Consider the following 57,671-nt stretch of genomic DNA (forward strand, 5'->3'; position numbering starts at 1 on the left):
GGCGGCTGGTACACGTCCGTGGGCGGGGGCGCTTCCCTCTCCTCGTCCTCCTCGTCGGAGTCCTGCACCGCGAACAGGAATATGAGGAGGACGATCCAGACCCCGAGGCCCAACAGTCGGCGGAGGGATTCGCTCATGGAGGAGGGATACCCTCCTTCTCGCCCCCGGACCGCGGGACGGGCGTCCTGCCGTGGCCGGTACGGGACAGGTCTGCCTCATGTCGTCGGCAGGGAGTAGCGGAGCTTCTCCTTCGCGCGGGCGCCCAGGCGGTCGTAGAAGCGCGCCGCGTCCGTGTTCCACACCGGGGTCTGCCACTGCACCTCGTCGAGGCCGCGGCGGCGGGCCTCCGCTACGACCGCGTCCACCAGCCGGGCGCCGAGCCCCTGTCCGCGGGTGCCGTCCCGGAGGAAGAGGCAGTCCATGCTCAGGTACTCGCGGCCCGCCCAGGTGGAAAACTCCGGGGAGCACGTCGCGTAGCCGACGACCTCGCCCCCGGCGGACTCCGCGACCAGGCACGCGAGCCGGGGCTCGGGGGTGTCGAACAGCAGGGCCCCCAGACGCTCGGCGAGGTCGGGCGCGGGCGGCGGCGCCTTCTCGTAGGCGGCGTGCTCGGCGGCGAGCGCGGCGACGCGGGGCAGGTCCTCGCGCCGTGCGGCCCGGACTCTCGGGGCGGGGCTCATCGGACTCCGCCCTCCAGGGTGTCGGCCTCCCACGCGGCGAGCCGGTCGGCGATCCCGCCCCGGGCGTCCAGGACGTGGCGGGTGAACGCGTCGCGTTCGTGGGCCAGGACCGCCGCCTCCCACACGCAGGGGGCCAGGCCGGAGCGCCCCGGCCGGAGCTGTTCGGGCCGCCCGGCCGGGCCTGCGAAGATCGCCAGGTCCGACATGTGGCCCTCGATCCAGCTGTGCACGAGGACGTAGTCGCCGTCCCCGCCCGCGTGCACGATGAGGACCGCGAGTCCGAGCGAGCCCCGTGCGCTCCCCAGCCCCAGGTGCGCCTCGGCGACGCGCAGCGCCTCGGCCTCCACCTTGGCGCTCACCAGGCGGCGCGGCGCCTCCAGGGCGTAGGTCTTGACCAGGTGGCCGCCGAGCTCTCTGGTCCCCAGGGCGCGGGACGTACGTGCGTGGTGCTGCTCGGCCAGGGCGAGCAGTGCCCCTGTGTCGACACCTTCGGGGGTCTGTCCGGTTTCTCCGTTTTCGCTCACCGGGACAGTATGCGCCGTGGGACGGCCGCCACGCCTCCGTGAGGGCCCGGAGGCAGTCCCGGGCACCAGTTCGACGATCGCGTCCAGGTCCGGCGGCGACCGCCACGTCCCCGCGACGAGCGTCCACTCGCCGCGGGCGCCGAGTACCGGGTGTCCGGCGGGCCGTGGGGAAGCACGGCCCGCCGGGCACCACCGGGGGTCCGGCTAGCCGACGATCGGCACGTCCGCGCCGCCGCGCACCAGCACCGGGACCCGCTCCAGGGGCGCCTCCAACATGATCTCCGTCCCGCCGGCGTGGACCGCGCCCGACCACGGATCGACCCAGGTGGAACCCTCCGGCAGGTACACCCTGCGCGACCGCGCCCCGTACTCGGCCACCGGGGCGACGAGCACGTCCGGGCCGAACAGGAACGCGTCCTCGGCCTCCCAGGCGCGCGGGTCCTCCGGGAAGTCCACGAACAGCGGCCGCATCGGCGGCAGACCGCTCTCGTGGGCGGCGCGCATCTGCTCCATGACGTAGGGGCGCAGGCGCTCGCGGAGGAAGAGCATGTCCCGCAGCAGCGGGTAGACCTCCTCCCCGTAGGACCACACCTCGTTGGGGCCGCCCGACATGTCCGGGTGCAGCGCGTCGACGAACGGCTCCCGGAACCCGTGCAGCCGGAACAGCGGGCAGAACACCCCGTACTGGAACCAGCGCACCAGCAGTTCCCGGTACTCCGGGGACTCCTGGTCGCCCCCGTGGAAGCCGCCGATGTCGGTGGTCCACCACGGGATGCCGGACATGGCGACGTTCAGTCCGGCGCGGATCTGCGTGCGCAGGGAGTCGAAGGTGGCGGGGATGTCGCCCGACCACAGGGCCGCGCCGTGGCGCTGGCTGCCCGCCCAGGCCGACCGGCACAGGGTGATGACCTCGGACTCCCCCGCCGCGAGCATGCCCTCGTGGAAGCCGCGCGCGTGCTCGGCCGGGTAGATGTTGCCCACCTCGGTCCCCGGACCGGCGTGGTAGCGCAGGTTCTCCGGGTGGCCGGGCTTGAGCTCCGGCTCGCACGCGTCCAGCCACCACACCCGGATGCCCAGGTCGAGGTAGTTGCGCCGCACCTTGTCCCACACGTACGCGCGCGCGTCGGGGTTGGTGGGGTCGTAGAACGACACCTGGACGTGGGCGTCGACCCCCTTGTCCGCCCAGTCGGCGTGGACCGGCGGCCCCTGCTCGGTGGCCACGAGGTAGCCGCGCGCCAGCATCTCGTCGTAGTTCTCGCTCAGCGGGCTGACCGAGGGCCACACGGACACCATCAGCTCCACGCCCATCTCGCGCAGCTCGTCCACCATGGCCTTGGGGTCGGGCCACTCGGCGGGGTCGAACTTCCAGTCGCCCAGATGGGTCCAGTGGAAGAAGTCGCTGACGATGACCGAGAGCGGCAGGCCGCGCCGCTTGTACTCGCGGGCCACCTCCATGAGTTCGTCCTGCGTCTTGTAGCGCAGGCGGCACTGCCAGAAGCCCGACGCGAACTCGGGCAGCTCGGGGGCGTGGCCGGTGGCGTCGGCGTAGTTCGACATGATCGCGGCCGGGCCGCCGCCCGCGGTGACCCAGTAGTCGATCTGGCGGGCGCTGTCGCTGACCCAGCGGGTCCCGTTGCCGGCCAGCTCCACCCTGCCGGTGGCCGGGCTGTTCCACAGCAGCCCGTAGCCGCGCGAGGAGACCATGAAGGGGATGGTGACCTCCGCGTTGCGCTGCACGAGGTCGACGACGGCGCCCTTCTGGTCGAACAGCCCGTGGGTGTGCTGCCCGAGCCCGAACAGCTTCTCGCCGTCGTAGGCGCGGAAGCGCTGCTCGATGCGGTAGTAGCCGTGGCCGGTGGAGGTGTAGGCGCGGGGGCCGGGCCACCAGAAGTGGGCGCGCTCCTCGGCGAGCAGTTCGTCGCCGGAGGCGTCCAGGAAGCGGAGCAGTCCGGCGTCGTCGATCTCCAGGGTGAGGGCGCCGTTGGCGAGGACGGCGCGGCCCGCCTCGATCGTGACCGTCGCTGTGGCCGGCTCCCGTGGCTCGACCAGGGCGCCGGGCAGGTCCTCGCGCAGGACCGACAGCCCCGCGCGGACGCGGATGCCGTCGGGGCCCCACGCCTGGGCGCGTACGACCTGGTGGCTGCCGCGCCACTCGATGCCGTCCTCGATCTCGTTGAACACGCGTCGTCCTTCCGGTTGGGGGGTGGTGTTGTCGAAGCGCTTCGACAACGGGGTGTGGGGTCGGGCGGGTCGTCGTGCGTAGGGGGCGGGTGTCAGGAGCGCGGTGCGGTGCTTCCGGTGCGCGGTGCGGTGCTTCCGGCAGGGGTCAGGCGCGGCTCCAGGAGCGTGACGCCGGGACCGCCGACACCGTCGATCTTGTCCATGAGCAGCTGCACGGCCCGGGAGCCCACGGCCTCGGCGGGCAGGTCGACCGAGGTGAGCGGCGGGACGACGGGGGCGGGCGGGCCGATGACGGCCACCGACAGCTCCGGGGGTGTGCGGCCCAGTTCCTGGAAGGCGTCCAGCAGCGGGGCGACCGAGGGCTCGTTGTGGACGATGAGGCCGGTCAGGGCGGGGCGGTCGCGCACGAGTCCGGCGGCGACCTCGCGCGCGGTGTCGGGGGAACAGGGGTGCAGGGTGGCGCGCACGCCGCGTTCGCGGGCGGCGGCCTCGTATCCGGTGACGGTGCGCTCGGCGAACCCGGTGCGCCGCTCGTAGACCGAGGGCGGCTGGCCGACGAAGGCGATGTCGGTGTGCCCGAGGTCGGCGAGATGGTGCACGCAGGCGGCGCCGGCGGCGGCGAAGTCGAGGTCCACGCAGGTCAGGCCCTCGACGTCCTCGGGGACGCCGATGAGCACGGACGGCAGGTCCAGTGAGCGCAGCACGGGCACGCGGGCGTCGTCGGCCTCCACGTCCATGACGATGACGCCGTCGACCATGGCGCTTCCCGCGACCCGGCGCAGCCCGTCGGGGCCCTCGCCCTGGGTCAGCAGCAGGACGTCGTGGTCGTGGGTGCGGGCGGACGTGGTCACCGAGACGGCGAAGCGCATGGCGACCGGGACGTGGACGTCCTCGCGCAGGGGGATGACGAGGGCGATGACGTTGCTGCGGCGGCTTGCGAGGGAGCGCGCGCCCGCGTGCGGCTGGTAGCCGAGGGCGTCGATGCTCTCGCGGACGCGGCGCCGGGTGGTCTCGGAGATCGACCTCTTGCCGCTGAGGACATAGGAGACCGTGCTCGGAGACACGCCCGCGTGCTTGGCCACGTCGGAGATCCGCACCGTGCCATCCCCTCCGTGATCGAATCGATTCGATGCGATGTTACGCACGACACCATGCTCGCGCAACGCCCCCGGGCCGTCCACTGGCCGCGAGCGGCCAGGGCATCGACCTGCCCGGGAAGGGACGCTAGGGTCTGACCCGCACCCCCGCGGCCCGGGACCGGGCGGACCGGCCTCCGCCCGCCCCGCTTCCCACCAGGAGCCCCATGCCCGACAGCAGCGTCCACCTACCGTCACTCATCGGCACGATCCTGCCCTTGCTCGCCGGCGCCGGGGTCGTGATCGGCGCGTTCGCCGCGCCGTCCGGGCGCAGGGGGCTGACCGGCGCCGCGGGCGGGCTCATCCTGGTCTCCTCGATCGGCTTCCTCATCCTGACGCTCGCGTACTCCCCCCTCCAGGAGATGCTCTCGGGCCCCTTCGGCGGCCGTACCGTCTGGATCATCCTCGACGCGGTCGACTTCGTGTGCCTCGCGCTCTTCGACACCGGGCTCGTCCTGCTCGTGATCGCCGCCACCCGCCGCCTCGCCGAGCCGCGGCCCACCCGTCCGCCGCACGCTCCCGTCGGGCCGTACCAGCCCGGCCCCTCCCAGCGCTGATCCCGACACCGGAGCCCATCATGATCTCGCTCGTCTTCTCCCTCCTGCTCTCGGGCGTCGCGCTCATCGCCGTGGGCGCCATCGCGCTCATCCGGGCGGGCCGCGCCCCGAGCGGCAGGGGGCTGGTCTTCACCAGCGGCGTGCTCTTCGTCCTGCTCGGCCTGGTCTCGATCGGCTGGATCGTCTACGTGCGGTTCTTCGCCTTCCCGATGCTGGACATGGACGCCGTGGCCCCTCCGAGCCTCATGCCGCCCTGGGCCGCGTCGACCTACCACGTCGGCACCCGGCTGGGCCTGCTGGTCGCGATCGTCCTGCTGGTGTTCGGCGTGCTGAGCGCGCGCGGCAAGCAGTCCGCCGCCCAGGGGGCGCCGGTGCACGGCGGACCGCAGGGGTACGGGCCACAGCCGGGCCAGGCGCCGGGCGGCCAGGGCTACGCCGGGCAGCAGGGCGCGCCCCAGCAGCAGTACCCGGGCGCGCAGCCGCCCCAGCAGCAGTACTCGGGCCCCGGTGGACCCCGGCAGCACCCGCAGAACGACCCCACCGGGCCCCAGCACCCCTATCAGCAGCAGCCGCAAAATCCTCAGCAGCACCGCTCCCAGGGGCAGTCGCAACCTCCTGGCGCGCCCCAACAGCCCACGCAGGCCCAGCAGCACCGCCCGCAGGGGCAGCCGCAGCGTCCTGGCGCGCCCCAACAGCCCCCTCAGACTCAGCAGCCGCGTCCGGGCGGCCACCAGCGCCCGCCCCAGCCGCCCGGGAGCGGACCGCAGCGCCCGCCCCAGAGCTGACCACGTCCACGCCGCGCCGCACCGGAACTTCCGGTGCGGCGCGCTCGTCCCCGCCCCTAGTGCTGTTCCAGGAACGCGATCACGGTCTCGGCCAGGGCGCTCCGGGCGGCCGGGGCGTCGATCCGGGCCGTCCCATCACCGAACTGGTCGCCGTAGGCCCCGAACTGGGCGTGGTTCATCCCGTCGATCTCCACTGTGACGGCGTCCTCGGGCAGGTGTCCCCGGTTCGCGTCGATCGCCGCCGGATCGGACAGCCCGTCCTCGCTCCCGGACACCGAGAGCACAGCGAGGTCGTTCCGGTCGGCCAGCCCGGCGCCCTCGGTGGCGTAGGAGCCCCACAGCACCACTCCGGCCACGGGGAACGCCGGTTCGCCTCCGGCGTGGGCGGCGGCCATGGCCCCGCCCAGCGAGTGCCCTCCCAGGTACCAGCGCCGCACGCCCGCACCGTGCTCGGCCACGGCGGCGTCGGCGCGGTCCGGGTCCAGGACCGCCAGGTGCAGCGGCATCCGAGGGATCACGACCGTGGCTCCGGTGGCCTCGACGACGGGCGCCCACGAGGCCGCGTAAGCCTCGGCCTCCACCCGGGCGCCGGGATAGAACACCACCCCGGTACCGGAGGCGGTGCCCTCGGGCTCCAGGACGACGGCGTCGTCGGCGGCCCCGATCCGCACGCCCGGCAGGGCACTGGCCTGGGCCAGGGGCTGCGCCTCGGCCCGGTGGGGGGTCAGCACCCACACCGCGGCCCCGGTGGCGGCGAGCACGAGGAGGGCGACGCCGACCGCGACGATCGCGACGACCGCACGGCGGCGTCCGGAACCTCGGCTCACCGGCACGCCCCCGTTCCGCCAGCGGTGCGTGGGTCGGCGGCGGTCCGAAGCGGGGCGCCTGTGGTACCTCGTGAGTTCAGCACGGATACCAAGATACTTTCTCGTGGGAGCTTTCTGTCGGCGCATCCCCGGCACGTCCTCCGCCTCCGTGTCCCGTGGGCGACGAGGGGGGCGGGGACGGGTCGGGCAACCGGGCGCGCACCGGCCACCACCAGGCGAGACGTCAAGCCTGTCCTCAGACGGGGCGGGTGTGGAACAGCGAGTAGCGCCACATCAGCAGGCGGCGCACGCGGGAGCCCGGAAGGACCTCGGCGGCGGTCGCGCGGATCTCGCGCAGCCCCATCTCGGGCTCGCGCATCGGCATCGGGTTGGCGCTCGTCTCCCCCGTCCCCACCTCGGGTGTGCCCGTCAGGAAGCGGCCGGCGCGCAGTCCGAGGCCGATCGCCCACTGCGGGCCCAGCGCGGCCAGGCTCGCGGCGAGGTCGGCCGCGTCCTCCTCCCGGTACAGGCCGAGCACCGCCAGGGTGCCGCCGGGCGCGAGGGCGCCCGCCAGGTGTTCCAGGGCAGGGCCGAACGGCATGTGGTGCAGGCTCGCGATGGCGCTGACGAACGCGTAGCCCGCCGGGTCCAGCTCGGCCTCGGCCAGCGGCGCCGCCTGGTAGCGCACGGGCAGACGCGTCGGCGTGCGCGCACGGGCGAGCGCGATCATGTCGGCCGACGCGTCCACCGCGTCCACCTCCAGCCCACGCTCCGCCAGCCTCCGGGCGAAGCGCCCGTCACCGCACCCGACATCGAGGGCGGAGCGCGTGCGAAGCGCGTCCGCCGAGGATGGAGCCCCTCCGCCTCCCGCGCAGCGCCCCCGAGGGGCGCTGCTGGGCGACGGGTGGGCGGTGGCGCGCTGGGCGGGGATCCGGCGGAGGAGGTGGTCGTGGTAGTGGCTGTTGTGGTCCCAGGAGACGTCGATGGGACTCTGGGGAAGGAACCGGTTCATAGTGCCGAAGGGCCGGAGTACGACGTAGGTGCAGCGAGGGCGCCGACGGGGTTCTGGCGGCCCGGAGGTGCGCTCCCGAGGAACGGGGGAGTGCACCGGAAGGGCCGAGGGTTCCCGTACTCAGGGCGCCCGCGCTATCCGGCCTGGCGCTTGGCCTCCAGCGCGTCCATCGCCGCGACGGCGGTGGCCACGGTCTGGTGGACCGGGACCTGTCGGTGCAGGCCGACCAGGCGGACGACCTTGGTGACGCGTTCGTTGAGCGCGGCCAACGCCAGGGAACCGTGCAGCTCACGCACGGTGCGGTAGGCGTTGATGACGACGTTCAGACCGCTCGAATCCATGAAGTCCAGTTCGGACAGGTCCAGGATCAGCCACGGTCCGTGGTCGTCGATCGCGGACTGGATGTGTTCCTGGAGGTCGGCGGCGGTCGCGATGTCGAGTTCTCCCACGATCGCGACGATCACGCTGTGGCTTTCGACCCGCGTGCTCAGCCCAAGCCTGTGCACGTTCACTCCTCCCGGCCCCACGTTGTGATGGTGAGGGGTCCCTTCGGTTCACCATACGCAGACCGACGAACGGCGGCCACCGGTCCGGCTGCACTCCCACAGTGCCGGACCTTTGAGGAGAGGGCTCGCGTTCGAGGGTCAGGTCAGTCGTTGGACACACACGGTATAAGCGAACTGCCCGCGAGGAAATGGCATCGCGAAAGAAAATTTCGCCTCGCAGGCACGAACCCCCTTCGACATGCCCGTTATCGCCCCTTGACGGTGGGTTATTTCACGACATCACGCCCACCAGGAGCGCCTCTTCAACGGTCATCGTGACCATCACCCTCGACACGGTCACCGACCGTGCGCTCCTCCCCCGTGTCGTCACCACGGGTGAAGGCGTCGAGGAGCCGGTCGGCCGCCAGGGTCGCCGTCGTCTCCCCCGAGCGCACGTCCTCCTCCATCCCCGGCGTGAGCCGGCTCACGCGCGGGTCCCGCAGGAAGGAGTCCATCAACCGGTCGCGCACCTGGTCCCACATCCAGCTGACCCGCTGGTCCGCGCGCCGGTCGGCCAGCCCGCCGTCGCCCTCCAACACCTTGCGGTGCTCGCCGACGGCGTCCCAGACCTCGTCCAGGCCGTCCCCGGTCAGGCCGCTGCAGGTCAGCACGGGCGGACGCCACTGCGGATGCACCGGTTGGAGCAGCCGCAGCGCCCGGGACAGCTCCCGGGCGGCCTTGCGCGCGTCGTCGGCGTGCGGACCGTCGGCCTTGTTCACGGCCACCACGTCCACCAGTTCCAGCACGCCCTTCTTGATGCCCTGGAGCTGGTCCCCGGTCCGCGCGAGCGTCAGGAAGAGGAAGCAGTCCACCATCGCGGCGACCGTCACCTCGGACTGGCCCACCCCCACGGTCTCCACCAGGACCACGTCGAAACCGGCCGCCTCCATCAGCAGCATGGTCTCCCGGGTGGCCCTGGCGACCCCGCCCAGCGTGCCCGCCGTGGGCGAGGGCCGGATGAAGGCGTTGGGATCCACCGCCAGGCGTGCCATCCGGGTCTTGTCCCCCAGGATGCTCCCGCCCGTGCGCGTCGAGGACGGGTCCACCGCCAGCACCGCCACCCGGTGCCCGGCCTCGGTCAGCCGGGTGCCCAGGGTGTCGATGAACGTCGACTTGCCCACGCCGGGAACGCCCGTGATCCCGACCCGGCGCGCGTTCCCGGTGTGCGGCAGCAACCGCACCAACAGCTCCTGCGCGGCCCGCGCGTGGTCGGCCCGACGGGACTCCACCAGCGTGATGGCCCGGGCCAGGGTGGGCCGGTGACCGGCCAGGACGCCCTCGGCCAGGGCGTCCACGTCCACCGGCCGCCCGCGTCGGCGTCCCGGGGTCACTCGCTCACTCCCCCTCCTGCGGTCCGTCTCCGGCCAGGCGCTCCTCCAGCTGGTCCAGCAGGCCCAGCGCGGCCTCGGCGATCACCGTGCCGGGCGGGAAGATCGCCGAGGCGCCCGCCTGCCGCAGCGCCTCGAAGTCGGCCGGCGGGATGACGCCGCCCACCACGATCATGATGTCCGCGCGGCCCAGCGCCGCCAGCTCCTCGCGCAGCGCCGGCACCAGGGTCAGGTGGCCCGCCGCCAGCGACGACACCCCGACCACGTGCACGTCGGACTCCACCGCCTGGGCCGCGACCTCGGCCGGGGTCTGGAACAGCGGCCCCACGTCCACGTCGAACCCGAGGTCGGCGAACGCGGTCGCGATCACCTTCTGCCCGCGGTCGTGGCCGTCCTGGCCCATCTTCGCGACCAGGATGCGCGGTCGGCGCCCCTCGGCCTCGGCGAAGTCGTCCACGCGGGCGATCACCCGCTCCATCATGCCCGCCGCGTCCTTGCTGCCGGACGCCTCGTCCTTGTACACGCCCTGAATCGTACGGACCTGGCCGGCGTGCCGGTCGAAGACCTTCTCCATCGCGTCGGAGATCTCCCCCACCGTCGCCATGGCGCGCGCCGCGTCGACCGCCGCGGCCAGCAGGTTGTTGGTCAGGGACGCGTCGGCGGTGGACTCGCCCGCCGCGGCGGCCGAGAGCGCGTCGAGCGCCGCCCGCACCCGGTCCTCGTCCCGTTCGGCGCGCAGCCGCGCCAGCTTCTCCAGCTGCTCGGCGCGCACCCGCGAGTTGTCGACCTTGAGCACGTCGATCTCGTCGTGGGTGTCGGGGCGGTACTTGTTGACCCCGATCACCGGCTGGCGGCCGGAGTCGATGCGCGCCTGCGTGCGCGCCGCCGCCTCCTCGATGCGCATCTTGGGCAGGCCCGCGTCGATCGCGGCGGCCATCCCGCCCGCCTTCTCCACCTCCTGGATGTGCCCCCACGCCCTGGCCGCCAGCTCCTCGGTGAGCCGCTCCACGTAGAAGCTGCCGCCCCACGGGTCGGCCACCCGGGTGGTCCCGGACTCCTGCTGCAGCAGCAGCTGCGTGTTGCGGGCGATCCGCGCGGAGAAGTCGGTGGGCAGCGCCAGCGCCTCGTCCAGGGCGTTGGTGTGCAGCGACTGCGTGTGGCCCTGGGTGGCGGCCATGGCCTCCACGCAGGTACGGGCCACGTTGTTGAACACGTCCTGGGCGGTCAGCGACCACCCCGAGGTCTGGGAGTGGGTCCGCAGGCTCAGCGACTTGTCCTTCTCCGCCCCCAGGTCCTTGACCAGGCGCGCCCACAGCAGCCGGGCCGCGCGCAGCTTGGCGACCTCCATGAAGAAGTTCATGCCGATCGCCCAGAAGAACGACAGGCGCGGCGCGAACACGTCCACGTCCAGCCCGGACCGCTGGCCCGCGCGGATGTACTCGACCCCGTCGGCCAGGGTGTACGCCAGCTCCAGGTCGGCCGTGGCCCCGGCCTCCTGCATGTGGTAGCCGGAGATCGAGATCGAGTTGAACCGCGGCATCCGCTGCGAGGTGTAGGCGAAGATGTCGGAGATGATCCGCATCGAGGGGCCCGGCGGATAGATGTAGGTGTTGCGGACCATGAACTCCTTGAGGATGTCGTTCTGGATGGTCCCCGACAGCTTCTCGGGGGGTACACCCTGCTCCTCGGCGGCGACGATGTACAGCGCCAGGACCGGCAGCACCGCGCCGTTCATGGTCATCGACACGCTCATCCGGTCCAACGGGATGCCGTCGAACAGCTGGCGCATGTCGTAGATGGAGTCGATGGCCACCCCGGCCATGCCGACGTCGCCCGCCACCCGGGGGTGGTCGGAGTCGTAGCCGCGGTGGGTGGCCAGGTCGAAGGCGACCGACAGGCCCTTCTGGCCCGCGGCGAGGTTGCGCCGGTAGAAGGCGTTGGACTCCTGGGCGGTGGAGAACCCGGCGTACTGGCGGATCGTCCAGGGCTGGTTGACGTACATGGTCGGGTAGGGGCCGCGCAGGTAGGGCGGCACCCCCGGCAGTCCGTCGACGAAGTCCAGGCCCTCGCGGTCGGCGGCGGTGTAGAGCGGGCGCACGCCGATGCCCTCGGGTGTCTCCCACTCCAGGGCGTCGACCGCCTTGCCGGTGTCCGCCTCCACGGCGGCCCGCCAGTCGGCCGCCGCGCCCGCGGTGTCCGCTGTGTCCGCGGTGTCCGCGGTGTCCGCTGCGGTGGCGGGCGCGGGCGGACGGGCCTCGACGGTGGAGAAGTCCGGGATCCGGTCCTGCGTCATGAGCTCGCCCTCTCGGTGGGTCCAGAAGGGTCGGCGCCGGGGGCGTCCGAGGGCGGTGGTCCGGCTCCCGTGGAACCCCCCTGGGCGGTGGCGGGCGACGGGCGGGAGGCCGCGCCGGAGGCGTCCGTTGAGGGCGGTAGCCCAGCCCCCGTGGAACCCCCCTGGGCGGTGACGGGCGACGGGTGGGAGGGGTCGGTGAGCATCACGTCCGCCAGGTCGGTGAGCAGGGCGACGGCGTCGCACCCGCGGTGGGCGAAGGCGTCCACCCCGGCCTCCCGGTAGGAGTCGCTGGGCGCTCCCGCCAGCAGCACCCGACGGGCCCCGGCCCCCTTGAGCGCGCGGGCCGCGGCCTCGGCCTCCTCGGCGTAGACCGCGTCGGAGGAACAGATCACCGCGATCCGGCTGCCCGAGGCGGCGAAGGCCTCCGCCGCCGCGGCGGCGCCCTCCAGCGGCCCCGGCTCGTGCACGGCGATGCCCCCGGCGGCCAGCAGGTTGGTGGCGAACGAGGCCCGTGCGGTGTGCGCCGCGACCGGGCCCAGCGTGGCCAGGAAGACGGTCGGGCGGTGGCCGGTGTCGCCCGCCTGGGCGTCGGCCCGGTCGCGCAGCTCCTCGAAGTCCTGGGCGTAGCGCCGCACGGGGAACCCGGCGGAGGGCCGGTGCGCCGGGTCGGCGGAGCGCACCAGCGGGATCTCGTCCAGGTGCGGGAACTCGCTCACGCCGGTCAGCGGGGCGCGGCGGTGCGCCAGGTCCCGGCGGCGCCGCTCCCACACCCCGTCCACCCGATCGGCCAGCAGCCCGGAGCCGATCGCGTCGGCCGCGCCGCCGGCGCCCTCCAGCTCCTGGAAGAACGCCCAGCCCGCCCGGTACAGGTCCCCGGTCAGCGACTCGACGTAGAAGGACCCCCCGGCCGGGTCGATGACCTGCGCCAGGTGCGACTCCTCCACCAGCAGCGACTGGGTGTTGCGGGCGATCCGGCGGGCGAAGTCGTCGGGCAGGCCCACCGCGGAGTCGAAGGGGGCGACGGTGACCGCGTCCGCGCCGCCCACCCCGGCGGCGAAGCACGCCACGGTGGTCCGCAGCATGTTCACGTGCGGGTCCCGCCGGGTCATCATCGCCGCGGAGGTGGCGGCGTGCAGGCGCATCGCCCGGTGCTCGGCCGCGACACCGCAGGTGGCCAGCACCTGGTTCCACATGCCGCGCACCGCGCGCAGCTTGGCGATCACGGAGAACTGGTCGGCGTTGGCGGCCAGCCGGAACTCGATGCGGCGGGCGGCGTCGGCCAGGTCCAGCCCGGCCTCGTGCAGGGCGCGCAGGTAGGCGGTGCCGGCGGCGACGGCGAAGCCGATCTCCTGGGCCTCGGAACCGCCCGCGTCGTGGACCAGGGTGCCGTCGGCGAAGACGAGGCCGAGCCCGGGGCGGTCGGCGGCGTGCTCGACCGCGAAGCGGACGGGGTCGGCCGCCTCGGGCCGCGTGCCCGCACGGGCCGCGGTGGTGAGGGGGTCGATCCCCAGGTGGGAGATGACCCGCCCGTCGGGGACCCCGGCGTCGGCGTGCGCGGTGAGCAGGGCCCGGGCCGCCTCGGCGTAGTCCGGGCCGGCGTCCAGGACGACGGGGGCCAGGTCGAGGTGGACGTCGGCCAGGGCCTTGCCCAGCGCGGAGGCGGGCAGCCCGCGCACGGCCGCCCCAGTGGCCTCGGGCGCCCGCGGGGCGGCGCCCACGGCGATCCACAGCGAGGACACGCCGTTCATCAGGTCGTCGTGCAGGCGGCGGCGCAGGGTCGCGGGGTCGGCGTCGGTGTGCCGGGCGCGGATGTCCCAGCCGTCGCGGGCGTGCCCGCCGGGCCGGTAGCCGCGGACGAAGGGGGCCTGGCCGGGCAGCCCGGGGTCGGCGGCGGGCGCCTGCCCGGTGTAGAGCGGCGCGATGTCGAAGCCGTCGTAGGTGGGCGTGGACAGGACGGCCTCGGGCGCGTGCGCGAGCCGTTCCTCGGCGACCCCGCTCTTGCGCAGTACACCGGCCACGAGTCCGCGCCACTGTTCGTACGAGGCCTCGGGGAATCCCTCGGCCCAGTTGGGACCGGCCGCGGCTCCGCCGGCCCCGCTCTCGGAAACGTCCATACTTCGAGATGGTAGAGAATCACGTTCGGCTCCGGGGCGCCGGGGTGCCGTGCTTCACACGGTGCCGACCCGCCCTTGACCCGCGATCGACCGAGCCGAAATGAGCGTGCGCGGGCGCTGTTCCAGCCGCCGTCGGCGCCGGTACGAACACTTTCGACAGTTGGCCACATGAGGTGACCTGAGTCACATCAACCTCAGAACCGCAACCAAACGAGCACTTCAGGACACTCACGCAGGAGAGCCGCACACGCTCGCGCGGCACTGACCCCCGCTCGCTCGGACCTGAGGACGTTGACCTGATGACGAATCCCGCCCGCACACGACGCATCGCCCTCGGTCTGGCCGCCGCCGGCTCCGCCCTGGCCCTGGCCGCCTGTTCCGGCGCGGAGGAGCCCCCGGCGACCGACGCCCCCGACCCCGTCGAGGAGGTCGTCGAGGAGGAGACCGCGGAGGCCGCCACCGAGGACTTCAACCAGGGCCCCATCCCGGACGCCGAGCCCGAACTGGACGTGTCCGGGCTCCCGCCCGAGCCCGCCACGGACGCGCCCCTGGGCGACCGCATCGCCTGGGAGGCCCTGGAGCAGGTCGCCACGTTCGCCAAGGTCAACGACCCGGACGCCACCTACGAGTGCCCCGAGATCGCCGGTGAGGAGGGCGAGTCGGCCACCTGCACGGTGACCTTCCTCGGCGAGCCGTTCGAGTACACGATCACCATCGAGTCCTCCGGCATCCTCATCAACTACCAGGCGGAGCTGCACGACGGTCCGCTCATCCGCGAGGTCGTCGAGGACTCCCTCCGTGCGAGCGAGAACACCGAATACGTCCTCTGCGACATGGACGCCGACCTCGTCCGCGGCGAGACCGACACCGACGCCCCCTTCACCTGCCAGTCCTTGGACGAGGAGTCCGGCACCGTCAGCGAGCACACCCTGAGCATCTCGATGTACGGAGCCTTCAGCTTCTTCCCGGTCTGATCCCCAGAGCGACGACGGCCCCGCCCCGGCGGGGCCGTTCGCGTTCCGGGAAGTGCCCGTGCGTCCACGGGTGCGGCACCGCCGACGAGCACGTGCCGGGCGGCACTCCGCCGAACACGCTGGTGGTGGGGGCGGGAGCGCGCCCCGGTCGGCTCGTGGAGGCGCGAGGGCGCCGATCAGCTCTCGCCCTCCGAGGGCTCCTCGGAGGGATCCGCCGAAGGGTCGGTGTCCTCGTCCTCGTCGCCCGCGCCGTCCTCGTCCTCGGTGTCGTCCTGCGGAGGCGGCCCGTACACGAAGCGCTGCCGGTCCCGCACGAGGACGGCGTGCCCGCTCCCGGTGACCGCCTCCACGTAGGACGTGAGGTCGTCGCTCACCGTGTCCATGGTGAGGGCGTCGAGCACCAGCTGCTCGTCGCGGCCGTCGTTGGTGCGGATGTCGCCGTAGAACAGGCCGTCGTGGGCGAAGGCCAGTGAGATGGAGACGTCGTCGTCCTCCAGGCTCCACAGGACCTCGCCGGTGGCCGTGTCCACCGCGATCGCCGTCGCCTCACCGCTGGCCTGGGGCAGCATCAGCGTGCCGGTGGCGGCGTCGTGGAGGCTGCCGGTGAGCCCGGCCGGGTCGAACGGGTGGCCGACCGGGTTGGTGCCCGGTTCGCGCAGCGTCCACAGCAGGTCGCCGCTGTCGGCGTCGTGGGCGGAGAGCGTCGAGGGGGACTCGGCCAGGGCCCAGCGCAGCAGGACGACCTGGTCGGTGTCGGACGCGGCGTCGGCGTCGGACCCGGGGGCGGAGTCGGAGGCGGACCGCTCCCCGTCCTCCTCGGCGGCGTCCTCGCCGTCGCCGGAAGCCTCGTCCTCGGCATCGCCGGACTCGGAGTCGCCGGGCTCGGAGTCGCCGGGCTCGGAGTCGCCGGGCTCGGAGTCGCCGGGCTCGGAGTCGCCGGACTCCGAGTCGCCGGGCTCGGAGTCGCCGTCCGCATCGCCGGAATCCTCGGAGCCGTCCTCGTCGGCGTCCTCGGCCGCCGGGTAGACACCGACCACCTGGGGCGCTGGAAGCGGGCCGGAGGCCGACAGCCCGAGGTCCTCGTCGGCGCCGGAGACCGACCACAGCTCGTCGCCCGTGGAGTCGGGGTCCAGCGACCGGGCCTGGAGTCCGGCACCGCCGTCGGAGAGCAGGAGCAGGTCCTCGCGGGCCGCGACGGGCACCCCGGTTCCGGCGGCCTCGTCGGCCGGGTCCGCGTCCTCGTCGCCCTCCGCGTCCTCGGACGTGGCCTCCTCGGACGGATCGTCCCCGGGGTCGTCCTCCCCCGCGCCGCCGTCCGCGAACTCGTACTCCCACAGCACGTCGCCGCCGGTGTCGAGCACCGTGTACTCGCCGTGGGGCTCGTCGAACCCCCACTCGTCGGGGTAGCGCACCGCGACGCCGTCGAGGTAGGTGTCGCCCGCCTCCTCCGGGGACCACACGCGTTCGCCGCGGGCGTCCAGGACGAAGGGGACGTCGTCGGTGCCCGCCATGAGCAGGACCCGCTCGCCGTCCCCGTCCTCGGCGAACCCCCCGAAGCGCGCCTCGCCCTCCCAGAGGGTGGCGCCGGTGGCGGCGTCGCTCAGCAGGTGTCGGTCCTCACCGTCGGAACTGATGAGGAAGGCCGCCTCGACGGGGCTGATCCGCACCCCGAGGGGGTCGTCGAGCAGGTCGGGGGCCTCGGCGCCGTCACCGTGCAGGTAGCGCAGGACCTCGCCCTCGATCCCCGGGGGCGGGTCGCCCTCGAACGCGGTGGGGAGAGGGGCCGGTTCGTCCTCCGGCCGGGGCTCCGGGGCCTCCGTGTCGCCGGTGCAACCGACGACCAGCAGCACCACGAGGCCACAGGTGAACGCCTGGGGCACTCCTGGGCTGCGCATGGACGGTGACTCCCCGCGAACGACGACGTTTACGGCAAATCCTAAGCGGCGGGGGGAGGCGGGGATACACGTCCCACCACTCGTTACGCATGTGTAAACGTCGTCGCCCGCCGGTTCACGGCTCCACTTCGACCACCGTGGTACCCCGGACCTGGTGTTCGGCCCGTCCCCCGGTGATCTCGGCCAGTCGGACCTCGAAGTCGGGAAGGTCGGCCTCGGCCAGCACGACCTCGATGCGGACCCGGTCCTCGTAGGCGACCTCGCGCACGGTCACCTCGGAACCGCGCAGGTCGCTCTCCAGGCGCCCGCCCAGCACGTAGTCCGCGAAGACGTCCACGACGAGCAGTTCCCGGCGCTCCAGCACACCGACCTCGTCCACGGCGGCGGAGACGGCGCTGCCGTAGGCGCGGATGAGTCCGCCCGCACCGAGCTTGACGCCGCCGAAGTAGCGGGTCACCACGGCGACCGTGTCGGTCAGCCGCCGGTGCCGCAGCACCTCCAGCATGGGCACCCCGGCGGTCCCGCCGGGCTCGCCGTCGTCGCTGGAGCGCTGGACCCCGCCGTCGTCGCCGAGGACGTAGGCGGTGCAGTTGTGGTTGGCGCTCCAGTGCTCCTTGCGGCGTTCGGCGATGAAGGCCCGCGCGGCCTCCTCGTCGCCCACCCGGGCCAGCGCGCAGATGAACCTGGAGCGCCTGATCTCCAACTCGTGCTCGCCATCGCGTCTGATCGTTCGCATGTCGCCTGTTCGGCAGGGGTCGTGGTCCCCGCCAGTCTCCCACCGCCCGACCTGTCGGAGCCGCCCGGGCCCGAGCGGGCGAGAAGACTCGGGGCGTGCTCGTACTTCGGTTGCGCGAATCACGATGACAATGGTCCGCGCATGCCGCCGGGGCCGGAGAAAACCACCCTTGTGGGACACGCGACGCGGAAGGTCGGAAAACACCCGAGCGCCGCGTCGGAGAGCACAGGTTCAGGTCGGTGTTTCCACCTGCTCTCCCCTGTCCGAACTCGGCGGTACGGATAGCCGGTGGTTTCCCTGATTCGTCTTCACCGGCAGGACACCATAGTGAAACACGAGGCGAATAGAACACCCATCACGTTCCCTTCCCCCCAGGGTCAACGGGTGGGCCTCACCCTTTGTCTCCTTACCCCCCGCAAAGAAGGAAACGACGTGCGAACGAAGAAAACCCCCTCCCCTGAAGGTTCCGATTCCGTCCTCCTGCCGCTGGCCACCCGCGTGGCCTCCCGCACCGCTCTGGCCGTCGCCATGGCCGCCGGCCTGACCCTCGGCGCGGTCGCCCCCGCCTCGGCCGACAGCCCCTACGAGCGCGGCCCGGACCCCACCACCTCCAGCATCGAGGCCTCCAGCGGCCCCTTCGACGTCGACGAGGACTCCGTCTCCTCCTGGTACGTCAGCGGCTTCGGTGGCGGCACCATCTACTACCCGGAGGACGACAGCCAGACCTACGGCGGTGTGGTCATCGCCCCTGGCTACACCGAGTCCTCCTCCGCCATGGCGTGGCTGGGCGAGTACCTGGCCTCGCACGGGTTCGTCGCCTTCAACATCGACACCAACTCCCGCTACGACCAGCCCGACAGCCGCGGCCGCCAGATCGAGGCCGCGCTGGACTACCTGGCCGAGGACAGCGACGTGTCCGACCTGGTCGACCCGGACCGCCTCGCCGCCATGGGCCACTCCATGGGCGGCGGCGGCACCCTCGCCGCGGCCGAGGACCGCCCCGAACTGAAGGCGGCCATCCCGCTCACCCCCTGGCACTCCGACAAGACCTGGGGCGGCGTCACCGTCCCCACCATGATCATCGGAGCCGAGAACGACACCATCGCGCCGAACTCCTCCCACTCCATCCCCTTCTACAACAGCCTGAGCTACAGCACCGAGCGGGCCTACGTGGAGCTGGACGGCGAGGGCCACCTCGTCACCAGCAGCCGCAACACCGAGCTCGCGAGCAACAGCGTCTCCTGGCTGAAGGTGTTCGTGGACGAGGACGACCGCTACGAGCAGTTCCTCTGCCCCGCGCCCAGCACCGGCTGGGGATCGCCGTACTCCGACTACCGCGACTCCTGCCCCTATATCTGATGCGGGAGCACGTGACCGACGGGTGACCTTTCAGAGGTGACAAAGTGGCGGGCACCACGCGGCCCGGGTCGACCAGCAGGCCGGCACGCGCCCCGCCACTTCCGCATGCCTGACAACGCGGCGGACGAACCATTCTCATCGCGCGCAGCCGAAACACGAGCACGTCCCGGGCCTTCTCGCCCTCGTCGCGGACGGCAGCGGAGCTGACGCGGGACGCGCCATTTCATGGCCACATGCGGAAGGAATCGGACGCACCGGACATTCTCGACAACGGCCCGTGGAGGGAACGCGGACTCGGCATCGGATCATGCCGACACATGCCGGACGCCACGCCCACGCCTCCCACCACCCACGCCTCCCACCATTCTCCGCGTTCGGCTCCAGATCGATCCGGGCGGTGGGCGGCAGCGGCCCGAGCCCGGAACTCGTGCGCGGAGCCGGGCGGTGAACGGCCGCCGCTCCGGGGCACACCGGCCCCGGGGCGGCGGCGCGCGGCCGACTCCCGTCAGAGTCCGAAGACCCACAGCACGGTCGTGTACATCGTCAGCATGATGAACACCACCGCGAGGATGTTGAGCAGGGCGCCCGCCCTGACCATCTGGCCGATCCGGACGTGGCCCGTACCGAAGACGATCGCGTTGGGCGGCGTGGCGACCGGCAGCATGAACGCCATTGTGGCGGCCAGGGCCACCGGCACGACCAGCGTCATGACCGGCAGGTCCAGGCCCAGGGCGACGCCCGCCATCACCGGCACGAAGATCGAGGCGGTGGCGGTGTTGCTGGTGAGCTCGGTGAGCAGCAGCACCAGTGCCGTGACGATGAGGATGAACACCCATCCCGGCACCCCGGCCATCCCGCCGACCACGTCGCCGATCCACAGGCTCAGGCCGCTCGACCCGAACTGGGCGGACAGGCTCAGCCCGCCGCCGAACAGCAGCAGCACGCCCCACGGCAGCTTGACGGCGGTCTCCCAGTCGATGGCCCGGACGCCCCGCGCGTTGTCGACGGGGATGAGGAACAGCACGACCGCGGCGGCGATCGCGATCCCGCCGTCGGAGATGTCGGACAGCCAGGGCAGCGCCGCGCCGACGGTCGCGCTGTCCGCGAGCAGCGGGACGGTGATCCACGCCAGGGCGGTCAGGACGAACACCACGAGCACCGTCCACTCGCCGCGCGAGAGCGGCCCCATGTCCCGCAGCTCCTGGCGGATGTGGGCGCGCGCCTGCCCGATGCCGCCCGGGGTGGGCGGGTACACGACCCTGGTGAGCACCAGCCAGCAGACGACGAGGAAGACCGCGGCCAGCGGGGCGCCGACGACCATCCACTCGCCGAAGCCCACGTCGATGCCGTGCTCGGCCGACAGGTACCCCGCCATGAAGGCGTTGGGCGGCGTCCCGATGAGCGTGGACACCGACCCGATGGAGGCCGCGTAGGCGATGCCCAGCATCAGCGCCGTGGCGAAGTTGGCGTCCGTCCGGCCGTTCCTGAGCTGGGTGACCAGTCCGATGACGGCCACACCGATGGGGAGCATCATCATGGTCGTCGCCGTGTTCGACACCCACATGCTCAGGATCCCGGTCGCGAGCATGAACCCGCCGATGACCGTGACCGGCCCCGTGCCGACGGCGCCGATGATCGCGAGCGCGAAGCGTCTGTGCAGGTTCCACCGCTGCATGGCCAGGGCGATGATGAACCCGCCCATGAACAGGAAGATGATCTGGTTGGCGTAGGGGGCGGTGACGTCCCCGATCTCGGTGTCCGCCAGGAGCGCCGGGAACAGGACGAGGGGGAGCAGCGCCGTGGCGGCCAGGGGGAGGGCCTCGGTCATCCACCACACGGCCATGACGGTGGCCACGGCGGCGACCATCGCGGCGTTCGAGGACGGATCGCCCTCCGGGACCATGGTCCCGTCGGCGTCGACGGGCAGGTTGACCGCCGGCATGAGGAGGTAAACGACCAGACCCGCCGCCACGCCGACGACGACGCCGGCCATCTTGCGGAGGACGGTCGACCGCGCCTCACCGGCGTCGGGGGCGTGCGCGGGAGGCGGACTCTCGATGGGACCGGGAGAGTGATCGGTGCTCACGGATCATCCTTTCGATGTGACCTGTGCTACATCTTCTCCGCTCCCTCCGCACCCAACCGCACCGCGGTGCGGGCCTTCCGGCCGCTCGGCGCGGGGCGGCCGGGCGGCCGGTAGCGCGGCCGCGGCGGAGCGCCCGCCACTCCACTCCCGGGCGACCGCGCGGGCACCCCGGAGGCGGGCCCGCGCACAATGGGGGCATGGACCACGCCTCGATCGACGCCGCGCACGCCGCCCACACCCTCGCCGACCCGCTGCGGCGCCGGTTCTACGAGTACGTGGCCGCCGCGGACGGCGACGTCAGCCGGGGGGAGGCCGCGGACGCGCTCGGCGTCCAGCGCACCCTCGCCGCGCACCACCTGGACAAACTCGCCGAGGCGGGACTGCTGGAGGTCACCCGGCGCAAGGTGAACGGCCGCGAGGGCCCTGGCTCGGGCCGCCCGGCCAAGCTGTACCGGCGCGCGGACCGCGAGCTGTCGCTGCACCTGCCGCCCCGCGACTACGAGCTGGCCGCGCGCGTCCTCGCCGAGGCGGTCGAGCGGCACGGCGCGGAGGAGGCACTGCACGCCGCCGCCCGCGAGGAGGGCCGCCGGATCGGCGCGGCGGCGGACCCCGACGCCGCCCTCCCCGACCTCCTGCGCGAGCGCGGCTACGAGCCGGAGCCCGCGGGCGGGGCGCTCCGGCTGCGCAACTGCCCGTTCCACTCCCTGGCCCGGGCCTTCCCGCCGCTGGCCTGCGGCCTGAACCTCGAACTCCTGCGGGGCGTGTTGGAGGGCCGCGGCGAGGACGGGGCACGGGCCCGGATGGACCCGGCCGAGGGGCGCTGCTGCGTGACGGTTTCCAAAAACAATGAAGATTGACTTAGAAGCCCCCACTGTGGTGTGCTCGGGTCCATGAGCGCATCGACCCCCGCATCCGCGTCCGCCCCCGACCCCGCGACGGCCCCCTCCCCCGCCGGCTCCCCCGACTCCGGCACCGCTCCCGGCGCCGCGCCCGCCCACCACCTCGCGCAGATCAACCTCGGCCTGCTCAAGGCCCCGCTCGACGACCCCTCCATGAAGGGCTTCACCGACCAGCTGGAACCCGTCAACGCGCTCGCCGACCGCTCCCCCGGCTTCGTGTGGCGACTGATCGAACAGGGCGGGAGCGACGCCACCGGACTCCGCCCGTTCGGCCCGAACACCATCATCAACTTCTCGGTCTGGCGGGACGTGGAGACGCTGTGGGACTTCACGTACCGCACCGACCACCTCGATCTGCTCCGCCGGCGGCGCACGTGGTTCGAGCGGATGGACGGGGTGCTGGTGGCGCTGTGGTGGATTCCCGCCGGTACGATCCCCACTGTCGAGGAGGCCGGAAGGAAGCTCGACCTGGTGCGTGAGATCGGCCCCTCCCCCGAGGCCTTCACCCTCCGTACCCCCTTCCCGCCCCCGGCGAGCCACCCTCAGCACGCATAGTTATCCCTCGGGTGCCTTGGGTAACGTTGCGGGCAAGACAGCGACCACACCGGGAGACCCGTCATGCGTACGACCACGCTCACCGTCGGCTTGGCCCTGACCGCGATACTCGCCACGGGATGCGCGCAGGCGGAGACCCCCGAGGAAGAGACCGCGGCCCCCACCGAACAGTCGGTCCAGCCGACCACCTCGCCGGAAGTGACGGCCTCCATCTTCATGGAGTGGAGTGAGGGCGCGGGAGCCGTCACCTACGACGAGACCGCCGTGCCGGTGGGCGCCACCGCCGACGTCCAGGTCCGTGAGGGGGACGGGCGGACCAGCGTCCAGTTCACCGGTACCGGGCTGGAGGGCGACCGCGAGTTCGGCGCCCACGTGCACACCCGGCCGTGCGGCGAGGAGCCGTCCGACGCCGGGCCGCACTACCAGAACGAGGCCGACCCCGCCGCCACCGAGGACGAGCCGTCCTCGGACCCCGCCTACGCCAACCCCGAGAACGAGCTGTGGCTGGACTTCACCACCGACGCCGACGGCAACGCCGTCTCCACGGCCACGGTCGACTGGACGTTCCGCGAGGGCGAGGCGCGCTCGCTGGTCCTGCACGAACAGCACACCAGCACCGAGCACGGCGAGGCGGGCACGGCGGGCGACCGCGTGGCGTGCGTCACCGTCGAGTTCTGATCCGGGACCGCTCCGCCGCCGCCCCCGGGACTCAGTCGGGCAGGATCCGGCGCAGGACGAGCCGTTCACCCAGGGCCCAGGCGGTCGAGGTCAGCAGGTACAGGACCGCGGCCAGCGGCACGAACACGGCCACCACGACCGTGGTGAACTGCAGGTAGGTCAGCACGTCCGGAACCGGCGGCCGTCCCTCGGCGGCCGCCGCGTTGGCACGCGCCATCGGCAGCACGAGGTAGCGGCGGTGGGCCCACGCCACCAGCGCGATCAGTCCCACCAGCACCACGAACACCGGTGCCACCAGGAATCCGTCGGCGCCGCCCAGCATCGTGGCGCCCAGTTCGACACCGGCGAAGGTGTGCGTCAGCAACGGCTCGTCGGCTCCCCCGGCCCCGATGAACACCCCGTACAGCGCGATGACCACGGGCATCTGGAGCAGAGCGGGCATGCACCCGGCCAGGGGCGAGGTACCGGCCTCCTCGTAGGCCCTGCGCTGTTCGGCGACCAGCCGCCGCGGGTCGTCGCGGTGCTCGGCGGTGAGTGCGGCCAGGCGCGGGGCGATCCGCGCCCGCGCCTTCTCGGCGCGCACCTGTGCCACGCCCAGCGGTACGAGCACGAGGCGCACGGCGACGGTCAGGAGGACCACCGCGAGCCCGAACGACAGGCCGGCGGTGAAGGGTGTGAGCCAGGCGGCGAGGCCCGACAGGATCGTGGAGAGCAGGGAAACGGCGGCCGCGATCGGCCCGAAGCTGTACAAGGTGAGGCCCTTCGTCCGAGGTGGGAACAGACGTCGGGCCGCCCGGACCGCGCGCGCACGAAGGCACGCGGGCACACACGGAGAAACGGAAGTGCGTTCGGTCGGCGGGCGGCCACGAGGGCGCGTTCGATGGATACTCACCCTGCTACGCGTCGCCGCAGGGGCGCTCTCGCAGCGTTCTCCTCAGCCGACGGGGGAACCACCCCGGTTCCTGCTTCGGCCTTGCGAGAGCACCACTGACTACACCGCTCGCGACGGGCGGCACCCACGGGACGCGCCCTAGGCCACACCTGGTGCCCGGGGGCGGGGTCGGCCCGCCGCGTCGGGGTCGCACAGGGTGAGGACGGGCAGCCGCCGGGACCTGCGGCGCATCGCGTGCGCCGTCCCGGTCGCGGTGTCGCCGGTGGGCAGGCCGCGGGCTCCGAAGAGCACCGTCCAGGCCAGCGCCGCACCGATGGCGAGCACCAGCAGTCCGAGGGACGAGGGCGAGGCCACCAGTTCGGTGGGAAGGGTGCCCAGCAGGAGGAACTCGGCGAACGCCAGCAGCAGCGTCACGTCGGCCCCCTCTCGTCCCGTTCCGCCCGATCCTAGCCGCCGCTCCGGCGCCCGACAACGCACCCTCGTCCGGAGAAATCCGCCGACACTCCGTCGGCCCTCCTCACCTTTCACGCCGACCTGTAGCTAAATGACACAGAGTAATCAACTCCGTGCTCTCCGGGATCTGTCGTGTCCGGACGAGGACGGCGGAAGAGGGGAACCCCGTGCCGATTCGCCCTGCCAACCTCGCGACCATGTCCGCCACGATCGCCGGAGCGATCTCCGGCCTGTCGCGCAAGGGGGACGAGACCGCCACGGTTCGGGTCACCTTCGAGTCCGGCCACCAGCAGACGCTGAACAACGGCGGCTGCCGCCCGCTGGAGACCGGCCAGGGCGGCGTCACCGAGGTCGCCACCGAGGCCAGGATCAAGTTCGCGCTCTTCGCGGGCACCAGCTGCCAGGGCAGCCGCGCCCTCGCCTCGGGCCACGGGACCGTGTCCTTCGCCGACCCGGTCCTGGCCGGAGCGATCGTCATCGGCTGACCGCCCGGGGGGCGGGGTCAGCGGCGGGTTCGGCGCAACCACCCGGCCGAACGGACCGAGCGCCCGGGGAGGCGGTCGGTGCGCCGGCCGTCCCGGACGGTGAACTCGCCCGACACCAGGACGTGCTCGATGCCCACCGGGGCGCGGCGCGGTTCCTCGTAGGTGGCGCCCGCCGCGACCGTGTCGGGGTCGAAGACCACCAGGTCGGCGATCGCCCCGAGGTGGACGGCTCCGCGGTCGGTCAGTCCCAGGCGGCGCGCGGGCCGGGAGGTGAGGTGCCGCACGCACTCCTCCAGGGTCAGGACGCCCAGCTCGCGCACGTAGTGCCCGAGGTAGCGGGGGAACGTGCCCCAGCCGCGCGGGTGCGGCCGGTCGCCGACGAGGATGCCGTCGCTGCCCGCCGTGTGGGAGCTGTGCCGCATGATGGTGCGGATGTTCTCCTCGTTGCCGACCTGGAGCAGGCACCCGCTGCGCAGCTCGTCCGCGACGAGCAGGTCGGCGTAGACCCGGCCGGGCTCCTCCCCGCGGCTCTTCGCGAGGTCGGCGATGGCCGACCCCACCGCCCAGGACAGCGACGGTTCCGCGACTCCGGTGACCACGATCGCCGACCAGTCCATCGGCACGCCGTGGTTGCCGTCGGTCCCCTCGACCTCGATCTCGTGCAGCACCCGCGCACGCGTGGGCCCGTCCCGCAGCCGCTCCAGCGTGGCGGCGGTACCGCCCGCCTGCGCCCAGCCGGGCAGCGGGGCGCCCAGATAGGTGGCGCTGGCCTGGTAGGGGTAGCTGTCCAGGGTGACGTCGAGGCCGTAGCGGACGGTGGCCTCGTCGATGGCGTCGAGCACCTCGGGAGCACGGCCGCGGTTGATCGGGAAGTTGACGTGGCAGTGCGCGAGGTGGAGCGGGACGTGGGCGCGGCGTGCGACGTCCAGGCACTCCTGGTAGGACTCCACGACCCGGGTGCCGTAGTTGCGGTGGTGGGGGCAGTAGTAGCCGCCCCCGGCGCGCACCGGCGCCAGGAGGTCGACGATCTCGTCGTCGGTCGCGTACATCCCGGGCGTGTAGGTGAGCCCCGTGGACAGCCCGTGCGCCCCGTCGGCCATGCCCTCGGCGACCATCGCCCGCATGCGGGCCGCCTCGTCCTCCGTGGGCGGCCGGTCCTGACCGCCCACGACCGCCATGCGCACGTTGCCGTGGGGCACGAGGCAGGCGGCGTTGACCGCGGCACCCCGGTCGACCCGGTCCAGGTACTCGCCGACGCCGCGCCAGGCGTGGTCGAGGTCGGGGGTGCCGTTCCAGCCCGCGATCCGGGTGCGGATCTCGTCCACCGTGTCGTCGGTGACCGGCGCGTAGCCGAGACCGTCCTGGCCGAGCACCTCCAGCGTGACGCCCTGGAGGGTCTTGGCCTCGTGCGCGGGGTCGGCGAGGATCGCGAGGTCGGAGTGGGCGTGCATGTCGATGAAGCCGGGCGCGACGACCAGTCCGCCGACGTCCACGGACTCGCCCGTGCCGCGGGCGTGCCCGGGCGGTGCGATGTGGCTGACGCGGCCGTCCCGCAGGACGAGGTCGGCCCGGCGGGCGGGGCTCCCGGTGCCGTCCACCACGCGGCCGCCGGTGAGTACGGTCTCGGGCTGCACGGTTCCTCCGTTCGGGCCGCGGCCGGCCGGATTCGGTGTGACCCAAGATACGCCGCGGACCGCTCGCCCACAGGGCTTCGTGAACGTCGGGCCCCGATTTCCCGCCCGTCGCCCGCCGACGCCCCCCGAGGGCCGCGCCCGGAGGAGGGCCGCCGCCCTCGGCCCAGAGCCTCCGGCACGTCCCCGGACCGGCCCGGACCGGCGGGTGTCAGGCCGGGTCGCGGCGGACGCGCAGCACCGTGTCGCGGACCTCGTGGACCGTGCCGTCGATGGTCTGTGAGTTCGCGCGCGCCTCACCGGTGACCACGGTCCAGCCCGTGTCCGGCAGCAGGGCGATCAGGTCCTCGGCGGTGTAGAACAACTCCCGGTGCGGCGGCCTCGGCACGTGGTTGTCCACGTCGGCCGGATGGTGGCCCACGACCAGCAGGTGTCCGCCCGGCGCCACCGCGGCGGCGAGCGCGTCGAGCAGCCGGACCATGGGCTCCGGACGCAGGTGCATGAACTGCGCGGACACCAGGTCGAAGGCGGCCGCGGGCGGTGTCCAGTCGGTCAGGTCCGCCTGCCGCCAGGTGACGCGGTCGGCGACCGCGTCCCCCCGTTCGCGCGCGTGCGCCCCGGCCCGCTCCAGCGCCACGGTCGAGATGTCGACCGCGGTCACCCGCCATCCGCGCTCGGCCAGCCAGACGCTGTCGGCGCCCTCGCCGCATCCCACGTCCAGCGCACGGCCGGGCGGCAGGTCCGCCGCCTCCGCCACCAGCTGCCGGTTGGGCCTGCCGCTCCAGACCCGGTCCTTGGTCCGGTACAGCTCGTTCCAGAAGTCCGCGCCCATCTCCTCGGGCAGTGCGTGCGCGTCGGACCCGGTGTCCTCGTGGTTCATCCCGACCACCTCCGCGCACCACTCTCCCCGCAGGGGCCCGATCCGGCGAGCCGGCTTGCCGGAACGGCAAACGGTCAGCTCTCGCCGGGCGGGTCGAACTCGGCCAGGCACAGGTCGAGCATGGCCTCGATCCGGTCGGTGAGCTGCGACCGGTCATGGGCCCGCAGGGCCGTGCCGCCCTCGATGAGGCGGACCCTGGTCAGCCCCAGCAGGACCGCCGCCACCAGGGAGGCGTGGACCGACGCGTTCTCCCGCCCCAGGTAGACCGAGAGCGGGTCGAGCATGGCGGTCTTGAGGCGTCCCTGGTAGACGGCCTGGAGGTCGGGGTCCCCGGCGGAGTCGTCCAGCGCCCGCTGGAGCGGGGTCCCCTCGCCGTACAGGCGGCTCACGGCGTGCTCGGCGAGGCGGCGGCTGAGGGTCGCGGGGTCCCCCTCGATCAGGCCGGGGAACACGCCGTCCTCGCGCAGGATCTCGGCCAGCAGGCCGCTCTTGGCGCCGAAGTACCGGTTGATGAGCGCGACGTTGACGCCCGCGTGCGCGGCGATCTTGCGGGAGGAGACCGCGCCGTAGCCCTCGTCGGTGAACAGCTCCTTGGCGCTGGCCAGGATGCGGGCGCGCGTGACCGCACGGCCGCGCGTGGGCACCGCGCCGCCTCCGGTTTGCTCCGGACGGTCCATCTGTACACCCCTCGGCGGCCGTGATCTGGCTTCCAGGATTCCAGGTTGACACCCGCGGGCACCGAACGCCTACCGAAACGGGCAGACAGATACCGATTTGACAGAGTCAACAGCGTTTACATATACCTGTGTGAGGACGCCGCCCCCGGCCACGCGCCGCGGGGCTTTTCGCGCGTCCGGATCGGGGGACCAGCAGTGGATCAGTCGACGCACCGGAAGGAACCGGTCGGAGGGCCGGACGCCGCGTTCGCGTCCCCGACACCCGGCCGGGGCCAGGCGCCCCCGGCCGATCCGGCAGCCCCAGACACCCCCGCGAACGCCGAGTCCACCGCGCACGCCGGGCCCGCCGAGCCGACCGCGCACGCCGGGCCCGCGGCGCCCTCCCGGCGCACCGTCCGCCGGATCATGGTCGGCCTGGTGCTGGCCATGCTCACCTCGATGCTGACCAACTCGATCATCGGCACCGCCCTGCCGACGATCATGGGCGAGCTCGGCGGCCAGGACCGCCTGGCCTGGGTCGCCACCGCCGCGCTGCTCACGATGACCGCCTCCACTCCGGTGTGGGGCAAGCTCTCCGACATCTGGGGGCGCAAGCTCCTCTTCCAGATCGCCCTCGGCGTCTTCATCGTGGCCTCGCTCGCCGCGGGCTTCGCCCAGGACGTCAACACGCTCATCGCCGCGCGCGCCCTCCAGGGACTGGGCGTGGGCGGCCTGGCCACACTGCCGATGATCATCCTCGGCGACGTCGTGTCCCCGCGGGAGCGCGGCCGCTACGGCGGGCTCATCGGCATGGTCTTCGGTGTGTCCACCGTCCTCGGGCCGCTGGTCGGCGGCTTCCTCGTGGACAGCCCGCTCGGCTGGCGCTGGTGCTTCCTCATCACGGTGCCGCTGGCGGTCGTGGCCTTCGCCGTCATCCAGGTCATGCTCAACGTGCCCTTCGTCCCCCGCCGGGGCGTCCCCGTCGACTGGCTCGGCGCCGGTCTGATCTTCAGCGCGGCCAGCGCGGTGATCGTGCTGCTGAGCCTGGGCGGCACGCAGTTCGACTGGAACTCGGTCCCGTCCTACGCCCTGGGCGCGGGTGCGCTCGCGCTGACCGTCGCGGCCGTCGCCGTGGAGCGGCGTGCAGCGGAGCCGATCATCCCCACGCGCCTGTTCCGGGACCGCACGTTCGTGCTCTCGTCGGTCGGATCGGTCGCCGTGGGCGTGATGATGTTCGGCCTCATCATCTACATGCCGCAGTACCTCCAGATGGTGCACGCCATGAGCCCCACGGTCTCCGGCATGATGACGCTGCCGCTGGTCGGGTGCTTTCTGCTCACCTCGATCGGCTCCGGGTTCGCCGTGAGCGGTTCGGGCCGGTGGCGGATCTACCCCGTGGTCGGCATGGCGCTGTGCGTCGTGGGCTTCTCGGCCCTGAGCCTGGCGCACCTGGACCCCGGACTGACGACGGTCGTCGCGGGGCAGGCGCTCGTGGGGCTCGGCTTCGGGCTGTCCATGCAGATCCTGCTGCTGGCCACGCAGAGCGCCCTGCCCAGCGCGGACCTGGCCTCGGGCACGGGCGCGATCACCTTCTTCCGCAACCTCGGCGGCGCCACCGGTGTGGCCGCGTTCGGCGCGGTGATGGTGTCCCGCCTCAACGGCGAACTCGCGGCGGCGGCCGAGGCGGCCCGCGCCCGGGTGGCGGCCGCGAGCGCGGACGGGGGCGAGGGCGACGCGGGTGCGCAGGCGCTCTCGACCGGGCTGGCCGAGGCCGCGGAGTCGGCCACCGGGTCGCCCGAACTGGTCCACTCGCTGCCGGGTCCGGTGCGCGACGTCATCGTGGGCGCCTTCGACCACGCCATGCAGGGCGTGTTCGTCACCGGGATCCCGGTCGCGGTGCTCGGCCTGGTCGCGGTGGCGTTCATGAAGGGCACACCGCTGCGCGGAGGCAGGGCCACGGCCGCCGAGAGCGCCGACGGGGCCGGTCAGAGGTAGCGGCGAAAGCCCTCGGCCGAGTTCTCGAAGCCCAGGGCGGCGTAGAAGCGGTGGGCGCCGTGGCGGCTCTCGTGGGAGAGCAGTTCGACCTTGTAGCACCCGGCGCGCGCCGCCCGGTCCACCGCGTCGTCCATGAGGGCCCGCCCGATGCCCCGGCCGCGGGTCAGAGGGTCGACCACCAGGTTGTCCACCACGGCCCAGGGCTGGGCGTCGTGGGTCAGGTTCGCCACCACCATCAGGTCCAGCGTCCCGATGATCTGCCCGCGCTGCTCGGCGACGAGGACCGTGCGGTCGGGGTCGTTCTCCATACGCGTCCAGGCGCGCACGGCCGCGGACGACATGCGGACGTGCGCGCTCTGCGAGTGGTCGGCGTCGCCGAGCTCACGGAGGAGCCGCAGGATCGCGCCGAGGTCCGACCGGATGGCCGCGCGGATAATCATGGCTGACGGCATCGTAGCCGACAGCCTGCGACAAGGCGGACGTCGGCCTACAAGAGACCACAAACCACCGGGGGCGGGGACTGGGTCCCCGCCCCCGGTGGTTCGGCGCTCGCGCCGACCGCCCTACGGCTTGCGGATGACCCGCACGCCCTCGTCGCCCGTGGGCGGCTGGGCGGACTGGTCGCGGTCGCCCTCCGGGCGCCGGTAGACACCGGTGATCCCCGGGTCCCCGCCCTCGTCCTCGCCGCCGGGCGCCTGCCGGCCCTGCTGGCCCTGCGGCCCCTGCTGCGGCTTCTGGGACTGGTGCGGGGAGTGCGGCTGCTGCGGACCCGACGGGTGGCCGGACGGCTGCCGACCCGGCGCGGGACCGGCGACGCGCCCGCCCTGCGGCGGGGCGGCCTTGGCGTCGCCGCCCTGGGGCGCGTCCGACTTCGGTGCCTCCTGGCCGGACGGCTCCGGCCGGGCCACCGGCTTGATGCGCACGGTGGCCTCGTCCGGCTCCTGCTGCGCCGGAGGCAGCTTGGTGGTGGCCTCCTCCTGCGACGCCGGCTCCGGCCTGGCCGCGGGCTTCCCGGGCTCGGGGGCCTTGGCGGGCTCGGCGGGCTTGGCCGGTTCCGCGGGCTTGGCGGCTCCCGGCCGGTGGGGACCGGCCGACGCGGGACCCAGGGCCGGAGCGGCCTTCGGGGTCTCGGTCGCGGCCTCCTCGCGGGACAGCCCGGTCTCCAGCGCGCCGGCCCTGTCCTCCGCGGAGACCAGGTCCGCCAGCGTGGAGTGCATGTCCTTGAGGCGGCGCAGCGCCTCGGCGTGCGTGGCCGTGAGCGTGGCGAGCCTGCGGTCCGCCGTGTCGTGGATCTTCTTGGCCCGCGCCTCGGCCTCGTTCAGCCGGCGGTCGCCCTCGGACTTGGCCTGCTCGCGGAGCTGGTCGGTCTCCTTCTTCGCGCTGGAGACCATCTGGTTGGCCTCCTCGCGCGCGGAGGCCACGATCCGCTCGGCGTGCTGCTCGGCGTCCTTGCGGAGCTTGGCGATCTCCTCCTGGGCCTTCTGCTCCATCTCCCTGACCTCGGCGGCGACCTTGGAGCGACGCTCCTGGGCCTCCTCCTCGGTGATCCGGAGGATCTCGGCCATGCGCTCGCTGATCTGCTCGTGCTCAGGCTTGACCTGGGCCTTCTCCTGAGCGATCGCCAGATCGCGCTTGTACTGCTCCCGCTCGTCGTCCATGCGCTGCAGGCGCTCGCGCATGTCCTTGAACTGGTTGTCCATTCGGACGTAGTAGTCGTCGACGTGCGCCTTGTCGTAGCCGCCCTTGCGCACTGTCGGGAACCTGTCTTGCTGCAGTCCGCCGCCCGGCAACATATCGCTCATGTGCCTTTCTTGTCCTTTTAACACCGTTTGACTGCACGTCGCAGAAGGTGAGAATTGCCCCGTACCCGTTTGTCACAGGAACACCCACGGGCTCCAGCGGAGCGTGGTGGCACGGGGGTGTCCTCTTCGCCGCTCGGCCGCGGTCAGCGGGGGTCCTGGTCGCGAGCGGAGCGTAGCGTCGTGACACCGTCCGAACGACCAAGGTAGGCACGCACGGCGTCGCCGCGTCAAGAGGCCGTGAGGGTAGTTCGCCGTGCGGACCCTGGTCACGTACTTACTAAGGTATGCGCGATCATCCCCGTACGGGGGCGGACCGGTCAACTTCCCGTGAGTCTCACCGGCCCCGGGGACCACGAACACACGGAGGCGACGCATGAACGACCACGAATCGGGTACCGCGGCGGACGATTCGCGCGGCGGCGGACCGTGGGGACCGCGGATCGGCGGCGCGCCGTTCGGGCAGCCGGACATCCACTCCACCGCCTGGGTCGCGCCCGGGGCCGTCGTGGTCGGCCGCGTGCGGCTGGGCGCGCGGAGCAGTGTCTGGTACGGGTCGGTGCTGCGCGCCGACACCGAGGACATCGTCGTCGGTGAGCGCGTCAACATCCAGGACCAGTGCGGCATGCACGCCGACCCGGGGCAGCCCGCGATCCTGCACGACGGCGTGAGCCTGGGCCACAAGGCCATGGTGCACGGCGCCGTCGTGGAGGAGGGCGCCCTCATCGGCATCGGCGCGATCGTCCTGGGCGGGGCGCGCGTGGGCAGGGGCGCGCTCGTCGCGGCGGGATCGCTGGTGCCCCCGGGCAAGACCGTCCCGCCTGGCACGCTGTGGGCCGGTGTGCCCGGAAAGGTGATCCGGGACCTCAACGACGACGACCGCCTGGTCCTGGAGCACACGCCGACCCACTACGCCGACCTGGCGGGACGGCACCGGGACGTCGACTGGCGCTGACGGCCGAGCCGTCGCCGAGGCGCCCCGCCCACGGACCAGCGACGCGTTCCCGCCGCTCAGGGGCCCGAAAGCACCGGACCACGCGGTGGCGCGAGGACGCCTGGCTAACCCGGGTGGGGCGGGCACTGGTCCTCCTGGGTCATGCGGGCGCGCCGCACCGCCGCGTAGCCTGGACACCTGGCGCCCCGTGGACCGGTATCCGTCGCATCCGGCCCGTCCCCGCGTGTTCCGGGGCGCCGACCCGCTCACGCGACGCCGTTCCACCGTTCGGTGAGCGCGGCTCACCGAACGGCGCGGACGCTCCTGGCTCCCCCGCCCGGGCGGGCCAGGGACCTGACCCAGACATCAGGGGAGGTGAGACCAGGTGGCGCTGTCCGGTGAGCGGATCCGCCCCGCCCCACCCCTCCTCCAGCGTGCGTTCCGGAGTACCCCCGGGAGGGCCCGATGACCCACGGCGTTCCCCCGTATCACCGGCGGTCCCTGCACGACCACGTCGCCCTGGACGAGATCGAGCTCTACGCGGAGGTCCTCATCGCCGTGGCCGACGCCGACCGTCCGCTGCGCCCGGCCGAGATCGACCGGGTGCTGGGCCTGGCGCCCGCGCCGCCGCCCGCGTGCGTGCCCGGGTCCGCCGCGGCGGCGGACCCCGCGCCCACGAGCCGTGGCGACGAGCCCACCAGACCGCCGGGGCCGAGCGGCCCGACCGGCCCGCCCTCGCGCGTGCCGGGCAGGGGCCCCGACCCGGCGCCGCCCCCGCCGGACGAGCGGGAGTCCGACACCAGCCCGGCGCCGGGTTCGGCCCTGGTGCCGGAACCGCGCCCGCTGCCCGCGCCCCTGCCGGTCCCCGGCCCGCTCTGGAGCGCGCACCCGCTCGCCTTCGAGGTCCCGCTGCCGTCGGCGCCGCCGCCACCGCCGACCGCCCTCTGGGCGCATTAGCGGGTGTCCCCCTGAAGGCTCACGGGTGAGCGGGCGGTCGTCAGGCCCTCTCTCGCACGACGATGTGCGACGTTCAGCCTGGTCGCGCCGCACGAGCGCGGAGGCGCGGCGACAGGCGGCCTGGCGGCCGCGAGCCCGCGGCGCTGCACGAAGCAGGACCTGGAGCCCGGGCGAGGCGCCGTGCCGGTCGCGGCGAGGGTGGCGAGTTCGCCGGACGCCCTAGCAACCGGGGCGTGAGGACGGCGTCAGTTCCGCCCGGGTCCGGGCGTCCTCATCCGGCCACGGCGCGCACGCTGCACGGCGGCTACCGCCGGGTAGCACTCCTGGGGGCGCCCACACGCGCCCCGCGAGACGATCGGCCTCCCAGGAGCGGTACATGGACGAGTCGGACACACGGGAGCGGCGAGAGGCCCCGGGCGGCGCGGTGCCGGGCGGCACGGTACGCGGCGTGGACGGGAGCGAACCCGCACGGCGGGTCACCCGGACGGTCGCGCTGGCGGTGACCCTCCTGTTCGTCCTGGTCACGGTGGTCGGCGTGGGCTGGTTCCTGTCCGACGGCGGTCCGCTGTCGGGCGCCGGGTCCGACGACGCGGACGCCGGGGCGGAGGCGGCCGGAACGGACGAGTCCTCGGACGGATCCGGCCAGGACGGCGGCGAGCGGCCGACCACACCCGTGGCCGTGGGCGGCGACCGCCTCGCCTACACCCTGCCGGGCCGGGGGTGGCACCAGCTCGATGGCGACGGGGTCCCCGAGGAGTACACCTCGTACGCGGTCCACGGCTCCGACGACGACCCCGACGCGCTCATCGTCACGGGGACACGGGACCTCAACGCCGTCGAACCCCTGTCGGTGGCCGGCACGCGGCTGGCCCTGGAGGCCGCGGTCCCTCTGCTCACGAGCGGCGGAACCCCGTGGGCCGAGCCCTCCGGGGAACGCGAGGTGGACGGCGCTCCGGCGTTCGGGGTGTCCGTGGGCACCGAGGGGGACGAGGGCGTCTACGGCCGCTTCCTGCTCGTGGAGGTGGACGACGGGACCGGGGCGTTCATGCTCGGCGTCAACACCGCCGGCGGCGACGAGGCGACCGCGCACATCGACGCCGCCTTCGCCTCGGTCGGAGTCCGCTGACCGCGCGGCGCCGCACGGCGCCGCGCAGCCCCGTCAGGCGGTCGTGTCCGGAGCCTCCCCGCGCTCCGGGCCGTCCGGGCCCCGCACGCCGCGGCCCCAGCCGCCGCCGGCCGACGGACCGGACACCCCGAGCGGGATGATGGCGCGCAGGAGGAAGCCGTTGTCCCCGGTGCGCGCCGCGGAGAGCGCTCCGCCGCCCATGGCCACCCGCTCGGAGAGTCCCGACAGGCCGTTGCCGGAGGACAGGCCGTTCGCCTTGCCCTGCCCCCTGACCCGGTTGTTGAACACCTCCACCACCAGTGTCTCCGACCCGGGGAGCACGTCCTTCGTGACGGAGAAGCCGATCCGGCACTCCGTGGCGTCGCTGTGCCGCAGGACGTTCGTGCCGCCCTCACGCACCACCCACGCCGCGAGCGCGGCCCTGTCGGCCGGTACCTCCGCCAGGCCGTCCAGCCCGGTCACGGTGACCTCGGTGCCGTTGGCCCGCAGGACCTCGCGCACCGACGCCGCCTCGGCGGCCAGGTCCACCTCCCGGTACCCGTTGACCGCGGACCGCACCTGTTGGAGGGCCTGTCTGGCGAGGTCCTGCACCTCCGCCATCTCCGCGACCGCGCGCTCGGGAGCGCGTTCCACCAGCCGGCCGGCCAGTTCGGACTTGACCGCGAGGGCGGACAGGCTGTGCCCCAGCAGGTCGTGCATGTCACGGGCGAAGCGCAGGCGCTCCTCACTGACCGCGAGCTGGGCCCGAGCCCGCTGGCCGTTGACGGCGTCGACGGTCAGGTCCCACATCCAGATGGTGACGAGGAAGCCGAGCGACAGGAGCCCCGACCAGAGGATGGCTCCCAGCCACACCAGCGCGAAGGGGACCAGATGGAGTTCCACGGAGCTGACCGGCCACAGGAGCCAGGGCGTGGCCAGGAGGCCGACCGTGACCAGGGCGGCGCGCCCGCGCGACCCGGCGAACACTCCGATGCACCACCAGGTGCCCAGCATGAGCGCCATCGTCACCGGGCTCTGGAACAGCGCGGCGCAGAGCACGGTCAGGCCCAGCGATCCCCAGTACGTCCAGGGGGAGATCTCCCGGATGCCGCCGTCGATCCCGATCCGCTGGCGGATCAGCATGATGAGCAGTACCGCGAGCGGGACCGCGAGGACCGTGCCCGCGACCGAGCGCCAGAGCGGGAGGCCCTCGTTCACCGCGGCCAGGACGTCCATGACCGGCCAGTACAGCAGGGTCAGCGGCAGCAGGGCCATCGACACGATGATGAGCCGCCGCGTGATGCGGAGCTTGCGGCCGTTCCTCCCGGAGGGATCGGTGTCGGCCACCGCCTCGTCCTGGTGCACGCCCACTCCGTTCGTCGATCGGTTCGCGGCGGGCCCGGTGGGCCCTCGTACGGCCGCGGGCGGCTCCGCCCCGCGGAACCGCCCGACGAGCGTAGTCGAGAACCCGCGGCCCAGGTCGGGGCGTCCGACGCGCCCGGTCACGGCTGGCGCGGGTCCCACCGGAAGAACCGCCGCACCGCGAGCGCCAGGACCGCGATCCAGGCCAGCATGATCCCGATCGACGGCAGTGCCGCGGCCCACAGGCCCAGGTAGCCCTTCGACTCGGCGCCCGCGGCGCCGCCGAACACGTCGTACCCGGTGTAGGCGGCCTGCACGAGCTCGCCCGGGGGCACCGACGGGATCAGGCTGAAGAGCTGTCGCGCGCCCTCGGGCAGGGCCTCCAGGGGGATGATGCCGCCGCTCGCGAAGATGAGGATCATCATCGGCACCATGACCGCCAGCTGCGCGCTCTCGGCGTTGCGGGCCAGCGGGGTCACGAGCAGGCCCATGAGCGAGAACGCGACGCTGCCCAGGAGGATGGCCACGACCAGCATCAGCGGGTCGCGCGGCAGCATCCCGTCCGGCATGGCCGCGATGAACCCGCCGATGAGGAGCGCGATCACCAGGGAGAAGACCGCCACGACCCCGATGACGCCGCCGAAGATCACCGGCTGGCCCACGCCGCTGACACGGAACCGCTTGAGCGCCAGCGACTCGCGCCGGGCGGTGAACACGTTGGAGGCGTGGCCCATGCCCAGGATGAGGCTGATGGAGCCGATGGAGCTGAGCATGGCCATCTCGCCCATTCCGAAGCCCGGGACGACCTCGTCCGCCGGCAGTTGCAGGGCCATGAAGCTGAAGAACACGGGCAGGGCCAGGAACATCCAGGCCGTCTTGTAGCGCACGAACAGGGTGAACTCCATGCGGGTCAGGCGCAGGAGCTGCTTCGCGGTGCGGGGCGCGCGCCGCCGGGGAGTCCCGGGGGCGGAGCCGGATCCAGGTCCGGAGGGCGCGGGCGAGGCCGCGGCGGCGGTGGGCGTGCTGGGTGGTGGCGTCGTGCTCATGGTGTTCTCCTCGAAGCTCGGCCGGGGCGTCGTCGCCCGGCGGGGCGCGGGCCCCGTGGGTCGGGGTGTCATGGGGCGCGAGCCCGTGGGTCGGGGCGTCGCGCGGCGCGAGCCCGTGGGTCGGGGCGTCGCGCGGCGGGGTGCCGTGGGGGTCGCGGGCGCCGGTTCCGTGTCAGCCGACGAGGTCGGCGGCACCGTCGGCGACCCGGAGGAAGACGTCCTCCAGGGAGGCGCCGCGCACCTGGAGGCGGCGCAGCACCGTGCCGCGGTCGCCGGCCCAGGCCATGAGCGCGGCGACGGCGTGGTGCGCGCGCTCCGCCATGTCGCCCTCGGTCACGGTGTAGGTCGCCCAGAGCTCCTGGTCGTGGGCCTCCACGACCGCCTCGGCCCCCAGGACGGCGGGCAGGTCGCCCGTGCTCACCTCGTCGGGGACCACGAAGCTCACCCGGTCGCCCCATCCGGCCAGGACGTCCTGGAGCACGCCCTCCACGCGGACCTCGCCCCGGTGCATGATCGCGAGCCGGTCGGCGAGCCGCTCGGCCTCCTCCAGGTAGTGGGTGGTGAGCAGGACGGCCGTCCCCTCCCGCTTGAGCCCCTGGATGATCCGCCAGGTCTCGATCCGGCCCTCGGCGTCCATCCCGGTGGTGGGCTCGTCCAGGTAGAGCACCTCGGGCCGGGTGAGGAGGGCCAGCGCCAGGTCCAGGCGGCGCTTCTGCCCGCCGGACAGCTGCCGGACCGCGACCCCGGACTTGTCGACGAGGCCGACCAGGTCCAGGACCTCGTCGACGGGTCGCGGGTCGGCGGCCAGGTCGTGGGCCACGGACATGGTCTCCTGGACGCTGAGGTCCTCCAGCAGGCCGCTGCCCTGTAGGACGGCGTTGGTGCGCTCGCGCACGCCGGCGGGCTGGCCGTAGGGGTCCTGGCCGAAGACGCGGACCGTGCCCGAGCTGGGGCGGCGGAAGCCCTCCAGGGTCTCGATCGTGGTGGTCTTCCCGGCGCCGTTGGTCCCGAGGAGCGCGAACAGCTCGCCGGGCCGGATCTCGAAGGAGACACCCCTGACCGCTTCGAAGGCGCCGTAGCGCTGGTGCAGGTCGCGGACCACGACGGCCGCGCCGCCGTCGCCGCCGCGGGGGGTGTCCTGGGCCTGGCCTGTGTTCTCCGTCGTCGTCATGCCCCCAGACTCCCGGACGCGGCGCCCGGCCGACAGAGACCGCTGTCACCGCCTTCACCAGCACGTGTACCGGACCGATAGCTGACAAATGTCATGGTGGCCCGATGCCGCGCCCCGGGCGCGGCGCCCGTGCCTCGCGTTCGGACCGGCGATCCGATATGCCTGGAGGGCCATCGACCGCGCCGCCGACCGGAGAGGGCTTCCCCGTGAAGACACCGTCCGTGCCCGTCCGCCCACCCCGGGCCGCCCGCGATCGCGGCCCCGCCGCGGGGAGGCCGACGTGTTCGATCTGATCGTCACTGCCGTCGGCGTGGCCACGGGCCTGGCCCTGGCGGTCTCCGCCCGGCAGGGGTCCAAGGCGCGGGAGCGCGTCTCCGCGCGGCTCGCGCGCGGCGAGATCTCGCGGCCGGAGGCCGACCGCGCCCGACTGGGCCTGCACCTGCGGAGCCGCGCCCTCGGCCGCGCCGCCACGGGGATCGTCCTGGCGCTGCTGGCCGCCATCCTGGTGCACGCGGCGGTCACCGGCCGCTGGGACGGCCGCACGATGTACTACGTGGTCCTGCTGGGCGTGCTCACCGTGTGGTGCGTGGCCGGGCTGCGCCAGTCCGAACGGCTGGTCGACGAGGCCCGGCGCGAGGACGGGTCCTAGGACCGGGCCCGGGACGCGCCCTGGACGGGGCCCGGGACCGCGCCTGGACCGGTCCGGCGCGAACACCCGGGAACACGCGGCGGAGGCCGGGCCGACGGTGCGGCCCGGCCCCCGGTGTCCGGATCAGGCCTCGGCCTTCTCCTTCGCCTCGCCCGGGGCCGGGTTCTCGCCCTTGACCGAGCGCAGGAGGAGCTGGGAGACGTCCACGACCTCCAGCGACTCCTTGGCCTCGCCCTGCGACTTCTTCTCGTTGATCGCGTCGCCGAGCATGACCTGGCAGAACGGGCACGCGGTGGAGACGGTGTCCGGGTTGGTGGTCAGCGCCTCGTCCACCCGCTCGGTGTTGATGCGCTTGCCGATCCGCTCCTCCATCCACATGCGCGCGCCGCCGGCGCCGCAGCAGAAGCCCCGCTCCTTGTGGCGGTGCATCTCCTGCGTCTTGACGCCGGGGACCTTGGCCATGATGTCGCGCGGCGGCGTGTACACCTTGTTGTGGCGGCCGAGGAAGCACGGGTCGTGGTAGGTGATGTTCTCGTCGATGTTCTCGACGGGGATCAGCTTGCCCTCGTCCACCAGCTTGGCCAGGAGCTGGCTGTGGTGGACGACCTCGTAGGTGCCGCCGAGCTGCGGGTACTCGTTGGCGAGCGTGTTGAAGCAGTGCGGGCAGCTCGCCACGATCTTGGTGACGCCGGCCTCGTTGAGGGTCTCCACGTTCTGCTGCGCGAGCATCTGGAAGACGTACTCCATGCCCAGGCGGCGCGCGGGGTCGCCCGTGCAGGCCTCCATGCCGCCCAGGACGGCGAACTTCACGCCCGCGATGTCCAGCAGCTCAGCGATGGCCTTCGTGGTCTTCTTGGCGCGGTCCTCCAGGGCTCCGGCGCAGCCGACCCAGAACAGGTACTCGGTCTCCGGCGACAGCTTGTCGTCGACGACCTCGACCTCGACCGGGTTCTCCTGCTCGGCGAGCTCCTGGATCCAGTCCATCCTCTTGTCCTCGGCCATGCCCCACGGGTTGGCCTTGTTCTCGAGGTTCTTGAGGAGGGTGTTGGCCTCGGACGGGAAGTTGGACTCGACCATGACCTGGTAGCGGCGCATGTCGAGGATGTGGTCGATGTGCTCGATGTCGACCGGGCACTGCTCGACGCAGGCACCGCAGTTGGTGCAGGCCCACAGCTCGTCCGGGTGGATGACACCGCCCTCTTCCTCGGTGCCCACGAGGGGCTTGTTGAGGAGGGCGAGGACGTCGACGCCCGCGTGGCTCTCGTCGGGCTTCTCGGCGAGGGTCTCCTCGGTGATGCCCTTGAGCAGGTACGGGGCCTTCTCGTAGGCGTGCTGCTGGAGGTCGAGGATGACCTTCTTCGGCGAGAGCGGCTTGCCGGTGTTCCACGCCGGGCACTGCGACTGGCAGCGGCCGCACTCGGTGCAGCTGCTGAAGTCGAGCAGGCCCTTCCAGGTGAAGTCCTCGATCTTGCCGGCGCCGAACGGGTCCTCGTCCGGGTCGGCCTCCTCGAAGTCGAGGGGCTTGGTGCCGCTCTTGTCCATCATCTGCTTGGCCGCGCCGTGCGACGGGGCGCCGTCGGCCTTGCGCTTGAAGTAGATGTTGACCGGCGCGATGAAGCGGTGCCAGCCCACGCCCATGGTGAGGTTGACCGACAGCACCATGAAGAACATGTAGCTGATGATCAGCTTGAAGGCGGCGATCAGGGCGATCGCGGGTTCGGCGGTCGCCGCCTCGCCCGGCAGGAACGAGCCGATCGCGTGCGAGATCGGGGTGGCCCAGACCGGGAACGGGAAGTCGTCCAGGGCGACCTTGAAGCCGCGGATCGCGAAGATCGCGATCAGCAGGCCGATGATGTAGGCCTCGACGTAGTACGCCGTCCAGTGCTTGGAGTGCATGAAGCGGGACGAGCGGCCGATCCGCTTCGGGCTGTTGATCAGCCGGTAGCCGGTCAGGCCGAGGATGCCGACGAGGCTGGCGCCCGCGATGATCTCGATGGCCAGGCCGTAGACCGTCCAGTCGTAGATGATCGGCAGGTGGAAGTGCGGGTCGAAGACCTCGCCCTGGGCCTCGATGACGGTGAAGACCAGCAGGGGGAAGGACACCATCACGAACCAGTGGGCCACACCGATCCACGGGCGCTTGAGCATCCGGCCGTGACCGATGATCTCGATGAGCGTCATCGTGAGCCGCTGGCCGAACGGCCCCTTGCGTTCCGGCTCCACCGGACGGCCGATGCCCACTGTCCGCACGATCTGGCGAATGGCCAGACCGAACATGGTGAACGCGACCACGGCGAAGACCGAGGTGATGATGCCCAGTGTCAGGTACAGCATCGTCCGTGGCCTCCCATCCTGCTTCGTCGTCCGGTGCGCCACACACCGGCGGTCGAGACATATGTTACTAGCGAGTAATGGTGCGGCCGTCATCGGCCATCGCATGCGGGCCCCAACGCTAGCCAGCGCCATCGCTACGAAATCACGCGGGTACACCCGAGTTGACTCCGAACACACCCCACACACCTATGTGTAGCGGACGCCCGGGGCGAAACGGCGCACGCGGGCATCGGTGATGCCACCGGTCGGGGCACCCTGACCCGCCCCTGAGGCGCCCCTGGTCTTCGGGTCAAGGATCTCCCTGGCTTCTCCCATCTTCCCGGTGAAGGACCCGCAGGCCGGGAACATCCCCGCCCGGCCGTCCGTTGTCAGGACGTAGGAACCAACTTGAGTCTGGTCGACTCAATTGACTTGACAGCTTCCGTCGGGCGAAGCAAACTTGTGCCCGAACGACTCAACTTTGACGGAGGTAGCAACCATGGCACGTGCGGTCGGAATCGACCTCGGTACGACGAACTCGTGTGTCGCGGTCCTGGAAGGCGGCGAGCCCACGGTCATCGCCAACGCCGAGGGCGCCCGCACCACCCCGTCCGTCGTGGCCTTCGCGAAGAACGGTGAGGTCCTGGTAGGCGAGGTGGCCAAGCGCCAGGCCGTCACCAACGTCGACCGGACCATCCGCTCGGTCAAGCGCCACATCGGCACCGACTGGAAGCAGAGGATCGACGACAAGGACTTCAACTCCCAGCAGATCAGCGCCTTCGTCCTGCAGAAGCTCAAGCGCGACGCCGAGGCCTACCTCGGTGAGGACGTGACCGACGCGGTCATCACCGTCCCCGCCTACTTCAGCGACTCCCAGCGCCAGGCCACCAAGGAGGCCGGCACGATCGCGGGCCTCAACGTCCTGCGCATCATCAACGAGCCGACCTCGGCCGCGCTGGCCTACCACCTGGAGAAGGAGGACGAGGCCACCATCCTGGTCTACGACCTCGGTGGCGGCACCTTCGACGTCTCCCTCCTGGAGGTCGGCGACGGCGTCGTGGAGGTCAAGGCGACCAACGGCGACAACCACCTGGGCGGCGACGACTGGGACCAGGCGATCGTCGACTGGCTCGTCGAGCGCTTCAAGAACGCCAACGGCGTGGACCTGTCCAAGGACAAGATGGCCCTCCAGCGCCTGCGCGAGGCCGCGGAGAAGACCAAGATCGAGCTGTCCAGCTCCAGCGAGTCGAGCATCAACCTGCCCTACATCACGGCCTCGGCCGAGGGCCCGCTGCACATGGACGAGAAGCTCACCCGCGCCGAGTTCCAGCGCCTGACCTCCGACCTGGTCGAGCGCACCAAGACGCCGTTCCAGCAGGTCATGAAGGACGCCGGGATCAGCCTCGACCAGATCGACCACGTGGTCCTGGTCGGCGGTTCGACCCGCATGCCCGCCATCGCCGACCTGGTCAAGGAGATGACCGGCGGCAAGGAGCCCAACAAGGGCGTCAACCCGGACGAGGTCGTGGCCATCGGCGCCGCGCTCCAGGCCGGTGTGCTCAAGGGCGAGGTCAAGGACGTCCTGCTGCTGGACGTCACCCCGCTCTCGCTGGGCATCGAGACCAAGGGCGGCGTGTTCACCAAGCTCATCGAGCGGAACACGACCATCCCGACCAAGCGCTCGGAGATCTTCACCACGGCCGACGACAACCAGCCGTCCGTGCAGATCCAGGTGTACCAGGGTGAGCGCGACATCGCCCAGTACAACAAGAAGCTGGGCGTCTTCGACCTGACCGGTCTGCCCCCGGCGCCGCGCGGCGTCCCGCAGATCGAGGTCGCCTTCGACATCGACGCCAACGGCATCGTCAGCGTCACCGCGAAGGACCTGGGCACCGGCAAGGAGCAGTCCGTCACCATCTCCGGCGGTTCGGCGATGTCCAAGGAGGACATCGACAAGATGGTCCGGGACGCCGAGCAGTACGCCGAGGAGGACCGCAAGCGCCGCGAGGAGGCCGAGGTCCGCAACAACGCCGAGTCCCTCGTCTACCAGACCGAGAAGGTCATCAAGGACAACGAGGACAAGATCCCGGCGGAGGCGCGCACCGAGACCGAGTCGGCCCTCGCCGAGCTGAAGACGGCGCTGGAGGGCACCGACGTCGAGGCCATCCGCACCGCGAGCGAGAAGGTCGCGCTGGCCAGCCAGAAGATCGGTTCCGCGATCTACAGCCAGGGCCAGCAGGGCGCCGAGGGCGACGCGGCCCCGGGCCCGGAGGGCGCCCAGGCCGACGACGCCGACGTCGTGGACGCCGAGATCGTCGACGAGGACAACGGCAAGCAGCAGTCCTAGGCCGCTGTCCGCTGGGAGACGAGGAAGGAGGAAGCGTCGGACATGGCGCCGTCGGACAAGACGAACAACTCCGGCACCGGCGACGGTGAGGAGCACCAGGGACCGGTGATCCGCGACAACCGCAGGATCGACCCGGACACCGGTGAGGTCCGCACTCCGGGAGCCGACACCGCCGAGGAGGCGGTGGAGGCCGAGGAGGTGGACGTCTCCGAGGTCCCTGACACGCCCGAGTCGGTGATGGATGCCGTCAACGCGGACGAGCGGGTGGTCGAGCTCACCAACGACATCAAGCGGGTGCAGGCGGAGTACGCCAACTACCGCAAGCGTGTCGAGCGCGACCGCGTGGCGGTCCGCGAGATGGCCACCGCACAGGTGGTGAGCGACCTGCTGCCGATCCTGGACGACGTGGGGCGCGCCCGTGAGCACGACGAGCTCACCGGCGGGTTCAAGGCGGTCGGGGAGTCGCTGGAGGCCCTGGTCACCAAGCTGGGGCTGGAGAGGTACGGCGAGAAGGACGACGAGTTCGATCCGAACCTCCACGAGGCGCTCACCCTGGTGCCGGTCCCGGGTATCACCGCGCAGACGGTGATCGAGGTGTTCCAGCCCGGATACCGCATCGGTGAGCGGATCCTGCGCCCGGCCCGCGTGGTCGTGGGCGATCCGCTGGAGGACGGCGGCGAGGCCGCGGCGGACACCGCCGAACCGGCCGCCGAGGCCGACGACTCCTCCTCGGACGAGGGCGACGAGTCGGGCAACGACAAGTAGGGGCCGCGTCCCCGCGCCGCTCCCGGGCGGTGCGGGGAGGCACGCACCGCCCGGCCGCGGCCGCCGCTTCCGTGGCGGCCGCGGCCGGAGGGCGACCCCGGCCCGCGGTGGCCCGGGGACACGTGGAAGCATCGGACGCAACCGGCACCAGCGGGGAGAAGGCACCAGTCGATGAGCACCAAGGACTACCTGGAGAAGGACTACTACAAGGTCCTCGGAGTCTCAAAGACCGCCTCGAAGGACGAGATCCGGCAGGCCTACCGGAAGCTGGCCCGGCAGAACCACCCCGACGCCAACACCGACGACCCCGGGGCCGAGGGCCGCTTCAAGGAGATCTCCGAGGCCTACAACGTCCTCTCCGACGAGAAGCGGCGCAAGGAGTACGACGAGGCGCGCTCGCTGTTCGGCGGCTCCTACCGCCCCGGCGGCGGCTCGGGTCCCGGCGGCTTCGACATGGGCGACATCTTCGGCCAGGGGACCGGGGGCGCGCCGGGGGGCGAGCGTCTGAGCGACCTGTTCGGCGGGCTGTTCGGCGGCCGGGGGCGCGGCGGGACGGCGACCCGCAGCCGGCGCGGCGCCGACGTCGAGACCGAGACCACACTGAACTTCCGCGAGGCCGCGGAGGGAGTCACGCGCTCCTTCCAGCTGGCCAGCGAGGCACCGTGTCCCACCTGCAAGGGCACGGGCGCCAAGGCGGGCACCGCCCCGCGGATGTGCCCCAAGTGCACCGGCACGGGGCACGAGAACACCAACCTGGGCGGCTTCTCGCTGTCCGAGCCGTGCAGCGAGTGCAAGGGGCGCGGCCTGGTCGTCGACGACCCCTGCATCACCTGCCACGGCAGCGGGCGCGGCCGGAGCACCCGCACGATCCAGACCCGCATCCCCGGTGGCGTCTCCGACGGCCAGCGGATCAGGATCAAGGGCAAGGGCGCGCCGGGAGAGCACGGCGGGCCGGCCGGGGACCTGTACGTCGTCGTCCATGTGAAGGAACACCCGGTGTTCGGAAGAAGCGGCGACAACATCACCATCACCGTGCCCGTGACGTTCCCCGAGGCCGTGCTCGGCTCGGAGGTGCGCATTCCCACCCTCACCGGCTTCCCGGTGACGGTGAAGATCCCGCCGGGCACGCAGAACGGGCACAAGCTGCGGGTGCGCGGCAAGGGCGCCACCCGCAAGGACGGCACCACCGGCGACATGCTCGTCACGGTGGAGGTCGCGGTTCCCAAGACACTCAACGAGGGCGCCCGCGAGGCGCTGGAGAAGTTCCGCGCCGCCACGGCCGACCACGATCCGCGTGCCGGGCTAGAGGCGCGGGCGAAGGGTGCGTGATCGATGTGAACGACTCCTTCGGCGCTGACGCCCCGGTCTACGTCATCTCGGTGGCCGCCGAGCTGGCCGGGATGCACCCGCAGACACTGCGTCAGTACGACCGACTGGGGATCGTGTCGCCCGGCCGTGCGTCCGGCCGGGGCCGCCGCTACTCCATGCGGGACGTCCAGACGCTGCGCGAGGTGCAGCGCCTGTCCCAGGAGGAGGGCATCAACCTCGCCGGGATCAAGCGGATCCTGGAGCTGGGGCACGAGGTGGAGCAGCTGCGCGAGCAGGTGTTCCACCTGGCCAACGAGCTGGAGGCGGCGCGCCGGGCCGTGGCGCGGCGCGGTCGCCCGACCGGCTCCGGCGGCGGGGCCGTCCGCGGCGAGCTGGTGCGCCGCACACGCGTCACGATCTTCAACACCGCCGAGACGCCCGAGGACGACACTCGGCGCACCGGCCAGGACCGTCCCGTCGCCGAGGGCCCCGAGGCGGGCGACGGGACCGACGACCAGGGCTGACGGAGCTCCGCGTGGACGAGGAGCGCGGGGGCGCGACCGGCCATCGTTCATCACTGTGCGTGACATGACTTGTGAAAGGAGTCACCGGTGAACTACAAACTCACCAAGAAGAGCCAGGAGGCTCTGTCGGTGGCCATCCGCCGCGCGACCACGGACGGCAGCCCGCAGGTCGAGCCGCTGCACCTGCTGGCCGCGCTCCTGGAGCAGTCCGAGGGCGTCACCCGACCCCTGCTCAAGGAGGTCGGCGCGAGCCCCGACGAGCTGAGGGACAAGGTCGAGGCCGCGATCACGGCGCTGCCACGGGCCGCCGGGTCGACGGTCAGCTCGCCCAGTTCCTCGCGCCAGCTCATCGTGTCGATCAACACCGCCGCCCAGCGCGCGCAGCGGATGGAGGACGAGTACGTCTCCACCGAGCACCTGCTGGTGGGGCTGGCCGCCGACGGCGGTGAGGCGGCGCGCCTGCTGAGCGAGGCCGGGGCGACCCCGGACGCGCTGCTGGAGGCCTTCGAGCGCGTGCGCGGGACGGGGAAGGTGACCTCGGAGAACCCCGAGGACACCTACCAGTCGCTGGAGAAGTTCGGTGTGGACCTCACCGAGCGGGCCCGCGAGGGCAAGGTCGACCCGGTGATCGGCCGGGACGGGGAGATCCGCCGCGTCATCCAGGTCCTGAGCCGCCGCACCAAGAACAACCCGGTGCTCATCGGCGAGCCGGGCGTGGGCAAGACCGCCGTGGTGGAGGGCCTGGCCCAGCGCATCGTGGCGGGGGACGTGCCGCAGTCGCTGGTCGGCAAGCGCCTGGTGAGCCTGGACCTGTCGGCGATGGTGGCGGGCGCCAAGTACCGGGGCGAGTTCGAGGAGCGGCTCAAGGCGGTGCTCTCGGAGATCAAGGAGTCCGAGGGCCAGGTCATCACGTTCATCGACGAGCTGCACACCATGGTGGGCGCGGGCGCCGCCGAGGGCGCGATGGACGCGGGCAACATGCTCAAGCCCATGCTGGCGCGCGGCGAGCTGCGCATGGTCGGCGCCACCACCCTGGACGAGTACCGGGAGAAGATCGAGAAGGACCCGGCGCTGGAGCGGCGCTTCCAGCAGGTCATGGTGGGCGAGCCGTCGTCCGCCGACACCATCGCCATCCTGCGCGGGCTCAAGGGGCGCTACGAGGCGCACCACAAGGTCCAGATCAACGACGCCGCCCTGGTGGCCGCCGCGACGCTGTCCGACCGGTACATCACCGCGCGCTTCCTGCCGGACAAGGCCATCGACCTCATCGACGAGGCGGCCTCGCGGCTGCGGATGGAGATCGACTCCAGCCCGGTGGTGATCGACGAGCTCCAGCGCACGGTCGACCGCCTGAAGATGGAGGAGATGGCGCTCGACAAGGAGTCGGACCCGGCCAGCCGCCAGCGGCTGGACCGGCTGCGCGCCGACCTGGCCGACCGGCAGGAGCAGCTCAACGCCCTGGTGGCCCGGTGGGAGCAGGAGAAGGCCGGCCTCAACCGGGTCGGTGAGCTCAAGGGCCAGCTGGACGACCTGCGCACCCGCGCCGAGCTGGCCCAGCGCGAGGGGGACTTCGACACGGCCTCCCGGCTGATGTACGGGGAGATCCCGACGCTGGAGAAGCAGATCGAGGAGGCGTCGCAGGCCGAGGAGAACGCCGCGTCCGAGGACAGCGGCGACACGATGGTCAAGGACGAGGTCGGCGCGGACGAGGTCGCCGACGTGGTCTCGGCGTGGACGGGCATCCCGGTGGGGCGGCTGATGGAGGGCGAGACCTCCAAGCTGCTGCGCATGGAGGAGGAGCTGGGCCGCCGCCTCATCGGCCAGCGGCAGGCCGTGGCCGCGGTGTCCGACGCGGTGCGCCGGGCGCGCGCGGGGATCTCCGACCCCGACCGGCCGACGGGCTCGTTCCTGTTCCTGGGCCCCACGGGCGTGGGCAAGACGGAGCTGGCCAAGGCGCTGGCGGAGCTGCTCTTCGACGACGAGCGCGCCATCGTGCGCATCGACATGAGCGAGTACTCCGAGAAGCACACGGTGTCGCGCCTGGTGGGGGCGCCTCCCGGCTACGTGGGGTACGAGGAGGGCGGCCAGCTCACCGAGGCGGTGCGCCGCCGCCCGTACACGGTCGTGCTGCTGGACGAGGTGGAGAAGGCCCACCTGGAGGTGTTCGACACCCTGCTCCAGGTGCTGGACGACGGCCGGCTGACCGACGGCCAGGGCCGACAGGTGGACTTCCGCAACACGATCCTCATCCTCACCTCCAACCTCGGGTCGCCGTTCCTGGTCGACCAGTCGCTGGAGGAGTCGGTGCGCCGCGACCGCGTCATGGACGTGGTGCGCTCGACCTTCAAGCCGGAGTTCCTCAACCGGCTGGACGACGTGATCATGTTCGACGCGCTGTCCACCGAGGACCTCACCCGGATCGTGGACCTGCAGGTCGACAAGCTGGTGCGGCGCCTGGCCGAACGCCAGCTCGGCCTGGAGGTCACCGACGCCGCCCGCGAGTGGCTGGCGCTGACCGGCTACGACCCCAGCTACGGTGCCCGCCCGCTGCGCCGCCTGGTGCAGTCCGCGATCGGTGACCCGCTCGCCCGGGAGATGCTGTCGGGCCACCTGGCCGACGGCGACACCGTGGTGGTGGACGTCGACGAGGCCGCCGACAAGCTGAGCGTGGCCCGCAAGCAGACCGCCGAACCCGAGCTCTGAGCCGGGCCCCGGGGCCGCCCCGCCGGGGCGGCCCCACCCTTTCCCACGCCGGCTCCAGGGACCAAGCGGGGTTCTACCAGTAACCTGGTCCCAGGAGTCCGCGATGCCTCCTGGGTCCTGAATCCACGGCAGAAGGGGCCGCACCATGACCGTGATCGAAGACCACTCGCCGAGATCCCCTGCCGAGAAGCTGAGCGTCGAACAGTTCGAGATCATCGCCCAGGCCGCAGCCCGTGAGGATGTCACCCTCGAATACCTCAACGGCCAAATGGAGATCCGAACCGTGCCCGACAGCGACCACAACGCGATTCTCATGTGGTTGATGCGCCAGTTCATGACCCAGCGGGCGGACCTGGATCTGAACGTCACAGGCCAGGGCCTGAAGGTGGACTCCTACCGCAAGGGCCGCGCGCGCCCGGACGGCATCCTCGCACCTGTCGACCATTTCGCCGGCCAGGGAGAGTGGGCCGACCCCCACGGGGTCCTGGCGGTCGTGGAGGTCACCTCGTGGGACTCCGACACCAACGCCCGTGACCGGGTCGAGAAGGCACATGCCTACGCCGCCTGCTCCATCGGCGTGTACGTGCTCGTCGACCGCGACGACGACAGTGTCACCGTCCACAGCGAGCCCGTCGGCGGCCGGTACCGCAGCATCACCAAGCTCGGCTACGGACACACGGTCGAGGTACCCGGGGTCGGGGTCACGTTGAACACCGACGGCCTCAAGCGGTACGGCCGCTAGCCAGGCGTCTTCGTCCGCGCGTGAGGCTCCGCACCGCGAGGGCTCAGGCGCCCAGGACGGCGGCTTCGACCGTGCGGTCCAGGCCGAGCCGGGGGCGGTCGGGGCGCTGGGGGACGGGGCCGTCCAGGGAGCGCATCCAGGCCCAGGTGTCGGCGACGGTCGCGGCGACCGGGCGGCAGCGCAGCCCGGCGGCGACCGCTCTGGACACGTCGCCCTGGTGCATGGCCGCGTGGGTCTCGCCCGGCGGCAGCCAGACCGGCAGGTCCGTCCACGGTTCGACGCCCGCGGCCAGGATGGTGTCGGGGTCGGTCCAGCGCAGGTCGGCGCCGGACCCCGTGGCCCGGACGCACGCCTCCAGGAGGCCGCCCATGGTCGCGTGGCCGGGCGGGCTCACCAGGTTGTAGGGGCCTCCGAGGCCGCGCTCGACCGCGTCCAGGGTCCACACCGCCAGGTCGCGGACGTCGACGTACTGGATCGGCAGGTCGCGCGGGCCCGGGGCGAGGACCGGCCCGCCCTCGGCGATCCGGCCCAACCACCAGGGCAGGCGCCCGACGTCCTCGTGCGGGCCGAGGATGAGCCCCGCGCGCACGTGCAGCGCCCTGTCGCCGAACACGGCCTCCGCCGCCAGTTCGCCCCCGCGCTTGTCGCCCGCGTAGTCGGTCGCGTCCGCCTCGGGGTCGCCGGAGACCAGCGGCCCGTCCTCGTCCAGGCCGGCGGCCGCGGGGCGGGCGTAGACGGACCTACTGGAGACGTAGGCGTGGTGCCCCACCCGGCCGGACAGCAGGCGGGCGGCGCGCAGCACCGCCGAGGGCGCGCCCGACCAGGTGTCGACGACGGCGTCCCACTCCCCCGTGGCCAGCGCCGACAGCCCGTCCTCGGCGGTGCGGTCGCCCCGGCGCGCGGCGGCGCCCTCCGGCGCGGGACGGGTGCCCCGGTGGAAGACCGTCACGTCCCAGCCGCGGTCCAGCGCTTCGGCGACCACGGCCCGTCCGACGAACGCGGTCCCGCCCAACATCAGAAGTCTCATGTGCGGCAGTCTGGCGCGGTGCCGCCGCGCGCGCCAGTCCGGCCTGCCCACAGCAGAAGGCGCCGGGCGCTCCTACCGAAGGCGACCGACGTCGTCGCCGGTCAGAGGGCGCGGGCGCGGCCCAGCAGGAGCGCGCGCTCGCTCTCGTTGCGGGTGAGCTCCGCGGCCCGCTCGAACTCCGCGCGGGCCTCCTCGGCGCGGTCGAGGCGGGCCAGCAGGTCGCCCCGGACCGCGGACAGCATGGGGTAGCCCGCCATCGCCGGAACATCCCGGAGCCGGTCGACGATGCCCAGCGCCGGCCCGGGCCCCAGGGCCATCGACACCGCGACCGCGCGGTTGAGCTCGGCCACCGGGTTGCGGGTGGTCCTCACCAGCTCCTCGTACAGGACCGCGATCGCCGACCAGTCGGTGTCCGCCGCCGTGGGCGCGATCGCGTGCTGGGCGGCGATCGCCGCCTGGAGCGAGTAGGGGCCCCGGGCGCGCCCGGGGTCGTCCGGGACGGACCGGGACAGTGCGCGCAGGCCGCGGGTGATCAGCAGCCGGTCCCACCGGCCGCGGTTCTGCTTGTCCAGGGGCACGGGGGCGCCGTCCGGACCCACGCGGGCCCGGAAGCGGGAGGCGTTCAGCTCCATGAGGGCGAGCAGCCCGTGGACCTCGTGGTCCTTGGGCAGCAGGTCGCACAGCACCCGTCCCAGGCGCATCGCCTCCTCGCTGAGCCGGGGACGGGTCCAGTCGGTGCCGGAGGTGGCGACGTAGCCCTCGTTGAAGACGAGGTAGACGACCTCCAGGACGGACTCCACCCGGGCGTCGCGGTCCGCGCCGACCGGGACCTCGAACGGCACGTTCTTCTTGGCCAGGGTGCGCTTGGCGCGCACGATGCGCTGCGCCACGGTGGCCTCGGGCACGAGGAAGGCGCGCGCGATCTCGTCGGTGGTCAGCCCGCCGAGCATACGCAGGGTGAGCGCCACCCGCGCCTGGGTGGCGAGGACGGGGTGGCAGCACACGAACATCAGCCGCAGCAGGTCGTCGCCGTAGTCCTCCTCCAGGACCGCGTCGAACTCGGCCTGGCCGTCGCGCTCGTCGATCTCGCGGCCCAGCTCGACCATCCGGTCCTGGAAGCGCTCGTCGCGGCGCCAGCGGTCGAGGATGCGGCGCTTGGCGACCGTGGTCAGCCAGGCGCCGGGCTTGGCGGGCACGCCCTCCTTCGGCCACTTCTCCAGGGCACTGACGAGGGCGTCCTGGGCGAACTCCTCCGCCAGTCCGACGTCGCCGACCATGCGGCTGAGCGCGCCGATGAGGCGGGCCGACTCGATCCGCCAGACCGCCTCCACCGCGCGCGTCGCGTCCGAGTGGCTCACGGAGCCATCACAGCACCGTGAGCCACCTCACCGCAAGCTGAGGATCAGTACCCCTGGCCGCGCAGCTCGCGCTCGCGCTCCTTGAGGTCCTCGGGCATCTGTTCCATGTCCTCCAGCTCCCCGATCCGGCGCAGCTGGAGCTTCATCTCGGTGTCGTCGCCCGCCGGCGGGTGCGGGCAGCGCTTGGCCCACTCCACGGCCTCCTCGTGCGAGGACACCTGGATGACCCAGTAGCCGGCGATGAACTCCTTGGCCTCGGTGAAGGGGCCGTCCGTGACGGTCACCTCGCCGTCGCGGAAGACGATCTCCGCGCCCTGGGCCGTGGGGGCGAGGCCCTCACCGGTCAGCAGCACGCCGGCCTTGACCATCTCCTCGTTGTACGCGGCCATCGCCTCGTAGACCTCGGGGCCCACCTCGTAGTCGGCGGCCTCGGACTCGGGGCTGGACATGATCGACATCAGGTAGCGCATGGTGTTCACCTCTCGTGGTGTGGGGGGGCTCGTTCTCCCCCGCTCTCACCCACACGTCGAACGGGCCCCGTCCGGATCGACACCCTCCCGGATTTTTTCTCGGAGTTTTTTCGACCGGGTCCCCGGCCGGCCCGGGACCGGTCCCTCCCGTGGCCACGCCTGGCCACAACCGGTCAACCGGACCGCCCGCCACCGAGCTGAGCTGGGGCGTTCGGTAGAGTTCCTGGGCGTTCGCCGTCGACGGCGCGGATCACAGCACGGAGGAGTACGAGGGTGGAGCTGTTCCTGGGTACGACCTTCGGCTTCCCCGCGGTCCTGTTCACACCCCTGCTCCTCGTGGTGGCCGTCTACTGGGTCCTCGTGCTCGTGGGCGCCACCGACAGCGAACTCCTGGACGCCGTGGACGCCGACGGCGCCGCGTCCGGGCTGAGCGCGGTCATGCACAGGGCTCGTCTGGGCGACGTGCCGGTCACCGTCGCGCTCTCGATGCTGATCTGCTCCGCCTGGTTCGTGAGCATGATGGGAGGCATCATGACCAGTCTCCTCGACACCACCTCCACCCCCCTGCTGCTGGCCCTCGGCGCCGTCGTGCTGCTCATCGCGGTCGTCGCCGCCTGGGCGGTCACCAGCGGCCTGGTGATGGCCGTCGCCCGGTTCCTGCCGCGCCGCGGCGGCGACTCCAAGCACGAACTCGTCGGTCGCACCTGCGTGATCCGGATCGGCGAGGCCGGCGAGGACTTCGGCCAGGCCGAGATCACCACCTCCGGCGGTGCCGCGATCACCATCCCCGTGCGCACCACCGGCGGCGAGGTCCTCCCGCTGGGCAGCACCGCCCTGATCTTCGACCACCGGGCCGAGGGCGACGTCTTCCTGGTGACCCACTTCGACGCGGCCCTGGATCCCGGCCAGGGCTGACCGGACCCGCCGCCCCGCCCAGCGGCCCGACCCGCCCCCACCGCCCGAACCGGCGCCACTTCCCGACCCGCCCCAGCGTCCCGAGCCGGTACCACCCGCCCGACCACTCCCACCTGCCCGAACCGGACCGTCGGCCGCGCGGAACCGTTGCGCGCCCGACGGCGTCTCATCTCCGGACGAGCCCGAAGCGGCACCCCACCGCCCCAGCCCCGGCGCTCGCCCCCGCACCCGCACGTCCCATCTCCCAGAAAGCGACCCCTACGTGTTCCTGAGTGCAACCACCACCGGGCAGGAGGCGGCGGACGCCACCTTCCTCACCTTCGGTGTCGCCCTGGCCGTCGGCCTCATCGTCCTCGTCGCGCTGGTCGTCATGATCATGCGGCTGTTCAAGAAGGTCGAGCAGGGCAAGGCCCTGATCATCTCCAAGACCCGTGACGTCCACGTCACCTTCACGGGCGCCGTCGTCCTCCCGGTCCTGCACAAGGCCGAGGTCATGGACATCTCGCTCAAGACCCTCACCCTGGAGCGCAGCGGCCGCGAGGGCCTCACCTGCAAGGACAACATCCGCGCGGACATCCGCGTGTACTTCTACGTCCGCGTCAACGAGACCGCCGAGGACGTCAAGAAGGTCGCCAAGTCCATTGGCACCGAGCGCGCCAGCGACCGGGAGACCCTCCAGGAGCTCTTCAACTCGAAGTTCTCCGAGGCGCTGAAGACGGTCGGCAAGCAGTTCGACTTCGAGGAGCTGTTCACCCAGCGCGAGCAGTTCCGCCACGCGATCGTCTCGCTCATCGGTACCGACCTCAACGGCTACAGCCTGGAGGACGTGGCCATCGACGAGCTGGAGCAGACCCCGCTGCACCAGCACGACTCGAACAACATCCTCGACGCGCAGGGCATCAGCAAGATCACCGAGCGCACGGCGATCGAGCACAAGCGCACCAACGAGTTCGAGAACGACCGCAAGAAGGAACTCGACCGGCAGAACACCGAGACCGCCGAGACCCTCGCCGAGCTGGAGAAGCGCCGCGAGGAGGCCGCCGCCAAGGCCAAGCGCGAGATCGAGATCATCCGCGCCCGCGAGGAGTCCGAGACCGCCCGCGTGCAGGCCGAGGAGCGCCTCAAGGCCGAGACCGCCAACCTGCGCACCAACGAGGCCCTGGGCGTCCAGCAGCAGAACCAGCAGCGTGAGATCGCGGTCGCCGAGAAGAACCGCGAGCGCGTCATCGCCATCGAGACCGAGCGCATCGAGAAGGACCGGATGCTGGAGGTCATCGGCCGCGAGCGAGAGACCGAGCTGAGCAGCATCGCCAAGGACAAGGAGGTCGAGGCCGAGAAGCGCGAGGTCGCCGACGTCGTCCGCGAGCGCATCGCCGTCGACCGCACCGTCGCCGAGCAGGAAGAGGCGATCAAGAGGCTGCGCGCGGTCGAGGAGGCCGAGCGCACCCGTCAGGCCATCATCATCCAGGCCGAGGCCGAGGCCCAGGAGAACCTGGTCAAGGACATCAAGGCCGCCGAGGCCGCCGAGGCCGCGGCCAAGCACCGCGCTGCCGAGGAGATGACCCTCGCCGAGGCCCGCCAGCAGGCCGCCGAACTCGACACCCGCGCCAAGATCCGCCTGGCCGAGGGCCTGCAGGCCGAGGCCGCCGCCGCGGGCCTGGCCGAGGTCCAGGTCCGTCAGCAGGACGCCGAGGCGCTGGAGAAGATCGGCCGCGCCGAGGCCGTCGTGTCCCGCGAGAAGGCCCAGGCCGAGGCCGAGGGCATCGAGCAGAAGCTGCGCGCCGAGGCCGCCGGCCTCACCGACAAGGCGTCCGCCATGGCCGCCCTGGACCAGGTCAGCCGCGAGCACGAGGAGTACCGCCTGCGCCTGGACGCCGAGAAGGAGGTCCGCCTGGCCGGGATCGACGTGCACCGCCAGGTCGCCGAGGCCCAGGCCACCGCGATGGCCGCGGGCCTGGAGAGCGCCGACATCAGCATCGTCGGCGGCGACGGCGCCTTCTTCGACCGCATGGTCAACTCCATCGGCATGGGCAAGGCGATCGACGGCTTCGTCGGCAACTCCGACACCGTCCAGACCCTGGGCGGCAACTGGCTCAACGGCGACGCCGGTGCCAACGGCGGCGGCAACTTCACCGAGGACATCAGGCGCATCCTGGCCGACGCCGACACCGAGGACATCAAGAACCTCACGGTCTCGGCCCTGCTGCTCAAGCTGATCGCCGCGGGCGGCCAGAACAGCGGCAAGCTGGACTCGCTGCTCTCCACGGCCCGCTCCCTGGGCCTGGACCAGCTCCCCGTGACCGCCATCGCCCCCGTCAAGCAGTGAGGTAGTCCCACGTGACCGAGGCCCTGGAGACCGAAGCCGGGTCGGACGCCGTGGACGCGCGGTCGCTGGACGCGGGCACCTACGAGGTGCTCCGCGCCCGGCTGCGCGACCAGACCGGCGAACTGGCCCGGCGGACCGAGGCGCTCAACGACCGGCGGCTGGAGGTGTTCGGCGGGACCGAACTGGCGCTGCTCGGCACCGAGCGCATCCGCACCGAGCACAACTGCGTCCCGCGGGACATCGTGAGCGTGGGGCGGGCCGTCGGCGCCGGCGCCGACGGCGCCATGATCCTGTTCGGCTACAACGTCTTCATCGGTATGAAGCGGGAGACCCACGTCCCCGACGTGTTCTCCCTGCACCGGTACGAACGGGACGGTGAGGGCTTCACCTTCGCCGACGCCCCCGGCGACGCCGCCCCCGGCCTGCTGGACGACGAGCGCTTCCGGCAGGACTTCGGTCAGCTCTACCGCTACTACCGCGACGCCCACCTGCTCCAGCTGCGGAAGGTGGAGGACCGGCTGCTCGCGGTGTTCCAGACCGGCCCGCGCACCGAGGACGTGCGGGTGCTGCGCTGGTCGGTCTCGCCCGCCGGCGAGGTCGCCTACCTCGACGCGCGGGGCGAGCGCGACCACGTGTTCCCACCCTCGCACGACTTCGCGTGGGTGGAGACCACCCGCGAGGACCACGTCGCCGGGCGGCACCCGCACATCTCGATCCTCGACGAACTGTTCGTCGAGACGCTCAACGGCGACCTCACCATCAAGGTGGAGAACAACACCGAGGTCGGCGAGGGCATCTACGCCGAGCCCGTCGACGAGCCGCTGCAGAGCCTGGCCGACGCCCAGGTGCACTACGCCAGGGTGGGCGCGCTCATCCTGATGAAGGTGCTGCCCTACAACGAGACCACGTGGCGGTACCTGGTCTTCAACACGCGTACCAAGGAGGTCGAGCGGCTCGACGGCATCGGCCAGTCCTGCCAGCGCCTGCCCGACGACCAGGGGCTCATCTTCCCCGGCGGCTACTACCTGGCCACCGGCACGGCCCGGACGTTCGACACCGACGTCACCGACCTGGAGTTCGAGCGTGTGGTGCGCTCCCCCAACGGGGAGGACGTGCTCTACGTCTTCCACTCCCGGGAGGACGGCCGCAGCCTGCTGCTGTCGTACAACACCATCCGCAAGGAGGTCGCCAACCCGATCGTCTGCCACGGCTACTCGCTGTTCGACGACGGCACGATGACGGTGTTCCGCGACGGAACCGGCGAGCCCACCCGGGTGCACCCGATGCAGGTGTGGCGGACCCCGTTCGTGTCCGACGTGTACGCGGCCGCGCAGCCCGCGGGAACCGGTCCGCTGGAGCGGATCGGCAACGCCGACCTGGTGCGCGGTGTGTCGGAGTGCCTGTCCGTGGCGCGCATCGCGAGCGACATGCGGCCCTCGACCGAGGTGTTCGAGGCGCTCATCGCCTCGTGCCGCCGGGTGTCGGACCAGTTCCACTGGCTGGGCGATCCGGAACTGGGCGACCTGGCCGAGCCGCTGTCGCAGGTGCGGGCGACCGCGGAGAAGGTCCTGGAGGAGTTCGAGACCGTCCAGGCCCTGACCCGCCAGGCCGCCGAGGCCCTGGCCGAGGCCGAGTCCCGGGCGGCCTCGCTCATCCGCACCTCGCGCGGCGAGGCGCCCCGCTCGGCGGAGGGCTGGGTGGCGCGGCTGACCGAG

At 72.4% G+C, this 57,671-nt stretch carries 49 protein-coding genes (1 of these 49 running past the window's edge); 22 read left to right on the top strand and 27 right to left on the bottom strand.

Features of this window, described 5'->3' with window-relative positions:
• Positions 1–215 precede the first annotated feature (215 nt).
• The 4 genes from ADL05_RS23190 to ADL05_RS23205 form a co-directional block, all read right to left on the bottom strand.
• Positions 216–680, bottom strand: coding sequence for a GNAT family N-acetyltransferase (locus ADL05_RS23190; protein WP_053619123.1), 465 nt, complete (start codon positions 678–680; stop codon positions 216–218).
• Complete coding sequence (locus ADL05_RS23195; protein ID WP_053619124.1) at positions 677–1,204, bottom strand: hypothetical protein; 528 nt, start codon at positions 1,202–1,204, stop codon at positions 677–679. The genes ADL05_RS23190 and ADL05_RS23195 overlap by 4 nt, the downstream gene beginning before the upstream one ends.
• A 204-nt stretch (positions 1,205–1,408) precedes the next feature.
• Positions 1,409–3,385, bottom strand: a complete 1,977-nt coding sequence (locus ADL05_RS23200) for a TIM-barrel domain-containing protein (protein WP_053619125.1) — start codon at positions 3,383–3,385, stop codon at positions 1,409–1,411.
• A 92-nt stretch (positions 3,386–3,477) separates the two neighbouring features.
• Positions 3,478–4,482, bottom strand: coding sequence for a LacI family DNA-binding transcriptional regulator (locus ADL05_RS23205; RefSeq protein WP_053619126.1), 1,005 nt, complete (start codon positions 4,480–4,482; stop codon positions 3,478–3,480).
• A gap of 206 nt (positions 4,483–4,688) precedes the next feature.
• Here ADL05_RS23205 and ADL05_RS23210 point away from each other — a divergent pair, with 206 nt between their 5' ends.
• Together ADL05_RS23210 and ADL05_RS23215 are read left to right on the top strand one after the other, a co-directional pair.
• Entirely contained in the window at positions 4,689–5,078 is a 390-nt protein-coding gene (locus ADL05_RS23210; RefSeq protein ID WP_053619127.1) for a hypothetical protein, read from the top strand.
• A 20-nt stretch (positions 5,079–5,098) separates the two neighbouring features.
• A complete protein-coding gene (locus ADL05_RS23215) occupies positions 5,099–5,863 on the top strand; it encodes a hypothetical protein (RefSeq protein WP_053619128.1) in 765 nt (254 codons plus the stop codon).
• A 56-nt stretch (positions 5,864–5,919) separates the two neighbouring features.
• On the opposite strand, the gene ADL05_RS23220 is transcribed toward ADL05_RS23215, so the two are convergent.
• From ADL05_RS23220 to ADL05_RS23245, 6 genes are all read right to left on the bottom strand, one after another.
• Positions 5,920–6,690 (bottom strand): alpha/beta hydrolase, encoded by a 771-nt coding sequence (locus tag ADL05_RS23220; RefSeq protein ID WP_053619303.1) that lies wholly within the window; start codon positions 6,688–6,690, stop codon positions 5,920–5,922.
• A 235-nt stretch (positions 6,691–6,925) separates the two neighbouring features.
• Positions 6,926–7,681 (bottom strand): bifunctional 2-polyprenyl-6-hydroxyphenol methylase/3-demethylubiquinol 3-O-methyltransferase UbiG, encoded by a 756-nt coding sequence (locus tag ADL05_RS23225; RefSeq protein WP_231640880.1) that lies wholly within the window; start codon positions 7,679–7,681, stop codon positions 6,926–6,928.
• A 134-nt stretch (positions 7,682–7,815) separates the two neighbouring features.
• Positions 7,816–8,187 carry an STAS domain-containing protein gene (locus ADL05_RS23230; protein WP_053619129.1) on the bottom strand — a complete coding sequence of 124 codons (372 nt, stop codon included), beginning with the start codon at positions 8,185–8,187 and terminating at the stop codon, positions 7,816–7,818.
• A gap of 302 nt (positions 8,188–8,489) precedes the next feature.
• Positions 8,490–9,557, bottom strand: coding sequence for a methylmalonyl Co-A mutase-associated GTPase MeaB (meaB, locus tag ADL05_RS23235; RefSeq protein ID WP_053619130.1), 1,068 nt, complete (start codon positions 9,555–9,557; stop codon positions 8,490–8,492).
• A gap of 4 nt (positions 9,558–9,561) precedes the next feature.
• On the bottom strand, positions 9,562–11,847 hold the full coding sequence (gene scpA, locus ADL05_RS23240) for a methylmalonyl-CoA mutase (protein ID WP_053619131.1): 2,286 nt from the start codon (positions 11,845–11,847) through the stop codon (positions 9,562–9,564).
• Positions 11,844–13,961, bottom strand: coding sequence for a methylmalonyl-CoA mutase family protein (locus tag ADL05_RS23245; protein WP_053619132.1), 2,118 nt, complete (start codon positions 13,959–13,961; stop codon positions 11,844–11,846). Before ADL05_RS23245 ends, scpA begins: the two co-directional genes overlap by 4 nt.
• Before the next feature lie 299 nt (positions 13,962–14,260).
• Here ADL05_RS23245 and ADL05_RS23250 point away from each other — a divergent pair, with 299 nt between their 5' ends.
• Positions 14,261–14,935: a hypothetical protein gene (locus tag ADL05_RS23250; protein ID WP_053619133.1), complete on the top strand. Its 675-nt coding sequence runs from the start codon at positions 14,261–14,263 to the stop codon at positions 14,933–14,935.
• 176 nt (positions 14,936–15,111) lie between these two features.
• Here ADL05_RS23250 and ADL05_RS23255 read toward each other — a convergent pair whose 3' ends face one another.
• Positions 15,112–16,830, bottom strand: a complete 1,719-nt coding sequence (locus tag ADL05_RS23255; RefSeq protein ID WP_053619134.1) for a PQQ-binding-like beta-propeller repeat protein — start codon at positions 16,828–16,830, stop codon at positions 15,112–15,114.
• 115 nt (positions 16,831–16,945) lie between these two features.
• Positions 16,946–17,566 carry a YigZ family protein gene (locus ADL05_RS23260; RefSeq protein ID WP_053619135.1) on the bottom strand — a complete coding sequence of 207 codons (621 nt, stop codon included), beginning with the start codon at positions 17,564–17,566 and terminating at the stop codon, positions 16,946–16,948.
• Positions 17,567–17,998: 432 nt separating this feature from the next.
• On the opposite strand from ADL05_RS23260, the gene ADL05_RS23265 reads away from it, so the two are divergent.
• Positions 17,999–18,925, top strand: coding sequence for a serine aminopeptidase domain-containing protein (locus ADL05_RS23265; RefSeq protein WP_053619136.1), 927 nt, complete (start codon positions 17,999–18,001; stop codon positions 18,923–18,925).
• A gap of 505 nt (positions 18,926–19,430) precedes the next feature.
• Here the strand turns inward: ADL05_RS23265 and ADL05_RS23270 are convergent.
• Positions 19,431–21,011 (bottom strand): DASS family sodium-coupled anion symporter, encoded by a 1,581-nt coding sequence (locus tag ADL05_RS23270; protein WP_231640881.1) that lies wholly within the window; start codon positions 21,009–21,011, stop codon positions 19,431–19,433.
• Positions 21,012–21,208: 197 nt separating this feature from the next.
• Here ADL05_RS23270 and ADL05_RS23275 point away from each other — a divergent pair, with 197 nt between their 5' ends.
• From ADL05_RS23275 to ADL05_RS23285, 3 genes are all read left to right on the top strand, one after another.
• Positions 21,209–21,868, top strand: a complete 660-nt coding sequence (locus tag ADL05_RS23275; protein WP_053619137.1) for a metalloregulator ArsR/SmtB family transcription factor — start codon at positions 21,209–21,211, stop codon at positions 21,866–21,868.
• Between the two features lie 33 nt (positions 21,869–21,901).
• Positions 21,902–22,465 (top strand): DUF3291 domain-containing protein, encoded by a 564-nt coding sequence (locus tag ADL05_RS23280; protein ID WP_082376834.1) that lies wholly within the window; start codon positions 21,902–21,904, stop codon positions 22,463–22,465.
• Between the two features lie 63 nt (positions 22,466–22,528).
• Entirely contained in the window at positions 22,529–23,143 is a 615-nt protein-coding gene (locus tag ADL05_RS23285) for a superoxide dismutase family protein (RefSeq protein ID WP_053619138.1), read from the top strand.
• Between the two features lie 31 nt (positions 23,144–23,174).
• Here the strand turns inward: ADL05_RS23285 and ADL05_RS23290 are convergent, their stop codons facing one another.
• Complete coding sequence (locus tag ADL05_RS23290) at positions 23,175–23,894, bottom strand: membrane protein insertase YidC (RefSeq protein ID WP_053619139.1); 720 nt, start codon at positions 23,892–23,894, stop codon at positions 23,175–23,177.
• 279 nt (positions 23,895–24,173) lie between these two features.
• Positions 24,174–24,449 (bottom strand): DUF6412 domain-containing protein, encoded by a 276-nt coding sequence (locus tag ADL05_RS23295; protein ID WP_053619140.1) that lies wholly within the window; start codon positions 24,447–24,449, stop codon positions 24,174–24,176.
• 206 nt (positions 24,450–24,655) lie between these two features.
• Here ADL05_RS23295 and ADL05_RS23300 point away from each other — a divergent pair, with 206 nt between their 5' ends.
• Positions 24,656–24,973 (top strand): hypothetical protein, encoded by a 318-nt coding sequence (locus ADL05_RS23300; RefSeq protein WP_053619141.1) that lies wholly within the window; start codon positions 24,656–24,658, stop codon positions 24,971–24,973.
• A gap of 17 nt (positions 24,974–24,990) precedes the next feature.
• Here ADL05_RS23300 and ADL05_RS23305 read toward each other — a convergent pair whose 3' ends face one another.
• From ADL05_RS23305 to ADL05_RS23315, 3 genes are all read right to left on the bottom strand, one after another.
• Positions 24,991–26,607, bottom strand: coding sequence for an amidohydrolase family protein (locus ADL05_RS23305; RefSeq protein WP_053619142.1), 1,617 nt, complete (start codon positions 26,605–26,607; stop codon positions 24,991–24,993).
• A 208-nt stretch (positions 26,608–26,815) separates the two neighbouring features.
• Positions 26,816–27,484, bottom strand: a complete 669-nt coding sequence (locus ADL05_RS23310) for a cyclopropane-fatty-acyl-phospholipid synthase family protein (protein WP_053619143.1) — start codon at positions 27,482–27,484, stop codon at positions 26,816–26,818.
• 74 nt (positions 27,485–27,558) lie between these two features.
• Complete coding sequence (locus ADL05_RS23315) at positions 27,559–28,161, bottom strand: TetR/AcrR family transcriptional regulator (protein ID WP_053619144.1); 603 nt, start codon at positions 28,159–28,161, stop codon at positions 27,559–27,561.
• Positions 28,162–28,566: 405 nt separating this feature from the next.
• Between ADL05_RS23315 and ADL05_RS23320 the strand changes: the two genes are divergently transcribed.
• Positions 28,567–30,135, top strand: coding sequence for an MDR family MFS transporter (locus tag ADL05_RS23320; RefSeq protein WP_053619307.1), 1,569 nt, complete (start codon positions 28,567–28,569; stop codon positions 30,133–30,135).
• Here ADL05_RS23320 and ADL05_RS23325 read toward each other — a convergent pair.
• On the bottom strand, positions 30,126–30,575 hold the full coding sequence (locus ADL05_RS23325; protein WP_053619145.1) for a GNAT family N-acetyltransferase: 450 nt from the start codon (positions 30,573–30,575) through the stop codon (positions 30,126–30,128). The genes ADL05_RS23320 and ADL05_RS23325 overlap by 10 nt on opposite strands.
• Positions 30,576–30,698: 123 nt before the next feature.
• Entirely contained in the window at positions 30,699–31,928 is a 1,230-nt protein-coding gene (locus tag ADL05_RS23330; protein WP_053619146.1) for an ATP synthase F0 subunit B, read from the bottom strand.
• A 382-nt stretch (positions 31,929–32,310) separates the two neighbouring features.
• Here ADL05_RS23330 and ADL05_RS23335 point away from each other — a divergent pair, with 382 nt between their 5' ends.
• The 3 genes from ADL05_RS23335 to ADL05_RS23345 all read left to right on the top strand — a co-directional run bounded on the left by ADL05_RS23335 (position 32,311) and on the right by ADL05_RS23345 (position 34,951).
• Positions 32,311–32,889, top strand: coding sequence for a gamma carbonic anhydrase family protein (locus ADL05_RS23335; protein ID WP_053619147.1), 579 nt, complete (start codon positions 32,311–32,313; stop codon positions 32,887–32,889).
• A 444-nt stretch (positions 32,890–33,333) separates the two neighbouring features.
• Positions 33,334–33,825: a hypothetical protein gene (locus ADL05_RS23340; protein WP_053619148.1), complete on the top strand. Its 492-nt coding sequence runs from the start codon at positions 33,334–33,336 to the stop codon at positions 33,823–33,825.
• A gap of 376 nt (positions 33,826–34,201) precedes the next feature.
• Entirely contained in the window at positions 34,202–34,951 is a 750-nt protein-coding gene (locus ADL05_RS23345; protein ID WP_053619149.1) for a hypothetical protein, read from the top strand.
• Between the two features lie 33 nt (positions 34,952–34,984).
• On the opposite strand, the gene ADL05_RS23350 is transcribed toward ADL05_RS23345, so the two are convergent.
• From ADL05_RS23350 to ADL05_RS23360, 3 genes are all read right to left on the bottom strand, one after another.
• Positions 34,985–36,295: a sensor histidine kinase gene (locus tag ADL05_RS23350; RefSeq protein ID WP_231640882.1), complete on the bottom strand. Its 1,311-nt coding sequence runs from the start codon at positions 36,293–36,295 to the stop codon at positions 34,985–34,987.
• Positions 36,296–36,432: 137 nt separating this feature from the next.
• Positions 36,433–37,338, bottom strand: coding sequence for an ABC transporter permease (locus ADL05_RS23355; RefSeq protein ID WP_053619150.1), 906 nt, complete (start codon positions 37,336–37,338; stop codon positions 36,433–36,435).
• Positions 37,339–37,510: 172 nt separating this feature from the next.
• Positions 37,511–38,509 (bottom strand): ABC transporter ATP-binding protein, encoded by a 999-nt coding sequence (locus tag ADL05_RS23360; RefSeq protein ID WP_053619151.1) that lies wholly within the window; start codon positions 38,507–38,509, stop codon positions 37,511–37,513.
• A gap of 280 nt (positions 38,510–38,789) precedes the next feature.
• Between ADL05_RS23360 and ADL05_RS23365 the strand changes: the two genes are divergently transcribed.
• Positions 38,790–39,158 (top strand): hypothetical protein, encoded by a 369-nt coding sequence (locus tag ADL05_RS23365; RefSeq protein ID WP_053619152.1) that lies wholly within the window; start codon positions 38,790–38,792, stop codon positions 39,156–39,158.
• A 123-nt stretch (positions 39,159–39,281) separates the two neighbouring features.
• Here ADL05_RS23365 and ADL05_RS23370 read toward each other — a convergent pair whose 3' ends face one another.
• The gene (locus tag ADL05_RS23370) at positions 39,282–41,492 is read right to left on the bottom strand and encodes a (Fe-S)-binding protein (protein ID WP_197285906.1); all 2,211 of its coding nucleotides are present in this window, start codon (positions 41,490–41,492) and stop codon (positions 39,282–39,284) included.
• A 478-nt stretch (positions 41,493–41,970) separates the two neighbouring features.
• Here ADL05_RS23370 and dnaK point away from each other — a divergent pair, with 478 nt between their 5' ends.
• The 6 genes from dnaK to ADL05_RS23400 all read left to right on the top strand — a co-directional run bounded on the left by dnaK (position 41,971) and on the right by ADL05_RS23400 (position 49,860).
• Positions 41,971–43,818, top strand: coding sequence for a molecular chaperone DnaK (dnaK, locus tag ADL05_RS23375; RefSeq protein ID WP_053619153.1), 1,848 nt, complete (start codon positions 41,971–41,973; stop codon positions 43,816–43,818).
• A 42-nt stretch (positions 43,819–43,860) separates the two neighbouring features.
• Entirely contained in the window at positions 43,861–44,583 is a 723-nt protein-coding gene (gene grpE, locus ADL05_RS23380; RefSeq protein ID WP_053619154.1) for a nucleotide exchange factor GrpE, read from the top strand.
• Between the two features lie 171 nt (positions 44,584–44,754).
• Entirely contained in the window at positions 44,755–45,912 is a 1,158-nt protein-coding gene (gene dnaJ, locus ADL05_RS23385) for a molecular chaperone DnaJ (protein ID WP_053619155.1), read from the top strand.
• Positions 45,909–46,415, top strand: coding sequence for a heat shock protein transcriptional repressor HspR (locus ADL05_RS23390; protein WP_053619156.1), 507 nt, complete (start codon positions 45,909–45,911; stop codon positions 46,413–46,415). Before dnaJ ends, ADL05_RS23390 begins: the two co-directional genes overlap by 4 nt.
• Before the next feature lie 87 nt (positions 46,416–46,502).
• A complete protein-coding gene (clpB, locus tag ADL05_RS23395) occupies positions 46,503–49,118 on the top strand; it encodes an ATP-dependent chaperone ClpB (protein WP_053619157.1) in 2,616 nt (871 codons plus the stop codon).
• Between the two features lie 145 nt (positions 49,119–49,263).
• Positions 49,264–49,860: a Uma2 family endonuclease gene (locus ADL05_RS23400; protein WP_053619158.1), complete on the top strand. Its 597-nt coding sequence runs from the start codon at positions 49,264–49,266 to the stop codon at positions 49,858–49,860.
• Between the two features lie 43 nt (positions 49,861–49,903).
• Here ADL05_RS23400 and ADL05_RS23405 read toward each other — a convergent pair whose 3' ends face one another.
• The 3 genes from ADL05_RS23405 to ADL05_RS23415 form a co-directional block, all read right to left on the bottom strand.
• Positions 49,904–50,887 carry an NAD-dependent epimerase/dehydratase family protein gene (locus tag ADL05_RS23405; protein ID WP_053619309.1) on the bottom strand — a complete coding sequence of 328 codons (984 nt, stop codon included), beginning with the start codon at positions 50,885–50,887 and terminating at the stop codon, positions 49,904–49,906.
• Positions 50,888–50,988: 101 nt separating this feature from the next.
• Positions 50,989–52,245 carry an RNA polymerase sigma factor gene (locus ADL05_RS23410; protein WP_053619159.1) on the bottom strand — a complete coding sequence of 419 codons (1,257 nt, stop codon included), beginning with the start codon at positions 52,243–52,245 and terminating at the stop codon, positions 50,989–50,991.
• A 44-nt stretch (positions 52,246–52,289) separates the two neighbouring features.
• Entirely contained in the window at positions 52,290–52,715 is a 426-nt protein-coding gene (locus ADL05_RS23415; protein ID WP_053619310.1) for a YciI family protein, read from the bottom strand.
• 273 nt (positions 52,716–52,988) lie between these two features.
• Here ADL05_RS23415 and ADL05_RS23420 point away from each other — a divergent pair, with 273 nt between their 5' ends.
• From ADL05_RS23420 to ADL05_RS23430, 3 genes are all read left to right on the top strand, one after another.
• Positions 52,989–53,630, top strand: a complete 642-nt coding sequence (locus tag ADL05_RS23420) for an OB-fold-containig protein (RefSeq protein WP_053619160.1) — start codon at positions 52,989–52,991, stop codon at positions 53,628–53,630.
• A gap of 262 nt (positions 53,631–53,892) precedes the next feature.
• Positions 53,893–55,956, top strand: coding sequence for a flotillin family protein (locus tag ADL05_RS23425; RefSeq protein WP_053619161.1), 2,064 nt, complete (start codon positions 53,893–53,895; stop codon positions 55,954–55,956).
• An 11-nt stretch (positions 55,957–55,967) separates the two neighbouring features.
• Positions 55,968–57,671, top strand: partial view of a DNA repair ATPase gene (locus tag ADL05_RS23430; protein WP_053619162.1) — the 5' portion only. Its footprint extends 3,321 nt past the window's final position; only the first 1,704 of its 5,025 coding nucleotides appear in the window; it begins with the start codon at positions 55,968–55,970; its stop codon lies beyond the right edge, outside the window.

Source organism: Nocardiopsis sp. NRRL B-16309, from assembly GCF_001279585.1.
GTDB lineage: Bacteria > Actinomycetota > Actinomycetes > Streptosporangiales > Streptosporangiaceae > Nocardiopsis.

Coding starts and splice junctions, on each gene's coding strand:
- ADL05_RS23315 (WP_053619144.1), bottom strand. CDS start 28,161: ATGGACCGTCCGGAGCAAACCGGAGGCGGCGCGGTGCCCACGCGCGGC.
- ADL05_RS23310 (WP_053619143.1), bottom strand. CDS start 27,484: ATGAACCACGAGGACACCGGGTCCGACGCGCACGCACTGCCCGAGGAG.
- ADL05_RS23250 (WP_053619133.1), top strand. CDS start 14,261: ATGACGAATCCCGCCCGCACACGACGCATCGCCCTCGGTCTGGCCGCC.
- dnaJ (WP_053619155.1), top strand. CDS start 44,755: ATGAGCACCAAGGACTACCTGGAGAAGGACTACTACAAGGTCCTCGGA.
- ADL05_RS23275 (WP_053619137.1), top strand. CDS start 21,209: ATGGACCACGCCTCGATCGACGCCGCGCACGCCGCCCACACCCTCGCC.
- ADL05_RS23345 (WP_053619149.1), top strand. CDS start 34,202: ATGGACGAGTCGGACACACGGGAGCGGCGAGAGGCCCCGGGCGGCGCG.
- ADL05_RS23415 (WP_053619310.1), bottom strand. CDS start 52,715: ATGCGCTACCTGATGTCGATCATGTCCAGCCCCGAGTCCGAGGCCGCC.
- ADL05_RS23280 (WP_082376834.1), top strand. CDS start 21,902: ATGAGCGCATCGACCCCCGCATCCGCGTCCGCCCCCGACCCCGCGACG.
- grpE (WP_053619154.1), top strand. CDS start 43,861: ATGGCGCCGTCGGACAAGACGAACAACTCCGGCACCGGCGACGGTGAG.
- ADL05_RS23190 (WP_053619123.1), bottom strand. CDS start 680: ATGAGCCCCGCCCCGAGAGTCCGGGCCGCACGGCGCGAGGACCTGCCC.
- ADL05_RS23320 (WP_053619307.1), top strand. CDS start 28,567: ATGGTCGGCCTGGTGCTGGCCATGCTCACCTCGATGCTGACCAACTCG.
- ADL05_RS23210 (WP_053619127.1), top strand. CDS start 4,689: ATGCCCGACAGCAGCGTCCACCTACCGTCACTCATCGGCACGATCCTG.
- ADL05_RS23330 (WP_053619146.1), bottom strand. CDS start 31,928: ATGTTGCCGGGCGGCGGACTGCAGCAAGACAGGTTCCCGACAGTGCGC.
- ADL05_RS23405 (WP_053619309.1), bottom strand. CDS start 50,887: ATGAGACTTCTGATGTTGGGCGGGACCGCGTTCGTCGGACGGGCCGTG.
- ADL05_RS23260 (WP_053619135.1), bottom strand. CDS start 17,566: ATGCGAACGATCAGACGCGATGGCGAGCACGAGTTGGAGATCAGGCGC.
- ADL05_RS23370 (WP_197285906.1), bottom strand. CDS start 41,492: ATGCTGTACCTGACACTGGGCATCATCACCTCGGTCTTCGCCGTGGTC.
- ADL05_RS23340 (WP_053619148.1), top strand. CDS start 33,334: ATGACCCACGGCGTTCCCCCGTATCACCGGCGGTCCCTGCACGACCAC.
- ADL05_RS23255 (WP_053619134.1), bottom strand. CDS start 16,830: ATGCGCAGCCCAGGAGTGCCCCAGGCGTTCACCTGTGGCCTCGTGGTG.
- scpA (WP_053619131.1), bottom strand. CDS start 11,847: ATGACGCAGGACCGGATCCCGGACTTCTCCACCGTCGAGGCCCGTCCG.
- ADL05_RS23325 (WP_053619145.1), bottom strand. CDS start 30,575: ATGATTATCCGCGCGGCCATCCGGTCGGACCTCGGCGCGATCCTGCGG.
- ADL05_RS23245 (WP_053619132.1), bottom strand. CDS start 13,961: ATGGACGTTTCCGAGAGCGGGGCCGGCGGAGCCGCGGCCGGTCCCAAC.
- dnaK (WP_053619153.1), top strand. CDS start 41,971: ATGGCACGTGCGGTCGGAATCGACCTCGGTACGACGAACTCGTGTGTC.
- ADL05_RS23355 (WP_053619150.1), bottom strand. CDS start 37,338: ATGAGCACGACGCCACCACCCAGCACGCCCACCGCCGCCGCGGCCTCG.
- ADL05_RS23225 (WP_231640880.1), bottom strand. CDS start 7,681: ATGAACCGGTTCCTTCCCCAGAGTCCCATCGACGTCTCCTGGGACCAC.
- ADL05_RS23400 (WP_053619158.1), top strand. CDS start 49,264: ATGACCGTGATCGAAGACCACTCGCCGAGATCCCCTGCCGAGAAGCTG.
- ADL05_RS23285 (WP_053619138.1), top strand. CDS start 22,529: ATGCGTACGACCACGCTCACCGTCGGCTTGGCCCTGACCGCGATACTC.
- ADL05_RS23335 (WP_053619147.1), top strand. CDS start 32,311: ATGAACGACCACGAATCGGGTACCGCGGCGGACGATTCGCGCGGCGGC.
- ADL05_RS23215 (WP_053619128.1), top strand. CDS start 5,099: ATGATCTCGCTCGTCTTCTCCCTCCTGCTCTCGGGCGTCGCGCTCATC.
- ADL05_RS23360 (WP_053619151.1), bottom strand. CDS start 38,509: ATGACGACGACGGAGAACACAGGCCAGGCCCAGGACACCCCCCGCGGC.